This is a genomic window from Trichocoleus sp. ST-U2 (assembly GCF_039961875.1).
GTDB lineage: Bacteria > Cyanobacteriota > Cyanobacteriia > Cyanobacteriales > FACHB-T130 > FACHB-T130.
In genome coordinates, this window is record NZ_JAMPJY010000009.1 from 115,344 (window position 1) to 173,014 (window position 57,671).

Below are 57,671 nucleotides of genomic sequence, written 5' to 3' on the forward strand. Positions count from 1 at the left end.
ATTCCGTCATGCCTTTGCTTGGCCTTACAGCCAACGTCCGGCATCACTTTTGACAGGATTGTTGCACCCTGCATCCACGAATGTTTTAGCAGCCAGTAGTTAGGACATTAATCGAGAAATCGATAGCAATTCTCATTTGAATTAAATACGGCACAAGAACCTAATTTATTCTTCTTCTCGATGCTGACTTATCTCCAAATCGCTAAAGTCGAGTTGTCAGAAATGAGTGAATTCAATACTTGCGAGTTGCAGGAATCAATGAGTGTTTGAGCTGGCGATAAGCGATCGCGCAGTGTCAGCATCGACCGGCTTCGAGAAGAAATATCCTTGGGCGTATTCGCATTGAAGCGATCGCAGTTGAGCCAGTTGCTCTACGGTTTCCACACCCTCTGCGATCGCATTCATTCCCAGATTGTGAGCCAGCATCACGATTGTCCGGACAATCTCCAGACTCTCATTATCCCCTGCCATCTGGGTAACGAAAGATCTGTCAATTTTCAGCTTATCGATCGGAAAACGACGCAAGTAACTTAAGGATGAATAACCCGTCCCGAAGTCATCCATATACAACTGAACGCCCAGCTTTCTCAGTCGCCAAAGCATCGCTGATGCAGATTCAACATTTTCCATAATGGCGCTTTCAGTAATTTCTAGTTTTAAGCTGCTAGCATCCACGCCAGTTTCCGCGAAAATTTCAGCGATGCGTTCCACTAAATCAGGTTGAGAAAACTGTTTACCTGAAAGATTTACGCTGATACTCAAAGGGATAGAACTCGGAAATTGAGTCTGCCATTCGCGCAATTTGGTACAAGCTTCGCGCAGTACCCACCAGCCAATCCGAGTAATCAATCCGGTTTCTTCTGCAACCGGAATAAACTCTCCCGGAGAAACAAGACCGCGTTCTGGATGTTGCCAACGTAACAGGGCTTCAAAACTAACAACCTGGTTAGTTTGCAGAGATACAATCGGTTGATAGTGAAGAAGAAATTCTCCCCGTTCAGTCGCTCTTTGCAAATCAGTTTCTAACTGAAGCAGCGCCACTGCACGGGCGTGCATATTTTTATCAAAGACCTCATAACGAGCCTTCCCCAGTGCCTTCGCTCGATACATGGCGATATCGGCATCGCGCAGGAGATCCTCTGGATGCTCATAACCCCCATAGTCGGGGTAAGAAGACCCTGCCCCTACAGCAATGCCAATACTGGCGGTGGTAAATACTTCATGCCCGTTTAAATTTAACGGCAAAGTCAGTTCCTGATGGATGCGATCGGCAACATGGGTAGCATCGCCGATCCCATTGATATTTTCCAGCAGAATCGCAAACTCATCTCCACCCAGACGCGCTACCGTATCGCCGTGGCGAAGGCTTTTTTCTAGGCGTTTAGCGATCGCAATCAGCATTTGATCGCCGACAATATGCCCAAGGCTGTCGTTGACATTTTTAAATCGGTCAAGATCCAAAAACAGGACGGCAAATAAATAATTCTCGGAATGCTTTGCTCGCTCAAGCGCCCGATGCAAGCGCTCCATGAACAAAGCTCGGTTGGGCAAATCGGTAAGAACATCATAAAACGCATTGTGCAGCAGTTGCTCTTCCGCTTGTTTGCGCTCCGTAATATCCATTTGAATGCCAACAAAATGAGTCACAACGCCCTCGCTGTTGTAAATCGGCGAGACATTTAACTCATTCCAAAAATGGGTGCCATCTTTACGGAAGTTGCGTAAAACAACAGTCGCAGCTTTACCTAACCGCAGCGCTGTTCGCAGTTCCTGTAACCCCGATTGATTGGTTTCTTCTCCTTGCAGAAAACGGCAATTTCGTCCGGTGACTTCCGCCGCCGTATAACCTGTAATCCGCTCAAAAGCTGGATTCACATAGATAACAGGTAAATCGGGCAGTCTGGCGTCAACGATAACAATCCCATTACTACTAGCAGCGATCGCGCGATCGCGCAATCGGGAAGTTTCCTCGACCCGCTGGCGTTCTGTCACATCCCGAATCACCAACACCCAATTGCTCGTTCCTAAACCCGCCTTGGCGATCAACGGTTGAGCGACGACTTCAAAAACCTGGCGCTGTACTCCCTCCAGCACCACCTCATGGCAAAACTTTCCCTCGCTCGGTGGCTGTAGCAGCATCTCCAAAGACTGCTCTCCTAAAAAAGTCACAATATTGCTCGGAGTAGAACTCTGGTTTTGTAAGAGCGCCAGATACTTCCAAGCCGCCTGGTTTGCCAGAACAATCCGCTGGTTGGCATCCAGTAGCAGCACTCCCTCCGGCAAATTTTCTACCAAGCTCTCTAAATGTTGTTGTTCAGCAGCCAGCAGCGTCCGCAACCGCTGAATAGAGGCAGAAGCCTGGTTCGCCACCGTGTACAGCAATCGTACCTGCTCTTCAGTAAATGCTCCCTCCGCTTGAGCTGCCACGAATAGCAGTCCCACCACTTGGTTGCCTTCAGCATTAATAATCGGCACTTGGAAAGACGAACCCAAACTGCGAATGGGCGATCGCGTTCCATCAAATCCCTGTGGCTCTATCGTTGTAATTGGGCATTGCTCCGCCTCTAGTTGGGTATTTTTCCCCCTCATGCGGACAAAAGTTTTGAGCAGCCGCTGTTGGATTTCCTCCTGAACTTCCGGCGCGAGGGTGCAAGTCGGTTGGATGAAAACATGGCACAAGTCTTCAGTCATCAAGATGCTCGCTGAGACATCATGGGGCACGGCACGATGCAGGTGTGCCAACATCAGTCGCACCAATTCTTCGTAGTTTAAGGTGTAACCCAGTTGCCAAAAAAGCTCGTACAGCATCTCCAAAGTGCGGAAGCGCATCTGACTCGCCTCCAACTCTCGTGCCTGCTGTTCCAAAGCACTGACCAAACGCTGTCGCTCCATCACGGACTCGATATACTTCAACTCGGAGCCATCCACGGGTTGCAAGACCCGATAATCCTGAATTTCTATTGGATCTATCTTTAGGAGGAGGTCTTCCTCATCGATTTTTTTCAACATAATACGAGGCTTTTTATAATTCAGCAAAAATTTTAAGGAAAGCAGCAAAGCTACAAGCAGTTAGTCCTCAAGCAAATAAGAAACAGCATCAAGGGCGCTCTTCACTAGATGCGAAGAAAGCGATCGCCAGTCCGCAAACGTGCGGCAAATCATGGCTAGCAATAGATGCAGCCAAAAATCCCAGAAATTAGCAGACACCCTTGGCGTTGTCTTTACGAAATAACTCCCCGATCGCGGTATTTATCCTGGCAGGTACTCCCTTAGCGCTTTCCGGGAGAGCTTACCAAAGGCTTTTTATTGATTTTGGCGCTTCAACAATCTGACCACGGTCAATTTGTCTAATGATATTGTTCCCTGTTTTGTAGTATTCGTCGATACACTATGTCAAAGATGGGGGGTTCTACCCATACCAGAGGTTGATCGATTTGGTGGAGTAGGATACAGCTTTCCAGCCTTCTTTCTCGTTATCCGTAGGAAGGCTCTTTTTAGTAAAAGCAACCAGATATAAATTTAAATTTCTCCGTAAAAGCCTTCTTGGACGCTAATGCCCTTGCCTTGGCGAATCGTGTAAGGATAGGGGCGGGTGTCAGAGTGAGTCCCTCTAGATTTACGGACTTGAAGTACCCGAAAACCTTGCCCCGTCTGACCCATCTCACCCCAGTTCGGAACGTACACATCCAGAACGACATCGTAACTATTAAGCAAGCTGTAAAGAATGCTCTCATTGAGTGTTTTGGGGAGAATTGTGTCAAATAATGCCACATCCAGTTGCCGCAGCAGACGATTCTTGCGTTCGATGAAGGTGATGAACTCATCCGGAGCATATTGGACAGCAAGCGGGGTCAGAGAATCTGTAATCAACCGACAGGGTTTGGGCATTGCCCGCAGGTGACGCTCGATATCGTAGAGAAAGCGTTCCATATCAGTCAGGTCAATATATTCTTCGCTAGAGAAAGGATGAGTATCTAAAATACGCAGGTGTTGCGATCGCAAATAGGACTCGATCTCGACTCCGAACACTTCCATTTGTTGGCGTAGCAAGTAGCTAGGAGCCTCTGTGGCAATAAAAAGAGCGCTTTCCCCTCGTTGCAATCCCTCAATCGCAAACTGCTGAGCGAGCGTCGTCTTGCCGACTCCCTGTTCCCCTCGCACCAACCAAGCAGAACCGTAGAAAACTCCCTCCCGTGCGATCGCGTTTAACGGCGAGAAAGCCAGTAGGGGCGGTGTCTTCATTCCGCTAGTTTTCTGCTCAGTCGGTGCCAGATATAACACCTCAATGCCCGGATGACCGATTTCCATGCGGTGGCGACCTGGCACATGGTCAGCGGCTCGCATTTTGTAAACTTCAATGTAGCGTCTGCGCTGAAGACCATTTACGTCTGTGGAAAGGACAATCGTCCCATCCACCACGGTTTCTTCCACCCCAAAGCGAGAAAGGCGGTTCACTTCGCCTGCGGGAATATTCGAGATGAGAAAACCCACCGCACCAACCCGCTGCACCAGCGTGGACAATTGGAAAGTTTTTTCCCGCTGCACTGCCAAATCTTTCACTTTGTGCAGGAAGACAGAAAAGGAATCGATGACAAAGCGCGAAGGCTGGAAACTTGCGATTTCCTGTGCCATGTACTCTAAGTGTTCCTCGACCCGAATCTCCGTCTGGGGAATAAAAATGATCCGTAACAAGCCTTTGGCTTCCAAATCTTGAGGGTTCCAGCCGAAACCCTCTGCCATTCGGAACAAGCGATCGCGCGTTTCTTCAAAAGAAAACAGCAGTCCCTTCTCTCCCTGAAGAGCGCCATTAACTAGAAACTGCATGGCAAGCGTCGTCTTACCCGTTCCAGAAACACCGGAAAGGAGGATAGACCGCCCCTGAGGGATGCCGCCCCGAAGAATGCTATCTAGTCCAGTAATTCCTGTCGATGCCGTCTCGCTCTCCTCCTCCAAACTTGTCTCCCGACGTTTGAGCGTCAGCATTGAACCCAAAACCTGAACCCCCCCATCTGTGAGCGCAAACGGGTAAGGCACCATCTCCGTCGCTCGACCGCGCATTTTATATACCTGGAGAAAACGCTGCTGTTCCCCCTCCTGGAGTGCAATGTTCAGATAAACAATGCCATCAGCTACCGCAAACTCTGCCCCTTCGCCAATATCCGAGCGGTCATACTCCCCTAATAAAAAGGCGGTACACCGCGCACTCGCTAGACGAACGGAGAGGTCATAACAGAAACGACGAAAATCGCTCACGTCGTCAGACAAATCGCGGATGGCTTTGAAGGAATCAATCGCCAGAATTTCCGGTTGGTGTTTTTCTACCCTGGCGAGAATCTCGTCAGCTAATTCGGTCAGGGAATGCTCGCGGATAAAAGGCCCGATATCCTGAAAAAGTACCTGTTCGCCAAAAACTTCTACATCAAAGAAGCTGAAGCACTGCATATAGCGCACCACCTTCAACGTCGGCTCCGAAAGGGTTGTCAGGTAAAGAACTTTGGCAGTGCTGTGATTCCGGATGTGGTTAAAGAGCATTTGCTGCACCAGGATTGTCTTACCTGTCCCCGGTTGTCCAGCAACAATATTCAGTGAATAAACAGGGATGCCTCCGCCCATTACGGCGTCTAAGTTGGGAACACCTGTCGGCATTAGTTTAATATTGCTCATCCCTCAGCCCTTTTCCAGTTGTTGTTTTAACTGCTGCACGAGGGGTTCCACCTTCCGCAACAGGATTCCACCCGTTAAATCGATTAGTAGAGCCATTACGTTATCAGTAAAAGCCATCAGTCCGGCTCGGACGGCTGTACGCTCGAAGGCATCCAAATTGTTCTTCAGTTGCTTAAGGCAAATTCCATTGCTATCGATATTAATTTCTTGGCATAGCGGATGGTCGCGACTTGCTTCTAAGAGGGCACTCCGAAAAACAGCAACCGTCGCCGTCTCGCCAATTAAACCGACAATGCGTTCCCACAGCCGCTCTAAAAGTTCGCTAAAGATGTCTAAAGTCTCCTGTTTGCCTGCTTCTAGCATCTCTGCTTGGGCTTGACGCAGTGTTGTCTTTTGGCTATCTTCATCCGTGGATTCTGTCATCTCCAACCTTCTCACGGCTCCTGTTCGCCGACGCCAGACTCTCAAGTAGACTCCTGTTCAGTCTGCTTGAGAGTCTACAGAACCCTAGCCTGGTGGCGTTTTTGTAAAACTTACCGTGCTTGTTATTACTGGTTTCTACCATAGTCCTCACCGCTAGGGTTAATTTAACGGTGATTTCTTTATTTTATGCTCAAAATTCTATCGGAAATGGCAACTGGCGGTGGTTGTGGGGCTGGCTTTGCCTGAGTAAGGAGAGGTAGAAACCCCTCAATTTCCTACTTCTCAGGAGAATTGAGGAGCTTCTCAGTAAATCTGCTCAATTGAGATGCGCTTGATTGGTGGAATTAGATGGCTTGAATCCACTCTTTGACATCGTATTCAGTCCAGATGCCGTTTTGCCAGTAGGGGTCGGCTTCAATTAACTGGCGCACGGCGGCTTCATCTTCCGCTTCATAGATGCCGAAGACTTTCGTGATGTCCTTCGTCGGGCCAATCGTCATCAGAATACCCGCTTCTTTTTGGGCAGCAAGACCGTCTAGATGCGCTTGCCGATAAGGCGATCGCTTTTCTAAAACATCTTCGCAATAGCTTCCCCACATTACGTACTTAGGCATGGTTAATAGCAGTAAAGTTTTGAGTTTTGAGTTTTGAGGGTTAAATCAACATTCAACCCTCAAAACTTTATTTAACTTCTCAGATTAACGCCGAATTTTTCGACGAGCGCGTCGCGGACTTTTTGATGCACTGGCTCGACATCTTCATCGGTAAGCGTGCGATCGCTAGCTCGATAAACTAAGCGAAACGCTAAGCTGCGCTGTCCTTCCGGGACATTTTTCCCTTGATATTCATCAAACAACTCGACCGATTCTAGTAGGGATGTCCCCTTGTGTTTGTCTGCAATGGCAGCTTTCGCGATCGCTCGTTTCAAGTCTGAGACAGAAACTTGAATCGAAGCGAACAAAGCCAAATCCCGGCTGGATGCTGGGAAGGTGGAGTAAGGCTTGAAAAGAGGCGTCCGGTTTTCCTCTGCATCCAGGTAATCCAAAACTACATCCAAATCCAGCTCGAAGACGTAGACTTCATCCGGCAAGTCCCGTTCTTGCCGGAGTTGGGGATGGAGTTGCCCAAACGTTCCTAATCGGTTTCCCTGCACCCACAAAGAAGCCGTGCGTCCCGGATGCAGGCGTGGGTCGCGGCGGTCTGGCTGATATTCGACTGGCAGGCTGAGTTGCTCAAATACGCTTTGCAACGCTCCTTTCGCTTCAAACCAAGTCATGGGTTGTGGCTTGCCTCCTCGCGTCCAATTGCCTTGAGTCAAGGAGTCACCGCCTAAAATTCCAGCAACGGAATCAGCTTCGATAAGTCCGTCCTCTTCCCGCCAGAAGATCCGACCCATCTCAAACCCATTCAACGGGCCATTGCCTTGTTCTAAGTTGTACTGGAAGGCGTCAATCAAAGCGGAGATTAGCTCAGTTCGCAGAGACGAATATTCTGCAAACATGGGATTTGCGATCGCGACTTCTGTATCGTTCTTAGTTTTCGCGACTGAGTAAGAGTAGTGCATAACTTCTGTCAATCCGGCTGCGCGGAAAGCTTCCCGCATCTGACGCATCAGCATCTGATCGACCGAAAGATACCCCGGTTCAGTCTTGTCGGGTAGGGTATCGCAGAATTTGTTATAGCCGTAGAGGCGAGCTACTTCTTCAATGAGATCGATTTCTCGCTCCAAGTCTCGGTAGCGATAAGGCGGTACTTTCACCGTCCACTTCAGGGATTCCGAAGGCTGAAGCTTAGAATCTTCTCGATCCGTCCGCATTCCACCTTCATCCTGCTTCGTCACTGGCTGTAGCTGACACCCTAGTGCCGTTAGGATGCGCTCAACATCTTCAGCGTGAACTTCCCCTGTAGTTTCAGTGTCTCCCATCTCTACTGGGCCTAAAACGTGATTTACCCGGTCTAGACGCAGTTCAATCGAACGACTCCAAGTTGAGGGGTTGGGTCTGGTGTCGGCAATTTCTTGTGCTACGGGAGTGCCCCCTGCAAACTCCGAGAGCAGCGCGATCGCTCGTTGACAAGCAATTCCCAATTCTGCCTGATTGACGCCCCGCTCGTAGCGCCCAGAGGCTTCTGTCCTTAAGTTTTGACTGCGTGCCGACCGGCGGATTGCCACCGGGTCAAACAAAGCGGCTTCTAAAATTAAATTTTCAGTCCCCTCATAGACTTCTGTTTCTTCACCGCCCATGACTCCCGCCAGCGCTACTGGTTGGTCGTTGGCAGTAATCAGCAGATTTTGCGGTTGCAAGGTACGGGTTTGACCGTCCAGGGTTTTGAGGGATTCCCCTGTATTAGCAAAGCGTACCCCGATCTGGAGCGGTGAAGTTCCCCCACCACCACTTGCCACGGATTGCAAGCGATCGCGGTCAAAGGCGTGGAGCGGCTGACCCCATTCCAGCAAAATATAGTTGGTAATATCTACCACGTTATTGATGGGTCGGACTCCAGCGGCTTGTAATCGCCCCTGCAACCATGTCGGAGAAGGTGCAATTTTGACTTTTTCGATGACCGTCCCGATGTAAGCCGGACATGCTTGACCCGAAGCAATTCGCAACTTCAGACCGCCATCCCCTTTCGGAATTGACACTTCTGGGGCTTGTGGAAGTCGCAGGGCGGCACCCGTCAGCGCCGAGACTTCCCGTGCAACGCCAACCATACTCAAAGCATCAGCACGATTTGCCGTTGATGTCAAGTCCAAAATCACATCATCTAATCCCAGGAGCGATCGCACATCGCTACCCAGTTGAAGATTTTCCTGCCCGAAGATATGAATTCCTGCGGACTCTTTTGCCAAACCTAATTCCGCTAAAGAGCAAATCATCCCCTCGGAAGGAACCCCCCGGAGTTTAGCCGGTTTAATTTTCAGGTTAACAGCAGGCAAATAAGTCCCGATGGTGGCGATAGGCACATAAATATCTGCTCTGGCATTGGATGCCCCACAGACAATATTCAAGGGAGACGTTGCCCCCACATCGACCGTACACACCCTGAGTTTATCTGCATTCGGATGGGGTTGAATCTCTAGAACTTTCCCGACCACCACCCCATCCGCCCAAGTGCGGCGGTCTTCAATATCTTCTACTTCAAACCCAGCCATTGTTAGCGTGTGCGCCAACTCCACCGGAGTCATCGTCAAGTCAACCAATTCTTGTAGCCAGTTCAGAGAAATACGCATTTACGCTTAAGCTTTTACTTACCTCAGCCCGATCATTTTACCGTTTTGTACAGCTGAAGCATTCCGGCGACGATTGGGGAAAGCCTAAGATAGTAATGCCCGCAGACGCAGCCTTCTAGGAGGGCCTTCGGGGAGGGTGAGTGCGATCGCTTCTCCAGGTGAGCGTGTTGCTTAGCACCATCCCCCTCAGCTTCTTTGTTCCTTTGTTCTGCCAAAATTTTGCCCTCACTTCCAGATGGCATGAGTGTTTTAGGGGTAACACCAATCACATCTAGCGCTTCCGGATGTGCTATCAAAGATATGGAAACAATTTTTGTGCTTAATCCCGATCCGCTTCTTCTGTTCGCTAGTTGTTTGATTACAATTTAATACCGTCTCTAACTGCAATGTTTGAGAAAAATCTTGGCAGTTGCAGGAGTACATCGTTTTTCAATTCTTTAAGCAAAGATTAATCGTCTTTAGCAACTCTTTAAAGAATTGTCCGTAAATGTACCATGCTTATTGTTTATTAATGCCTCGATAATTTAAGTTAGGGTAGCAATATCCGGTTTCAGCATCCCGGTGAGTCTGAATGAGCTACTGCCTCAATCCCGCCTGTCCAAATCCGCAAAACCACGACCACGCCGAAGTTTGTCGGTCCTGTGGCTCAGAACTCCTATTACGAAAGCGCTATCGAGTCAGTCAAGCGCTGGGGCAAGGAGGTTTTGGAGCGACCTTTTTAGCTGAGGATGAGTCTTTGCCTGGGGAGCCAAGTTGCGTAATCAAGCAACTAAGACCAGCAACGACTGTAGCCCACGTTTTACAAATGGCACGCGAGCTATTTGAACGAGAAGCCAGAACCTTGGGGAAAATCGGCAATCATCCCCAAGTGCCACGGCTGCTGGATTACTTTGAAGACAACCAGCAGTTTTACTTAGTGCAGGAGTATATCAGCGGCTTGACGCTACAGCAGGAGGTTAAAGGATCGGGACCTCTAAGCGAAGCTGGTGTCAAGCAATTCTTAAGCGAGATTTTGCCTGTCCTGCACTACATCCACAGCCAGCAGGTGATTCACCGGGACATTAAACCCGCCAACTTGATTCGCCGCGAACAAGACCGCAAACTGGTTCTGATTGACTTTGGAGCAGTGAAAAACCAAGTCAGTCCGACAACGGCAAACAGTAGCTCTGAGCAAACCGCTTTGACGGCTTACGCAATTGGGACACCCGGATTTGCCCCGCCCGAACAGATGGCAATGCGCCCGGTTTATGCTAGCGACCTGTATGCATTGGGGGTCACTTGCGTTTATCTGCTGACTGGAAAATCGCCAAAAGACTTAGATTACAATCCGTCAACGGGCGAAATGCTCTGGCGAAAGCAACTTCAGATCAGCGATCATTTTGCCGATGTTCTCAAGAAATTGCTAGAGGTTTCGGTTCGTCATCGCTATCAGTCTGCTGAGGAAGTGTTGAGAGCGCTCGACCTGGAACCGTATCTCGACAGCTTGGAGCAAGGCTTAACGACTAAACCCAATAGCTCCCAGCGACAACCACAAACAGGCAATCGCTACACCAACTCTGGGGACTTAAGCAGTCCAACGCTTTCCTCAGCCCCTTCGACTGGCACTTCCGCCTCAGAACGTCTGGCGATGGCAATTCGAGCACGTCGAGAAAAGTTAGGCATGACCGGACCGCAAACCGGGGGAAGTATGTATAAACCAAGTCCTGCTACCGGCTCTGGTTATCCGCCGACGATGCTCAAAAATAGCGGTTCTAACGGCAATGCTAAGTCAAAACTTCCTGCCAAGTTGGATGCTGTTGGCGTGTTAACTGCCTACACTAAAGGTAGACGAGACTTTGCCTCTCAAGATTTAAGCGCGCTGAACCTGCAACGGGTTAACCTATCAGGAGGCATTTTTCATCAGGCTAAGTTAGCTAAAACCAACCTTCAGGGCGCTGACTTGTCAAGTGCTGATTTTGGCAGGGCGAATTTAGTTGGGGCAATTCTGAAGGAGGCAAATTTGGGCAGGGCTTACTTCAGCACGGCAAATTTGGAAGGAGCTGACCTACGCGGTGCAGATTTGAGCTTTGCCTATCTCAATCATGCGAATCTCCGAGGTGCAAATTTGTGTGGCGCTAATCTCACGGGGGCAAAAGTTAGCGAGGAACAGCTATCGCAGGCAAAAACGAATTGGGCAACCGTTTTACCCACTGGCAAAAGAGGTTTTTGGTAATTGGAAGGAACTAAGCGCAATAAGTTTTGAGTACGAAGAGAGTTCTGTAATTCAAAACTCAAAACTTTAAAGTTTTTACCAATGACTCTTTGGGTTAACCAATTGGTAAAACTTGCACCGGATCTCCAGATGCAATGAAGGTTTGACCTGCGGGTAAAACAGCCAGACCATTAGTTTGAGCAAGATTAATTAAATTACCGGAACTGTGACTACCGCCAGCCAAATGAAATTCATAAGCACCGTTTGCTAAATTCATGTTGCCCCAGAGGTAGCTTTCTCGTTTGCCGTCTGAACGCAAATCGTGATGCGATCGCGCTTGTACAAACTTTGGCTCCCAGCCATCAGCTAGACCAGCAAGTTTTCTCACGGCTGGCTGCACAAATCGCCAAAAACTCACCAAGGAAGAAACTGGATTTCCCGGTAGACCGAAGTATAAAACAGGACGCTGGGCGTTGGGAAATCTGGCGACGGTTAAAGGTTTACCGGGTTTAACCGCAACAGCACGGATATGAATCTCAGCACCGAGTTGGGCAAGAATTTCATCCACATAATCGTAGTCGCCTACGGAAACGCCGCCGGAAGAAATGACCACGTCAGCGGTAGCGACAGCTTGCGCGATCGCTTTCTTGAGCGCCTCTGGTTCATCCCTGACAATCCCCAGCATCTGAGGTTCTGCGCCCGTCTGTGCCACTAATGCAGCGAGGGCGTATTGATTGGAGTCCACGATCTGACCGGGCTTCAGGGGTCGATCCGGTGTCACCAATTCGTCGCCAGTGGACAGAATCGCCACGCGAGGGCGTCGGTAAACGGGCAATTGAGTACACTGAGCCGCTGCCAAAATAGCGATTTCAGGAGCATTGAGAACAATTCCCCCTGGCAAAAGGGGAGTTCCCGCCTGGTAAAAAGCTGCCCGGTGACGCACAAAGGCTCCTAATTCTGCTGGCGCAGCGAAGATAAACACTTGCTTTTCCTCCCGCCGCGTTACTTCCTGCATCACTACAGTATCAGCGCCCTCTGGCATCACCGCACCTGTCAAAATGCGGGCGGTTTGCCCAGTTTGGAGCGATCGCTGCGGTTGATATCCGGCTGGAATCTCTTCTACAATTTCCAGCACCACTGGCTGTTCGGCGCTAGCTCCCTGCACATCGGCAAATTGCACCGCATACCCATCCATTGCTGAATTCGTCCAGTGGGGAAAATCCAACTCGCTCGTCACCGCAGCCGCTAGAATCCGACCATTGGCACGAGAGAGGTCTACAACCTCAGCATCCATCTGGTTATCTAGAGGTGGCACTAAATCGAAAATGATTGCCTCTGCTTCTTTAACCAACAACATCGCCATCAATCCAGCCTCTTCTCAAGAATTGTCTAAAAAATTGTCAGTTAGTAGAGACGCTGATTCATCGCATCTACAGGTTAGTTGCATTGCCTAGCGGCTCTTTTAACCAAGATATCGGTGAGTCGCTTTTGTCTATCCAATGAAACCCGCCGATGCCAGTTAGTTGGTGGGCACTGTTTGGAGAGCCGTACCCCTAGAGTCGTCGCTATCAACACATTCACGGACAACAGACAAAAAGCGGTTAGGTGAAAGCTTAATATGGAAATAGACCGTCGGAAAAGCTATTTTTCATGCGTAACGAACTGACCAACCGCCGATTACCTAAGGTGCCAATTGAGCGACGGTGTATTGCTTTTGCGATTGATTTTCTAATTATTTGGCTCTTTAGCTTGCCCTTTGGGGCAAATACTCCGGGTATCCCGATTGCACAAATCTTGGTTTTCATTATCGCATGGCTAGCTGGGCGAGTGCTTCTGGTTGCACGAAATCAGGGACAGAGTGTGGGACGCTGGGCTTTGGATATGAAAGTCGTCGATCCCAAATACCGCAAAACTCCTGGGCTTTTTGAGTTATGCAAGCGCGAAGGGATTCTGGGATTCGCTGCTGTTTTGGCGATGGTGGGACTGACCATTGGGGTGTCGAACGGGATCTCTTTGCTGCTGCTGATCAGCCCTCTAGCAGTGGATTGTGGAGTGGCTTTTGCAGATGCTGAGTGGCAACAAGCTTTTCACGATCGCGTTGGGCGAACTTGTATCGTGCAGACGCGCCGAGGTTATTCTTTAGATATCCGCGTCAAAAAATTACTTGCTCAAGTGACTCGTCGTATGAAATAATATTGGTTTGTGTTTAATTTTGTCCTCTTGAATTTTGTAGAAATAGCATTATGGCAAGTAAGAAGGGGGCGCGCCTGATTGTGACGTTGGAATGCACCGACTGTCGCACCAACATCGCCAAGCGATCGCCGGGTGTTTCCCGATACACAACCACCAAGAACCGCCGGAACACGACGGCGCGGATTGAACTGAAAAAGTTTTGCACCCACTGCAACCAACATACCGTCCACAAAGAAATTAAGTAATCATCAGTCCTGAGTCATTAGTTTTTGATTAATGACCAATGACTGCTGAGTGCTGAGTGCTGACAATTAACAACGAATCACCAACGATGACTTACTTCCGTCGCCGCCTTTCCCCAATTAAACCTGACGAACCCATCGACTACAAAGATGTCGATTTGTTGCGGAAATTTATTACAGAGCGGGGTAAAATACTGCCTCGCCGAATTACAGGTTTAACAGCAAAGCAACAACGAGATTTAACCGTAGCAATTAAGCGGGCACGGCTTTTGGCTCTGTTACCCTTTATTAACCCTGAAGGTTAACTCAATTTTGGATTGGGGATGGGTGGATTTTGGACTTAGATCGAAAATCTACAATTTACAATCGCCACGCCGCTAAACTGGTAGATAGATGGGCTGTCCAATGAATGCTACTGCGTAAGCCAAAAACTTGTGGAGAAAGGAACGTTAATTGAGTTTCGGCTGCATGGAGAGCGGCGTCTTGCTGTTGCAGAACGTCAAGAAGGCAAAACGCACTGGATTGTGGTAGACGAGAAAGGTCAATCCCACACCATCCATCCCCGACAAATGACCTATAAGATTGCAGGTGAAAGCTATAAACCTGCACAAATTTCCAGCTTCCTCCAAGAGGTACAGTGCTATCTGGACCCAACTGGCTTGGAGGTAGCATGGGAATTATTGGTAGAGGATGGAACGAGCGTTACAGATGTGGAAATGGCGTCAGTGCTGTTTTCTGACAAAAGTGCCCCCCTATGTTACGCAGCGTACTATTTGCTATCTGAAGATAGACTTTATTTCAAGCAAAAAGGCGATCGCTACGAGCCGCGTCCTGCTACTCAGGTAGCAGAACTAAAACATCAGATAGAAGTCGAAAAAGAACGGCTCTTGCGGCGGCAAGAATTTGTAGAGCGCGTGCAAAAGGCGCTCTCTGGCGAACAGGTAGAGTGGGAACGCCGCGAACGTCAACGCCTGGAAGCCATTGAAAAATATGCGGCTCTGTTGACAGATGTCGTTCGTGCTGGACTCAATCAAGAATCTCTGAATCGCGCCTATCCCCCTCCAGCACCTGTTTTGGAAACAATGAGCGAGCTTGGACGCCCTGGAACTCCCCAAGCTGCGTTTCAACTGCTGGTGGATTTGGGATTGTGGAGTCCTCACGAAAATCTATATCTGCGGCGCAGTCAGATCCCCGTTCACTTTCCAGACAAGGTGATAGAAGTGGCTAAGCAGTATGCTGAGTTCGCGCCGAACGATTCGGATGAGCACCGATTAGATCTGACTCATTTGAAGGTGTACACGATTGATGATGAAAGTACAAAGGAAATAGACGATGGATTGAGTATGGAAACCCTCGCCGATGGGCGTCAGCGGCTTTGGATACACATTGCCGACCCCTCGCGCTTGGTTTCCCCAGGAGATGAATTAGACTTAGAAGCTAGACGGCGTACCACAACGTTGTATTTACCGACGGGGATGATTCCGATGTTCCCGCCGAGTTTGGCAACTGGGCCGATGAGCTTAGTGCAAGGAAAAATTTGTTGGGCGCTGAGCTTTGGCGTGCTTTTGGATGAAAAAGGTGCCGTAGAGGACTATTGCATCAGTGCCAGCTTAATTAAGCCGACCTATCGCCTGACTTACGACGATGTGGATGAGATGCTGCAACTGGGTATCCAGGCAGAACCAGAGATAACAGCGATCGCTTCTTGGGCGAAACGTCGCCAATCATGGCGGCAGTCCCAAGGCTCGATTAACATCCATATGCCAGAGGCGATGATTAAAGTAAATGGTGACGAAATCATCATTGAAATTTTGGAAGACTCACCCGCACGCCAATTGGTGGCAGAGATGATGATTCTCACGGGTGAAGTGGCTGCCCATTACGGCAAAACTCACAATATTCCTCTGCCCTTTCGCAGTCAACCCCAACCCGAACTTCCCTCAGAAGAGGAACTATTGCAGCTGCCCGCAGGACCTGTGAGATTTTGTGCAATGCGGGGATGTATGCCCCGTAGCGAAATGAGCATCACGCCGGGACGACACGCCGGTTTGGGGCTAGAAACCTACGCTCAGGTAACATCTCCAATCCGCCGCTACAGCGACTTGCTGGCGCATTTCCAAATCAAGGCGCACCTACGCGGCGAACCCACGCCATTCTCAGCGCAAGAGTTACAAGAAGTTATGCTGGGTATCGGCACCGCCTCCCAAGAAGCAAGGTTAGTGGAACGCCAGACAAATCGTTATTGGGGGTTAGAGTACCTGCGGCGTCATGGCGATCAGGTTTGGCAAGCGCTGATGCTGCGATGGTTGCGAGAAGATGACCGATTAGGATTAATTTTGTTAGAAGATTTGGGATTAGAGTTGGCGATGCGGTTCACCCACTCAGTGGCACTTGGCGATCGCTTAGAAGTCCGAGTCAGCCATGCCGACCCCCGGCAAGATGTCATTCAGTTCCGCCAGCTTATCGATCAGGAAGCTCAGCCAGCTGGCACGTAAAAAAATAGTGCAAAGGATTGATTCGACAGGACTGAGTGAGAAAATAGTGCTGAGGACTACCTCAAGAGGAAGAAACAGAAAATAGATTTCACGTTTCCCCTGATGTTTATTTTTTACCTCAACGATCGGTCTTCAGCTTTCAGTCCTCAGTCCTTTCCAGCGGGGCGAGAAAAGACAAGCTATGAATAACATTCGCAAAACTATCGCCATTGTCGGAATCACCACAGTAATTGGTGGAATTCCCACTGCTGTCTACGCTCAGTTGCTGCCCAGCCAGTTACTGAGTGCTGCTGATAATAATAAGGCAACGATGAGCGCGGTTGATTTATACAACCGGGGCGTTGATAAACTAGACGCCGGTGATTATGAGGGGGCGATCGCAGACTTTGACGAAGCGATCCGTCTTGCTCCCCAGGATGCAGAGTCTTATTACAACCGGGGGTATGCCCGTCACATCCTCGGAGCTTACCAGCAAGCAATCGCAGATTACACTGAGGCGATTCGGATTAATCCTGAGTACGGAAATGCTTACGGCAACCGGGGATATTCCTACTATCTTCTCGAAAACTATCAACAAGCGATCGCTGATTCTACGGAGGCGATCCGACTCAATCCCAAAGATGCAAGTGTCTATATTAACCGAGGCAATGCTCGCGACGATCTAGGAGAAACTCAAGCCGCAATTGCCGATTTTAACCAAGCTTTACAAATCGACCCCAAGAATGCCAGAGCTTATTACAATCGGGGTTTAGCTTACAACCGGCTAGGACAACATGCCAAAGCGCTTGACGATTATACTCAGACGGTAAATTTAGATTCTAAATTTGCTGAAGCCTATTACAACCGCGCAATCACCTACTTACGATTGAATAATCGTCAAGCCGCAGTTGCAGATTTTAAGAAATCCGCAGACCTTTTCAAGTCCCAAGGAAGAACAGAAAGTTACCAAGACGCCCTAGAAGCGACAAAAAACCTTCAACGGTAAACCTACGTTCAATTCAAAGTAGAAGGCAAAAGACAAAAAAACGAAATTCTGTTTCTTTTTACGTTTAACTTTTTACTTTTGCCTTATTTCACCCGTTTCTGAAAAGTATCAGGTGGGTGCTTAGCCTACATTGGATGCCGAAATAGCAACAAATATTAAGCTGGTAAGCAAAGCGATCGCGCCAATTCCCATGAAGAGATAGTTACGCTTTTGATCCTGGGTTGGCGGTTCTGCTTTGTAAACTTTTGGTTCTACTGCAAAATTGTTCAAACGTCCGCCGTCTTCGGTTGTATATCGCATGAATGATATCCTTATCTAGGATTTATTTTGTAAATAATTGTAACAAAGAATCGGGTCAATGTACTCTATCTTTTGCATGAATTATTTACACTACTTCCGCCAGAGGAGAGAATCTTGGTACCGACTAAGTGCAGGGGTGCCAAGGAGAGGTTGAACTTACATTCTTCTCAGCCCCTTTAGCCTTTAACTGGTAATCGTGCCAGTCAGGGGAGAACTGGGGTTGGCGTAGACTTTTACAGGGATTCGTCCGGCTTGATAGGCGAGACGCCCAGCCTCAACACCCAGAGCCATTGCGCGACCCATCGCGGCTGGATTTTTTGCCCCAGCGATCGCACTATTGATCAACACGGCATCAGCCCCCATCTCCATTGCCTGCGCTGCCTCACTGGGCGTAGCCAGTCCGGCATCCACCACCACTGGCACCCCAGCATTCTCAATAATGATTTCAATATTCGCTGCATTCTTGATGCCCTGTCCGGAACCAATCGGAGAACCCAAAGGCATAACCGTCGCACAGCCAACCTCTTCCAATCGTTTAGCCAGTAGGGGGTCAGCATTGATATAAGGCAGAACTGCAAAGCCTTCCTTCACCAGTTGCTCTGCCGCTTCCAAAGTACCAATTGGGTCGGGCAGGAGATACTTTAAGTCAGGAATCACCTCTAACTTGACAAAGTTATTGTCTTCTTGACCCAAAAGTTTTGCCATCTCCCGCCCCAGACGTGCCACTCGAATCGCCTCTTCAGCCGTTTTACAGCCAGCCGTGTTGGGTAGCATCCAGATTTTTGTCCAATCCAACGCTTCAGCCAGCCCTTCATGTCCGGGCGCTTTTGTTTGTACCCGGCGCACCGCCACCGTAACAATTTCGCAACCGCTAGTCACAATACTTTGCTGCATTTCTTCGATGCTGCGATACTTGCCGGTACCAGTCATCAGGCGAGAGCGAAAAGTCCGACCCGCAATAATTAAAGGATCGGATGGCAGGGTTTCCAAGGAATGATTCATCTGTATGGACGAGCCTGGAATTCTCCCGGATTCAGAAGGATGGCTTATTTGAAGCATTTTGGGGGTTGCATTGATGGGTTTAGATCCAGCGTAGAACCTGGAGTAGTGAAAATGGTCTAACAGGGGATCGGACTTTTGCTCCCAAATCAAGTCTGCCACTAAGGAAGCCGTCACGGGTGCCAGCAAAATTCCGTTGCGGTAATGACCCGTCGCCAGCGTTAAATTCTCGCAGGCGCTAGAACCGAGAATCGGTAACTCATCGGGTGTCGCCGGTCGAAATCCCCACCAAAATTCTTGGACGGGAAAGTTCTGCAAGGCGGGATAAAGCCGAATCGCGCTTTCCAGTAAGGTTCTGATTCCGGCTGGAGTGTTATGGGGTGTGAATCCCACATCCTCGCTAGTGGCTCCCACGATCAGTTGTCCATTCCGACGCGGCACGATGTAGATTTCCTCACCAAACAGCACCCGCTTGAGAGGCAATCCCTCTTGGCTGCCACCAGGCACTTGCACGGACAACATTTGACCCTTTTTCGGGCTGACCGGAATTGGCAATAATTCATTTGACCAAGCCCCGGTGGCTAAGACATAGTGTTGAGCGCGAAAATCCCCAGATGCTGTTCTGACGCAGTTGATTCTCCGGTTCTGTTGCTGGAGGGCTTCAGCTGCCACGCCTTCACGGATATCTACACCTAATTCCCTCACTGCCACCCGCAAGGCTTGAACTAAAGCCCGATTGTCTACTTGACCATCTTCGGGATACCACCAACCACCAACAACGTCTGAACCCAGTCCGGGTTGAATTTGATAGATTGCATCTTTATCTAACCAATGTGCTAAGGAGTGAGGACTGAGGGCTGAGGACTGAGGATTGAGATAAACGGGTGCCAAGATGCCACTAGGCCAATAGCCGATAGATACCCCTGCGATCGCTTCCAGTTTGCTTGCCCAGTCCGGATACAAATCCCGACTCCGCAGACATAAATCCAGCATTGCGCCGGTCGGAATCCCTTCTGCTTGGGGTGCTAGCATTCCAGCAGCAGCATGAGCCGCTGCGGAGTTGAAGTCGCGGCACAAGACGGTGACGGTTGCCCCCCGTAAGCGAAGTTCGAGGGCGATCGCTAAGCCAATCGCACCGCCGCCGATGATGAGAATGTCACTTTCTGTATTCATATAGATATAGTTGCTTTAACTAAAATCCGACTCTAAGGCTTTCCATAAATCAACGCATACGCCTTAGAAAAAGATGGCGTCCTAATTTAAGCCTAGTCAAGAAGCGTTGCCAATGAGCGGTAGCGATCGCTTTAGTCTTGGTCATGGCGACGGATTGCTTCGGAACACCAGGCGCTCCGCAAAACCATCCCTCCTCCCCTTTCGGTGATTGATGTTAGCCTCTTCCCGCCCCTCTGCGATCTTCTCCCTGACTGTGAACTCAACTCGGATTCCTAGAAAACAGTCTCTCAAAAATTAATAATTATTCATCAAAATCCCCACTTTACTTGCAGATGCCTCTGTGACCCTTTTGATTAGCCATCTGCTTCAGGCAGTGTAGCCGATTAGGCGAAGTCAATCCGAGTTATAGGTACAGTTTAAGACTTTCTCGACGAGCGCCGTTGTTCGCAGAGTCCTAAATAGCCTCAAATTATCGGTTTCACGTTGTAGCGTGAGCGTCTTCTCTTCGCCCCGAGCTTTTTGTCTTTTGTTCCACATTCTTAATTAAGAGAGTACAAAACCTCTTAAAAATTTAAATTGCAGTTTTATCAGCATTTTTAGCAAAATAAAAACATTAAAGAATTATCTATTTTCTCAATAATCGCGATTAGTACCTAATCCATTCCTCCATCCCCTTTATTTTCTGCGGCAGTTGGACAATAATGCAGTTCATACCCAGATAAAAAGCAATCTACGGCTGGCTTTCTTCGGCAGCGACTTTATTCATGCCCTGCCTAACACCAAAGACAACCATCCTGGTTTGAAATGAAACTATAGGAGACGAAGCGCGTGAAACTGTCAGTATACGGAAAAGGCGGAATCGGCAAATCCACAACCAGCTGCAATATCTCTGTGGCTCTAGCCAAGCGCGGCAAGAAAGTCCTGCAAATTGGCTGTGACCCCAAGCACGACAGCACCTTCACCCTGACCGGCTTCCTGATTCCCACAATTATCGACACGCTTCAAGAAAAGGACTACCACTACGAAGATGTCTGGGCTGAAGATGTCATCTACAAAGGCTATGGCGGCGTTGATTGCGTAGAAGCAGGAGGTCCCCCAGCTGGTGCCGGTTGCGGCGGTTACGTGGTAGGCGAAACCGTGAAGTTACTCAAGGAACTGAACGCCTTCGATGAGTACGATATCATTCTGTTTGACGTACTTGGTGACGTGGTATGCGGTGGCTTTGCAGCTCCCCTCAACTATTCGGACTACTGCTTGATTGTCACTGACAACGGCTTTGACGCCTTGTTTGCAGCCAACCGGATTGCCGCTTCTGTCCGTGAAAAAGCTCGGACTCACCCCCTGCGTCTCGCCGGATTGATTGGCAACCGCACTGCTAAGCGCGACCTGATCGAGAAATACATTTCTGCGGTACCGATGCCAGTGCTGGAAGTGTTGCCGCTGATTGAAGACATTCGCGTTTCCCGTGTTAAGGGCAAAACTCTGTTTGAAATGGCAGAGACTGACCCCTCGCTCAACTACGTCTGCGATTACTACCTCAACATTGCCGACCAAATTCTGGCGCGTCCAGAGGGTGTTGTGCCGAACGATGCTCCAGACCGCGAGTTGTTCTCCTTGCTGTCTGATTTCTACCTCAATCCCACCAAGCCAGAGGTGAAGACTGAAGAACAAGAGCTAGATATGATGATGGTTTAGGGAGCTAAGGATGGAGAATGGATCAATGCTTTTAGTGTCAATCTTGACGTGCGTATTGTTATGCACCATTCTCCAAACCAAATTATTTTCACCAGCATCAGCATCAAGTCCAACTGTGAACACCGAGCAGCTATGTCCTGAGCAGCTACATCCTGAGCAACTACGTCCTGAGCAGCTACGGGAATCGGTCAGAGCCAAATGGCTAGACTACTATCGAAGAAATCGTCACTGGCTCAATCGTCTGCAAGTCTGGGTGACATCTGAAGGACAAAGACGCCCTACCTCCAGCTTCATTTTGGCGACGCTATCGACTCTAGACCCGCAATTTAATGAGATGCTTCCCCTGATTGTGGACCTCAATGCAGACCCCGACCGAATTGTGGCGAGCTTTGGGCTAGACTTCGATCCCGACGATGAGCTAGAGGCAATACCGGCTGCTCCCGACGATGAGCTAGAGGCACTATCGGCTGAAAAAACAGATACAGAGGAAGTCAGAATGCTACCTCCGGCTGCTGTCAATGTTGCTCACTCAGCCAGTCGTATCGCTGCTAAGGTGGATGAATCTTGCGAGGGAGTTTATAAAAAGCATCGCTTTCCTTGGCAGCGCTAAAAGTTAACCCAGTATTGGCAGGATGAGCTAACAGAAAGTATGACTTTTTTTGAAAACTTTACATCTGCTTTGAAGCAGAAGTGGTTGGAATATTTTCAAGCGAATCGTTCCTGGATCGCTCTGCAAATGAAGCTTAAGGATGCAGAGATTGTCGCTCTAATCCCAGAGCCTGAGTAATTTGTCAATAGTTATGAGTCATTAAGTCAGAATTTCTTGGTCTCTGGAATGACTAATAACTAATCACCTTTTGACTAACAATCAATTAAAAATTTGAGAGGAAACCTTTACTATGACCCTTGCGAATACAGAACCGGAAGCGCTTAATTTTGAGTGTGAAACTGGAAATTATCATACATTTTGTCCCATCAGCTGCGTAGCTTGGTTGTACCAAAAGATAGAAGATAGTTTCTTCCTAGTTATTGGTACAAAAACCTGTGGCTACTTCTTACAAAACGCGATGGGGGTGATGATTTTTGCGGAACCCCGCTACGCGATGGCTGAGTTGGAAGAAGGAGATATCTCCGCTCAGTTGAATGACTATGAAGAGTTGAAGCGGCTGTGTTTGCAAATTAAGCGCGATCGCAACCCCAGCGTCATTGTTTGGATTGGCACCTGCACCACCGAAATCATCAAAATGGATTTGGAAGGCTTGGCACCCAAGCTAGAATCCGAAATTGGCATCCCCATTGTGACGGCTCGCGCGAATGGTTTAGACTACGCCTTTACTCAAGGGGAAGACACCGTACTGGCGGCGATGGCTGCCCGTTGTCCCGATAAAGCACCCGTGGTAGAAACTGAGAAGAAAGAAAGGAATGCGATCGCTTCTCTGCTCAACTTCGGCAAAAAGAAAGAAGAAGTAACAGCAGACGAAGAAGAATATGTCAAGCATCCGCCACTGGTTCTCTTCGGATCTCTCCCCGATCCAGTTGTTACCAATCTGACACTGGAACTGAAAAAGCAAGGCATTAAAGTTTCTGGTTGGTTGCCATCCAAGCGTTACACCGAATTGCCAGTTCTAGAAGAAGGCTACTACGTCTCTGGCATGAACCCCTTCCTCAGCCGCACCGCCACTACGCTGATGCGTCGCCGCAAGTGCAAACTCATCGGCGCACCCTTCCCGATTGGTCCCGATGGCACCCGCGCCTGGATTGAGAAAATTTGCTCGGTGTTTGGGATTGAACCCAAAGGGCTAGAGGAGCGGGAAGCGCAAATCTGGGAAAATCTGGAAGACTACGTCCAGTTGATTCGCGGCAAATCTGTCTTCTTCATGGGCGATAACTTGTTGGAAATCTCCCTAGCTCGTTTCCTGGTGCGCTGTGGCATGACTTGCCCGGAAATCGGCATCCCCTACATGGATAAGCGCTATCAAGCCGCTGAATTGGCGCTGCTAGAGAAAACTTGCCACGAAATGGGTGTACCAACGCCTAGGATTGTGGAGAAGCCGGACAACTATAACCAAATTCAGCGTATTTACGAACTGAAGCCAGACTTGGTGATTACGGGTATGGCGCACGCTAACCCACTGGAAGCACGCGGTATCAATACTAAGTGGTCTGTTGAGTTCACTTTTGCTCAGATTCACGGCTTTACAAATGCTCGTGACATTCTGGAGTTGGTGACTCGTCCGCTGCGCCGGAATAACAACCTTAAAGATTTGGGTTGGGATAAGTTAGTGAGAGAAGAAGCGAAGATTTAAGAACCTCGCCCCTTGCCCCTTTCCGCTTTTCGGTGAGGGGCGTAATAGATAATAAATAGTAGGAGCGATCTAGATGCGATCGCTCCTATTACTTTTATCAGTAAAGTTAGGTCATCTTGATAGAAGGGTCGAATTGCGATCGCTTTTTTACCCAACTACAGAGGACGCGAAGGAAGAGAGGAAGCACTCGCAAACACAGGATAACTATATGAGTTCTTTAACTAATAACTACACCAAACTTCAGTAATATTCTGGGCAGGCAATCATCCAAATTCTTGATATGTTCATCCGATAATTCGATTAAGTTGAGCTGGTACTTCTGATATAGCTCCTGCTTAACTCGCTTACGTGCCGCATACTCTTGATCGTTGTCGTATCCCCAATACTCGATATACACTCTCCCTGATGGAAGATAAAAGTCACAGTACGCTTCTTCCTCAATGGGTAGTCGTCGTTCGTAAGCATGAACGATTCCCGAAACATACAACCAATTATCAATCAGAGCTTCAGCCTTTGATCGAACCCAATGCCCATCAGTGGTGCGATGCTGTGCGCTAGCCCGAAACTTCTCGCGAAACCCTTGTTCGCTGGTTGCTTCCTTGGTACTTGCTTCTAAACTATCACCATTGATACTTTGGATAGTCGTGAGGAACGCTTGATTCGTCAGAATCGACTCAGACCAGAGAACGTATGGCGTGCCGTCTTGCGAATAAGTTTTTTGCACCGCACCGAAGTTAATTCCTAACTTGGTAGCAACCCAGCCGTTCTGGTCTTTGCTCAACAATCCTAATTCAGCCAAAATGGGATTAACTTTGTGCTTGGGTATTGCCAGTTTCTCGCTGATGCTGGTAGCGGACAACAGCGATGGGGAAGACGATGGCTGAGGCTTCGGTTTAGGTTTTGGTGTGGGTGACGCTTGAGTGTTGTTAGCCTTCCAATGCTCGTAACACAATTTATGACCTGGTTTAGAAACTTGTTTAGTACATCCTGGTTCAGTACAAATTTCCATTGATGAAAGTTCATTAAGCTTAGATACGGCATTGGCTAGCTTCATGAGCGATCGCTCTAAGTTCATATCAATATACACAGCTAAACTGCTGGGTATTTTAACAGTCCTCAAAGACGCTCCGATTCAGGAGTAATACTGAATTTCAACCTAATTGTATGGCACCATCAATAAATGCTTTCCAAGTTTTTGTTAGTTCTTCAGTTTTCAGTTGGTAGTTTGACTGTGCGAATTAGATAGGAAAAGGCATTTTTGTCAGAAAACGTACTGGCTTGAAATGCTACAAAGGCTTCCGGAAGGGTTGTGCAGTTACAAAAACCACTTTAGTTTTAGCTTGTCTGAGTTAGAGCGATCGCACTCCCCTTTTTTTGCACTTGCGTAGCATTCCACCCCAGTTTAGTCAGAGGCAGCTAGAATTAAATGAAACTTTGCGCGATCGCTCAGGATCGTTCCCTGCACTAAAACGCGGTAGGAGAAAAAACTGTATGAAAACAAAATTATCTTTGGTTACGATCGCTTCTAGCACTGCGATCGCTAGTAGCATTTTGTTGGGTTCAGTCAGTTCCGCTCAACCCTGTTCGCTTAGGTCTACTTATTATCGAGAACGGTACGAGCAAGCGAGTTGGTTACGTTCTCCATTGGCAGCAGTCATTACATTACCTGGAATCGCCCTCGCAGCAGCACTCTATCTTGGCGGTCGTTCCCACCAGCGCTAGGCAAATTTGAACTGTACCGCAGGCATCTGGCGTTGGGTTTTTCGGAGCAAAATTGCTTGAGAAACAAAAGACGCGATCGCTATCCTAGCTCCAACCCAAACCCCGATCGGAACAGCGTTAGAAGCAAGCGATCGCCCCAAGCCCTAACTAAAGACGGCTTTCTATATGCCGTTGTCAGATAGCACGTTATACTGTGTCGTGTTATTCCTGCTCCACCTGACGCAGCGAGGCTGTCATGGGCGCTACTTTACGACAGATTGCCACGTATCTAGACAATCAAGGTTGGAAATATCATATTGACGAAGAAGCGTACCGGATTCTGACGGGTGTACAAGCTGAAAACGTAGACGAATTCTTGATTGTTGTCCAGCTGGATGAGGATGGGGAATTTTTCAAGGTATTTGCGCCCCAAGTTATATCTGGAGTTAAAGATCATCCTTACAAAGAAGCGATCCTCCAGACAATGCTGTGCATTTCCTGGGAAACCAAAATGCTGCAATGGGAATATGACCCAAACGATGGCGAAATTCGTGCCATCATTGAGTTTCCCTTAGAAGATTCAAGTCTTACCGAAAAACAATTCAACCGTTGTTTGTCAGGTTTAATTCAAATTATTGATAATGTAGCGATGCCTCGACTGAAAGAGGTGATGGCAACCGGCAAAGACCCAGGCGATCGAGAATTGGGAGAAAGGCTACTGCTTACCCTTCAAGAAGAAGCTCCTGGATTACTGCAAATGTTGGAGAGAGCGATGGAAGCGCGTAAGAAGCGGGGACTATTCCCATCTGAGTGAATCTGAATCCGGGCACGAAGATCGCTATACTCCAAAGTAATAACCTTACGATTGAAAAGCGAATTTCCTGGGGCTGGACGACTATGACATCCTATGCAACCTCTTCTGCTAGAGCTGAGATGAGCGAACTCCGGCGGTTAAAAACCTTACTGCCGCCAGAATTGCAAAGCTGGGTAACAGTCGAAGGAACGACTGAAGTGAATCCACCCCTGATCCGCTGTGAAGAAATTGGCAAGGATCAAATTGAGGTTCAAATTGATCTAGTGAAATGGGATCAGCTAGCACTCGATCAGCGGAATTTACTGTTTTGGCACGAAGTTGCCCGAATTCAAAACGACACCATCCCTAGAGATGGCTGGGAAATGGCGGCGCTAGCAATTGGTTTAGGCGGTGCTGTCGGCGAACTGTGGGTACAAGATGGCTTGCTGTTGATATTAGCCTTGGCATTGTGTGGCGTTTCAGGCTGGAGATTGTATCAAAAAAATAGTGGGGAGAAGCAGGTAAAAGAGATGATTGAAGCGGATGAGAAAGCGATCGCGCTTGCCACCCGCTTTGGTTACTCCCTCCCCAACGCCTACAAAAGTTTGGGTAGCGCTTTGAAAGCTTTGCTAGAGCTAACCCCAAACAAAAGGCAACGGAGCAAATACGAAACGCGGCTTTCTGCCCTCAAGCGTAGTGCTGCCAAAGCCAAAGCTAAAGTCAAAGGCGCACGCGAGGACTCAATATAAAGACTCTTCGGATGCGATCGCATCCAAATCTTCGTTACCAGGCGTAAGCTGAGTAACGAGATTGAGGAATTCTTCTGTTTTACATGAGTGCCTGTCTTTCCCCAAATTCGGGTGTACCAAAGCTACACCCGAATTTGGGCAATGTTTACATTGCCTTTTTATTGCCGCCGCTTAAGCAACAAACCGCCAAAACCCAGTAGCATTAATCCAGCCGTTGCCGCTGGTTCTGGCACTTTTTCCGGAGGTACAAACCCCTCTAACTCTGTAGCACTAGCTTTGAACGAGTAGAGGTAGCCTGGAAGTAATTTTTGTCCGGCGGGACAGCCGCTATCAATAGATACGAGAGTAAAGGCTGTACCATCTGTGCAAACATCCTGCTGACCAGCATTCCCCTGAGTCACACTAAAGTCGTTATCCGTGCCAAGGATAATTGCGTAGGAACCATCCGTTAGCTTAGGCCCGATTGTCAAACCTTCCAACTTCTCAGGGATTACTTGACCACTCGCCTTCAGCTGCGCTGCAACATCTAAAAACAGAGACTTGCTAACAGGTATTACGCCAGATGGTAAAGTATTTGTACCTATCAAGCTGATGTTGCTGACATCTGTGGCACCTGTGAGATCAATTTTGTAAACCCGCTTACTGGCGACTGGGGCTTTACTTAGAGGATCGGCTTCGCCCACGCCGCGATTATCGCGTTCCAGTACTAGGAACTCATTGTTATTAAGGGCGGTAATGGCGCTAATGCCAATATTACGACCTTGAGAATTCTGCCCAAAATCGTCATCAGTTCCGGGAATGCGATCGTTAATAGCGGCAAGACTTTCTAGCTGGTAAATATATTGGGCAACGCTATCACCTGTTGCCGTATCAAACTCCACAATTCTCAAGTTCTGGCTGCGTCGTCCATCGGGACTTCCCTCAGTTACGAGCGGGTCTTGCAGCATCGCATACAGTTTTTTACCGTCTGGGCTAAGGGTTACTCCCTCAAAGCCTCGGTTATCCTGGCGACCGCTAGTAAGGATTGGGCGACCATCGACATAGTTGGGAACACTTCCAGCTAGAGGAAGTATGTTGCTTGGAGTGGCAAAGGCCCGGATGAACGAACCAGTCGAAGTGAACTCGTAAACAGAGGGTCCATACTCGTCTGAAACGTAGAAGTTGCCGTTGGGTGCAACTGCAAAGCCTTCTGGATCGAAGCTAAGACCCAGAATTCCGGTATCGCCGTTGAGTAACTGGGGGTTCAACCCGTTGAAGTTCTCACCGTCCTTAGTAAATAAAATGGTCTTCAGCAGCTTAAAGTTGCTAATCGTCCCCGTGTTTGGGTCAACATCCAGCGAAAATTTCTGAACTCGGGTTTCGTAGGAAAGTACACCGCCTCCTGGACCGCGATCGCCCAAACCGTAGTACACATTCTCGTAGCGATCGTAATATAGATCCGAGAAAAAACCTAAGCGATTGATGTTAGCACCACCATTGCCGCCATTAGTCGGGAATAGATCCGTACTTTCCCCCGGAATCGCCAGAGTATTAACCAGGGAAGCAGCATAAGTAGAGGTGGTATTTGCCGTGATAGAGAGCGTAGATAGTGCCAGCGAGCAACTAACCGTCCAAAGCCAATGCTTTGCTTTCATAATGTCTTAGCCTCAGAACTTTTACTATCACGAGCATCAGACGGTTACTTTAAAAGCTGGTTAAAGATAACTTTAAAGCGGTCTTCCACACAGTAATTTCACATAAGTATTCCGGTTCTTCATCAATTCTTTATTCAACTACACAAATTTACTAATCAGGATTCGTAGTTCCTGAGAATTCCTGATGAACCATGAACAATTCTAAAGTTGACCCAGCATTTTGTGAGTCTGTGGCACAACTCGCACTTGTTTGAGACTTCGCTTCATTAATGCCTGCCACTCCAGAACCTGCGCGGGGGTTGGGGCAAACACTGGCAGATGATGGGGCATTTGTAGGGGTGTTACTGGCTGTAAAAACACCGGGATAGCAGGGCTAACTGCTGCCACCAATTCAGATGCCTGTTCCAGCTCAGATGGCTCAGTTTGGCTAGAAATAATTAATTTGACAAAACTATCAACCCGTGAGTCATGGCAAAGCTGGAGAAATTCCCTGTGCGCTTCCCACCTTTGTTCTCCACTGACGCTAGGCAGCTTCATATCCATGCCTACAGAGTCCAGGAAGGGCAAAATCGGGGCTAGTTGTTCTGGACGATGACCGCCAGTTTCTAGGTAGAGTGGCAACCCTGTGGAGTGGCGCAAAACAGGCAGAAATTTAGCTAGGAAGGGAGCATGAAGCAGCGGTTCGCCACCCGTGAGGCTGATGCTGTCGTGCAAACCGGGTTGATTTTGCCGTTCAATCCATTCTAGTAACACCGAGCTAGACACTGGATTGGAGTGGGTTTCAAAGTCTCTTTGACCAGGTGTTTGCTCCACAGTACATTTATCTGGAGCTAACCAGGTGTGGGCACTGTCGCAAAAATGGCAGCGCAGGTCGCAGATGGCAAAGCGGATAAATATTTGGCGGGTGCCTACATTCAGTCCTTCCCCTTGAATGGCGGAGAAGACTTCAATTAGCCGCGCAGTGGGATAGTCGGCAGTTTTAGGGGTCATTGTTGCTCTGACTTGAGATGCGACTGGTTCGCTCCGGACTGGGTTTACTTTAAGGGTTCTACTAATCCCATTATCTGCCTTGAATTCCTAGATTAACCACGCGGGAAGGATGCTTGGCTCTGCGCGTGCTGCCAACAACTGCCAACGGCGATCGCTCTTAGCAGGGGGTTCCCCAGTCAGCCTTCTCACCGCTTGATAATTCTGTCAATATTGATGATTCCGGTCGGTCCCTGAGGATAACTCACGATAACTACAATTTTTAACCACCGCCAAGCTGTTTGCTCTTTGGTACCCTTAGAAGCAGTTTAAAAAATCCTTGGTACAATTCGCTATTTCAGTGCTATTATGGACACTCGATGAATTTGATTTAGGTAGAATTATATCAAAACAATAAAATAATTCTTTACAAAAACTTTTAATGAAGTTGAATTGACTAATCTCAAATATTTTTCAAAATATAAGATGGCACCTTAGCACTAGGTTTACATGGTTGGACCGATCCCCGATGCAGATTTTCGGATTACGTTCTTCAACGACACTCCTGTAGTCCAGCTACCCCCTCGCCTTACTGTTCTTGAGGCCGTGGCTTTTAAGAAAAGCTGTCAGCAATTCTTACAAGAGAGTGCCGTTACCCAGCAATTAGTTTTTGATTTGAGTCAGACCACATTTATTGATAGCAGTGGTATTGGTGCGCTGGTCAGTAATGTAAAGCTAGCACGGGAAAAACAAGTCGAATTAGTACTTCGGGGTGTCCATCCTCAAGTGATGGCAGTGTTAGCGATGACGGGGCTGGATCAAGTTTTAACGATCGAGCCGCCAAGCCAAAGCGCAACCACAACCCCTGGGAAAAAATCAGAGATTCAGCTACCAACGACTCATCCTTCCGTCCGCTCGTGGATTAAACGTGGTATTGATGTGGTGGGATCGCTGGTGGGTTTAGGGATTACGGCAATTTTGTTTATTCCCATCGTCATTGTGATTAAGCTCGACGATCCAGGCCCGATTTTTTTCAGTCAAATCCGTTGCGGTTGGATGGGAAGACGGTTTCAGGTGTGGAAATTCCGTTCGATGTGCGTAAACGCGGAAGCACTGAAAGACAAAATCGAGAATCAAGCCAGCGGTGCCTTTTTCAAGAATGAAAACGATCCGCGAGTAACACGGGTGGGTCGAATTTTACGGAAGACAAGCCTGGATGAACTGCCGCAGTTTTGGAATGTTCTGAAAGGGGAGATGAGTTTAGTCGGTACGAGACCCCCGACACCTGATGAAGTAGAACGATACGAAGTTCCGGAATGGCAGCGTTTAGATGTGAAACCAGGAATGACGGGTGAGTGGCAGGTGAATGGGCGATCGCAAGTACGCAATTTTGAAGATGTGATTCGCTTAGATTTGCGCTATCAGGAGAACTGGAGCCTGATTTACGACCTCAAGTTAATTGTTAAAACAATCCTAATTTTATTTCGCAAAAACAGTGGTGCTTATTAGGAAACCTCAATTACTTCTGTTAATGACAAAGGAACAACCAATAGCACAATCTCGCCTTCAGGTGGAGACGGATCTAAATGCTTTAACAGAAGTTTTGCAATGGTTTGAGCAACTTACTCTACCGCTACTGCCCTATGAATTATGGTGGCAGTCTCAGGTAGCCTTGACTGAAGGGTTTACGAACGTCATTCGCCACGCTCATTCTTCATTGCCCCCAACCACCCCAATACAGATTGAGGTGAAAGTCTATATTAGCTATCTGGAAATGCGGATTTGGGACTACGGAAAACCGTTTAACTTGCAAGCCAAGCTGCAATCGAAGCTGCAAGTGGTGGGTCAAAAGGATTTTGACCCCCTGGAGAATGAAGGAGGTCGGGGGTTGATATTTATGCAACAATTCACAGATGAACTCGATTACACGCGGATGCCTGACGAACGAAATTGCTTGCTGATGCGAAGAAAAATTCGCTAAAACTGGAGAGTATTCGCTTTCTCCTAGATGTGCTGCTGCTTCTGACAACTGGGAATAAATCTCATCTACAAGCGCGATCCCACTTATAGACCGAGAAATAGACCGAGAAAAAGCCACATTATTCCTCAAAGAAGATGCGCGATTGTACCAACATACCGCAACCCCCGATTAGACTAGGTAAAAGCTTGGTGCTAAATATTTGGTAAGACCTAGATCATGCGGATATTGATTTACTCCTACAACTACCATCCCGAACCAATCGGCATTGCCCCCTTGATGACCGAACTAGCGGAAGGTTTGGTAGCACAAGGTCATCAAGTGCGAGTTGTCACTGCCATGCCAAACTATCCGCAACGGCGCATCTACGAGAAATATAAGGGGAAATTGTACCTAACAGAACTCGAAAATGGCGTAGCCATTCAGCGCAATTATGTCTGGATTCGCCCCAAACCGGGTTTAATAGATCGAATTCTATTGGATGCAAGCTTTGTCCTGATCAGCTTAGTCCATGCCCTCAAAGGCAGGCGACCAGACGTAATTTTGTTAACCGTACCGCCCCTGCCAGTTTCCGTTCCAGCCGCGCTCCTGGGATGGTTGCACCGCTGTCCGGTAGTCTTGAACCTCCAGGATATTTTGCCGGAAGCCGCAGTTCATACGGGGTTGCTCACCAACAAACGGATGATTGCCATCTTTGAAAAGCTGGAAAATTTTGCTTACCGAACAGCGACGAAGATTAGCGTCATTGCTGATGGATTTGTTGATAATTTAGTTGGTAAAGGAGTCCCAAAAAGTAAAATTAGGTTGATTCCTAACTGGGTTGATGTTAACTTTATCCAACCTTTGCCTAAAGAAAATAATTATTTTCGAGCCGTTCACCAACTCGACGGCAAATTTGTGGTTCTGTATTCCGGTAACATTGGTCGCACCCAACCCTTAAAGACCCTGATCGATGCGGCGACTTGCCTGCGACATATTCCCGACATTGCTGTGGTGATTGTGGGAGAAGATAAAGCCTTACAAGACCTGGAGCTTTATTGTCAAAAAGTGGATGCGCCAAACGTTTTGCTACTGCCATTTCAACCCCGCGAAAAATTACCGGAACTACTGGCAGCGGCGGATGTAGGGTTGGTGATGCAAAAGGAAAACGTGATTTCCTTCAATATGCCTTCTAAAATTCAGGTGCTGCTAGCCAGCGGTCGGGCAATTTTGGCTTCTGTTCCTGCTAGTGGTACGGCAGCTAAAGCAGTGCAGCATAGCGGCGGCGGTGTCGTCGTTCCCCCAGAAGATCCTGAGGCTCTGGCAGCAGCAATTTTAGACTTATATAAAAACCCTGACAAAGCGGAAAGACTGGGTCAGCAAGGCAGACAATATGCTATCGAAAATTACTCCTTTAAGCACGCCTTGGAGCAGTATGAGAAGCTGTTTGATGAGGTTAGGCTTCATTGATCTAGAATGAAAGCAAAATGGTTGTCGGGTTGAAGTAGCGATCGCGCGATGCCTAGCGTTTATATCCTGGGAACTAGCGATCGCCCAAAGCCTTAGGTTTTGTCCTTTGCGTCTGTCCCGATAGCCCTATGGAGTTCCTCGCCCAATGCGCGAACAGGTCTTAGCCTGGTTAGCAGATCGTGTCCCTGCCGCTCGAATCAAACATATATTAGGCGTCGAGCAGATGTCTATTGAGCTAGCGCTGCATTATCAACTCGACGAGAAAAAAGCAGCGACCGCGGGGTTGATGCACGATCTCGCAAAATACTTTAAGCCTTCGCTGCTGTTACAAATGGCACGAGAAGAAGGATTGAAATTAGACCCGGTGGATGAAGAAAATCCGCATTTATTGCACGCAGATGTTAGTGCAATTGTTGCTAGAGACAAATTTGGAATATTTGATGAAGAAATTTTGCAGGCAATCCAGGATCACACCTTAGGCAGACCAGGAATGAGTGAATTGAGTTGTATCGTGTTTTTGGCTGATACTCTGGAACCAGGCAGAGGTAACACTCCTGAGTTAGAAGCTTTAAGACAAGTTGCTTGGCAAAATCTCTACAAAGCTGTTTGGCTAACTTGCGATTATTCCCTGAAATATCTCCTCGAAACTCGGTGCTTAATTCACCCTCGAACGATCCGTAGCCGTAATTGGGCACTTCAAATCGCTAGCAAAAAGCAGCAACCTGAAGCTGAAAGGATGAAGGATAAATGAAATGAAAAGTTAAAAAAAGCCATAAAAAGCTGAGGCTCGAAACTTCAAAAATTAAAATAGAAACTTCAGCATCTCTCTAGTACAGTGCTGTAAGTTGAACCAACTTTGAAGGAATTTATAGGTGTTTTTGAACAAGGAAATCAGGATTTAATGTCAGAACAGTTCAAGATACAGTCCTCCTCTACTGGGAACGAAGCATTCATCTCCAACGGAGACGACGCGAATGCTTCTGCTCGACTGGCTGTCAATGCAGATAAACAAAAAGCAAGCAAAGAGCTGGCTTTGACGGCTGCCAGAGCTGCTGATGACCGCAAAGCGGCTGACATCGTATTGCTACAGGTAGGAGAGGTATCCTATCTGGCGGATTACTTTGCGATCGCAACCGGCTTCTCCAGAGTCCAGGTGAGAGCGATCGCCCAATCCATTGAACAGAAAGTAGAAACGGAGTGGCAACGCCTGCCTCTGCGCGTAGAAGGAAAGGCAGAAGGTAGCTGGATACTGTTGGATTACGGGGATGTCATCATTCACATCTTGTTGCCTCCAGAGCGGGAATTCTATAATCTGGAAGCATTCTGGGGTCATGCTGAAAAAATCGATTTCTCAGCATCGTGAGCCGATGGGAGAGTAAAAACATGATGGAAACTCCAGTTTCAGTTTGCCCAGTTCCCGCCGAACAACAACCGCTCAATGAGTACCAGGAGTTGAAGGATTCTTGGTCTTTTCGCTGGGTGACGCTGGAACTGGGAGGATACATCAAAAAGCTGGCTTGGATTTGGGGTCTCGGCTGGTTCGTCGCAGGTCCAATGGCAGCGGCAAGCTTTGCGCCAGGAAAGTATCCGAGCAAGTTTATCCTCATGGGTGCAGCAGGAGCGAGCTTGGGAGTGGTGTTGGCACTGGTGCGACTGTACTTGGGTTGGTCTTACGTGCGATCGCGCCTAGAGAATCAACAAGTGTTTTATGAAGAATCCGGTTGGTACGACGGTCAGTGCTGGACAAAGCCAGAAGAAATTTTGACACGCGATCGCTTGATCGTCACTTACCAAGTTCAACCAATCCTTCAGCGGTTACAGCGAACCTTTGTCTTGCTTGCCTTATTTTTCTTTGCAGGTAGTCTAACCTGGTATTTTCTGTAATGAGCCATTAGGCATTAGGTCATTGAGCGAGAGGTAGTGGATAGTAAGGAAAGGCTGCACAGTCTACCGACGACCTCAGAACCAGCGATCGCAGGCTACTGAACAACTAACAAAAAGTGATAAAGTCTTACCCATGACAAGGGGAAAAAGAAATCAATCCGCAGAACTGGAAGTTCGGTTGCTGCGAGAAGGCATTATTGAATCAACGCATCGCGCCCAAGCAGTCGTCTGTGACAACCGAGGGCGCGTCCTATCCGTGGCAGGCAGTTCGGAAACCGCTGCTTTTGTTCGTTCCGCCCTCAAGCCATTCCAGGCGTTGGCAATTACGACTACCGGCACCCTAGAACGCTACAAGCTAACGGATCGAGACTTAGCCATTATCTGTAGCTCCCACCAAGGTACGACTGCCCAAGTCCGACAGGCTTTTAACGTTCTTTGGCGCTCGGATGTTGACCCATCAGCACTTCAGTGTCCAATTCCAGAAGGTAAACGGAGTCCGCTGGAGTATAACTGTTCCGGGAAACACGCTGGAATGCTTGCCGTTTGCCAAGCAAGGCATTGGCCTCTGAATACCTATTTGCAGCGCAACCACCCCGTTCAGCAGCTAATTTTAGGCAAAGTTGCTGAATTGCTGCGAATGCCCGCTGTAGAGTTCATCAGTGCCCACGATGATTGTGGCGCTCCGACTTACTTCATGCAGCTGGGGCAAATGGGTACGTTGTACGGTCAGCTTGCCTCTGGGAATAATTTGGATATGGAGCGCATCGTCCGTGCCATGACCCATCACCCAAATATGGTGGCAGGAGAAGGTTTATTTGATACAGAACTCATGCGTCTGACCGAAGGTGAAATCATCAGCAAAGGGGGTGCTGAAGGGATTCAGTGCATCGGTCGCGTTGGCGAAGGGATGGGACTAGCAATTAAGGTGGCAGATGGAGCAGGACGGGCAAAGTGTGCCGTTGCCATTCATTTACTTAAGCAAATGGGTTGGATTAGTCCCACGGTGGCGGAAACCCTATCGGAAACCTTTATGAGCTTGAGCAAATTCAAGCGCCTAGATGTAGTTGGGGAACTTTCGATGTTGTAGTTGCCATAATCCTAAATTTGCGTTATAGTAAATAAGTTGGCAAAGACGACGCGGGATAGAGCAGCCTGGTAGCTCGTCGGGCTCATAACCCGAAGGTCAGTGGTTCAAATCCACTTCCCGCCACCAAATAAAAAAGTAAACAATCCCTGCAATCCCAAAAGGTTGCAGGGATTTGTTGTAGGCTGGTTAGCAGCGATTGGGTTACATTTAAATATTTATGGCTGTAAATTTGCGGCGTCCGATTTTAGTCGGGGGAATTGGTCTGTCATTCTCGCTTTGGCTGTTGCAGAGTTTTCATGACTCAGCCGGGACAGTCGGTGAGTTTAGTGTAATTGGCGCGATCGCACTCGGCGCTGGTTTCTGGTTATTCCAGAAACAGACAACCAAAGAGCTTCATCTGCCAGATGTCAGCCAGATGGACAGGGAAACGGTAGAAAAAGCGATCGCTCAAACCGAAGGTACGATTAGCCAGCTAGAGGCAGAGGCAGAAAACCATCCGGCAAATGCCCCGCTAAGAGAACAACTCGCCAAAATTACGACTGAAATCGATCGCCGGGAGATGCATCTGGCTGTCACTGGCGGAAAGTCAGTCGGTAAATCTACCTTAATTCAAGTTTTAGAGTCTAACTGGGTTTCTCAACAGCCGCAAAAACTCGGCTTGCAGGAGACACCCGCTTTATTTACTGCAATTGACCCCACCTCCCCGCCCCCTTCCCGAATCGGGGAGAGGTCAGATTTGGTGCTATTTCTCACGAATGGAGATTTGACCGAGCCGGAATATCAAACCTTACAGCAACTAGCGGCATCTAAACAGCGTGCAGTGCTAGTGCTTAACAAGCAAGATCGGTATTTACCTGAAGAACGCGCCACGGTATTACAGCAATTGCGGCAACGAATGCAAGGAACGCTGAAGGGAGAAGACGTTGTGGCGATCGCGGCTTCCCCCAGCGCCATCAAAGTACGTCAGCATCAACCGGATGGTTCGGTGCGGGAGTGGATGCAAACCCCAGCGCCTGAGATGAGTGCGATCGCAAGTCGGTTAAGCCAAATTTTAGCCCAAGAAAGTCAACAGCTGGTTTGGACAACGGCTTGGAGGGCAGCTTATGCGCTGAAAGCCGAAGCGAAATCCGCCTTAAATGAAGTGAGACGCGATCGCGCCCTTCCCGTTATCGAGCAATATCAGTGGATTGCTGCCGCCACCGCCTTTGCGAACCCTGTACCTGCCTTGGATTTGCTGGCAACTGCTGCCATTAACGGTCAGCTAGTCATGGATCTCGGTAATCTATATCAGCAAAAATTCTCTCTTCAACAAGCGCAAGCGATCGCTGGGACAATGGGTAGCTTGATGCTCAAGCTAGGTTTAGTTGAACTAACGACTCAAACCGTAGGTGGGGTTCTGAAGAGCAATGCCATCACATTTGTCGCCGGAGGAGCGGTTCAGGGCGTCAGTGCTGCCTATCTAACCCGCTTAGCGGGTTTAAGCTTAATTGAATATTTCCAAGCGCAGGAAGCCGCTACGACATCCGAAGGGCGTCCCTTAAATCTGGATCAGTTGCGCGAAACCCTGCAAAAAGTGTTTCAGCAAAATCAACGAGTTGCTTTCTTGCAAGGATTTGTCAAGCAAGCTGTGGCGCGTCTGGTGCCAGAATCACCCCAGCCTGCGATCGCGGGTAACGAGATTGCTAGTTGTTAGCCAAGTAGTAGGTTAGCCCAACAGTAGGGTGAGCAATGCCCACCCTACTATTAAAATGTTTTATTCATATCGAAATCTGTACTAGCTCGAAATCAAGACATCATTATATAGTAATAGTCACTAACGTTCTTGAATTTCCTAATTTAGTCGGAACACACATTCCTTTTGAATTTTGAAAGAAAGTTCAGGAAGCCGAATGTGTAGAATCGCAATCGGCAAATCGAAAAACATCTGGAAAAACTTCTTTAAGCTTATGAATAATTTTTTACCCATTGCTTACTTTCAGAATAAATTTGTCCCTTTTAACGAAGCCAAAGTTTCTATTGCTACCCAAGCTTTGCACTATGGAACTGGCGCAATTGGGGGATTAAGAGGGATTCCCGATCCTCAAAATGATAAGCAAATTTTACTATTTAGATTAGACCGTCATTGCCAAAGGTTAAGTGATAGTGCTAAGTATTTACACTACGATATACCAGCCTCTAAAATTCGAGAAACTATCGTTGATTTTATAAAAAAAAATCAACCAAATAAGTCTTTTTATATCCGCCCTCTCGTATATACTTCGGGGTTAGGAATTGCTCCTAGGCTTCATAATGTTGAGAAAGATTTTTTAGTTTATGGAATTGAACTAGCAGATTATTTATCTCCGGAAGGAGTCAGCTGTCGAATTAGTTCCTGGTATCGACAAGAAGATCGCAGCTTGCCTCTGAGAGGTAAAATCAGCGCCGCATATATTACTTCTGCCTTAGCGAAAACTGAGGCGGTAGAGTCAGGCTTTGATGAGGCAATTATGATGAATTCGCAGGGAAAAATTTGCGAAGCCTCTGGGATGAATATATTTTTAGTGAGAAATGGGCAACTGATTACCCCTGGATTTGAACAGGATATTTTAGAAGGAATTACCAGAGATAGCATCCTAACAATTGCCAGAAATCTAGGAATTAAAACGATAGAAAGACCCGTTGATAAATCAGAGCTTTTTATCGCTGACGAAGTTTTTCTGAGTGGGACTGCTGCCAAGGTTGCGCCAGTCAAAAAAATTGAAAATTATCAATTACCAGAGAGCAAACCGATTACTACAAAACTGCGAGAAAAACTCATCGCGATTACGGAAAATCGAGATCCCGATTATCAAGATTGGGTAGACGCGATCGCGCTTGAATAAGAAAATCCGTCAGACGGAGAGACAAAGGCGATCGCATCTCTACAAACTAAACTCCCTTCGCAGGATAAAAGAACAGAAACCTCGGCAAGACTCGAAGGCGATCGCAACATTGATATCTGATTGCCACTCCCGCGTCACATCCACGGCTTACGCTTTTATTTGTATCGATGAAACTCCTCAATCCATAAAAGCAATGCTGCCCTCTCACCAGAGAGGGCATTTTTGTTTGCAGAGGAGATCGGCTCATAACCCAACCCTAAATTAGCGCTACGCCTTTACGCCAATCTGTCGCAGGATAGCAGTACACAGGTCGCTATTGACATCCAGAAAACCATCAATGGCAGTAAAGTGGTTTTTACCAGGTTGGGGTAGATATTCCCCTTTTAAACCTTTCGCTTTCCAGGCTGCTAGAAACTCATCGGACTGGCGTTGAAATTCTTGGGATTCATCCCCGCCGTAAGTGACAATCAGCGATCCGGCTTTGTCGGGAATATGCAGGATGGGGCTGTTGCGGAGAACTTCTCCCCAAGTTAATTGTAAAGCGGGTTGCAGCCAGGTGTAGGGAAAGGGCATCAGGTCAAATAAACCACTAATCGCGCAGCCTCCTTTAATGATATCGGCGGGTAAACCGTAGGTTCCTTCCCAGTCAGTTGCCATCAGCATTGCTGTTAATTGACCGCCAGCCGAGTGACCGGAGACATAAATTTGATCGCGATCGCCTCCAAAACTAGAAGCATTTTGATAAATCCAGGCAACCGCTGCTCGACTCTGGCGCACGATTTCATCCATTGTTACGGCAGGACACAAAGCATAGTTGGTGACAACTACTGTAACTCCCGCTTCCACAGGTGCTTTGGCGACTAAACTAAAATCCTGGCTGCTGAGCAGTCGCCAGTAGCCACCGTGAATAAACACCAAGATGGGGGCATCCGGTTGAGCTGCTGGAAAGATATCCAGATGTTCGGCTAGAGTGGGGCCAAAAGGAACCTGGAGTTTGCAGGACAACGCAGAGCGCACGCTAGCGCTTGTTTTCACGTAGAAATCTGCGTACACCATGAAGTCTGGCACCGACTTTTCTACGTTATATTCAGCATCCAGCTCGGCTTGCGTTGAGAAATTACGATAGAGCATAGAGCGTTTCTCGGTTGGGTGGAATAGATTGCGGTTCTAACGTTCAGTAGCGGCTTTTTGAATGTCATTGTAGAAGCATGGCATTCAAAAAGCCCTTACTGATGTATCGCACCCAACCCTTGAATGGCTATAGTAGTGAGCCTTTGAGCCTTCTGTTTCTCGCAGTCGAAACGTGCATCTATTGTAGTTTGACGCTGCGTTGACGAGTGCGAATCAGGAACAAGGCGATCGCTACCAACCCGATAATCGCAGACGGTTCGGGTACACTAGCGTTAAAACGATTGTTCTGTTGCCTCAGCTGCTCTTTTCCATCTTCAACCGAACGGTTAAAACGGTCTTTCTGAGCTTCCGCAATTTTAAGAGCCTGTCGTTGCTCGTCATTGACCAGTACAATCATGGACGAGTAAGGCGTGACAATTTTGTAAGTTTTAGCGATCGCATGAATGGCATCCAGTTGAGCAATCTGCTTTCCCTTTATCTGTTTGCTCAGCCCCAAAACCATTTGCCGCGCCGCCAGAGCTTCAAAACCTTTACTGTCGGGCTTTTGAGTTGTATCAGCACTCTGACTGTTCTCCGGGGCTTTTTCCAGAACCCAAGCATAGCCATCCACTACGCTGACGACAGATGACCCTAACGCTGCCTTCGTTGCCTGTCGCTGCAAAACTTCGGAAATTTTAGTACACACACCGCCACCACTGTCTTGAATGGCTTTAAGAGTTGCATCGTCGTAAGCAGGTGGCAGCGATCCTAGATGCACCATCCACAACGGTGCAGGCATTACTGGCACATCTTTACGATTGTCTGATAACTCGTAACCGCTTTCATCCGTCACCAATAAGATGCCGTCGTAAGACGTATTCCCTCGCAGTTGCGTAAACTGCCGCAGCATTTCCTTGGGTTGTATGCTGCCGTAGAATGTCATCTTCCTGGCATTGAAGCGACTGATATCATCGATGCGCTGCGGTTTTGCACCAGGGGACGCACTGATGTACAAATCAGCATCATTATTCGCGAAGATGTTGTCAGCAAAGCCGTGTTGTTCCAACCAGCTCAATGTTTCCGTCAGTTCTTTGGTGTGTACTGCCATACTCCGGGAAGCATCGACAATGACTGCAAACCGCTTCCCTTGGGGCATCAAGTAATTTTTTGCAGCTAACGGCTTGGCTAAGATTTGGTAGCCATCTGGCAAGTTAACCTGATGCAGACTTGGCTGATATTGCCCAGTTGCTGGTAAAAAAGGTTCCAACCATTCATCACCAACCCGTGCTAAAACTTCTCCATTGCGGATACGCTGGGTGTCCTGATTCCAAAAAATGTTACGCTTCTCGCCTAGCTGAGGTAACGCCCACCCCTTCTGTTGTCGCATGACTTTATAAGTCAGCCACAGATGCATTTCGGTTGGTCGATCTTCTGACTCCGCTTGTTCCTGCGGTGATAAACGGGGAGGAATGGGAAAGGCTCGCAAGCGATATTGAAGTGGCCCAACTTGCTCAAGTAAAGCTGGATCGACGGGACGCCAGCGCCTTACCTGTGAAGTATAAACTTTCTGAGCGGCACCGCGTGGCGAAACCTTAAAGGGGAAGCGCTTGGCTAAGTTCTCGCTGTCGCCCAGCCAAACTCCTGTAATTGCAGCGCTTTCTGGCAAAGAAAAGGAATAGAAAATTTCCTCAACATCAGTGGTTTTGTTGGCATATACTTCGTAGAGTTCCACATCTGCCCAATCGCCCTGTGGTTTAACGGTGACTTTTTGCGATCGCAACCACACCTTTTCCTGGTTAATATTCAGCAACCCTGCCTTTGCATCGTCCAAATTTCCACTAGATTGCAAAGCGTGTTGAATTGCTTGTCGTTCTGCTTTTTGAATTGGCTTGTCAAAAAACTGGGCGTACAGCTTTCCAGCTTTTTCCATATCTCTTAGGGAACCGTTGTATAAGAACGGCGACATCAAGTGATTGTAGCTGTCTTGGAAGAACTGGGAAAGCAGCTCTGGTAAGCCAAAAACGCTCTCATACATAACGCGGATATGATTGTTTTCTTCTGAAGTGCCAAGATACCGATAAGAAGAAAAGTAAGCGTTCAGGAGTCCATCCCGAATCAAGTCGGACTTGGCTACAAGTGCTGCCTTTTCGCTGTCTAATGGTGCTGGGTTCTCTAACAGTTTAAATGCCTGAATCTGAGGCTGGGCATTGAATGAGAGGCACAGAATCATCCAAGCAGTCACCACCGTCCCCGAACCAATAACAGTGCGGTTTCGCCCATGCTGAGCCGCAAAAGCACGTAAGATTCGCTGCCCAGATTGAATGTAGTAGCTTGCCAATATCCAAGGCATGAACAGGGATAGGATAACGCTTACGCAAAAGAGCATAAAAGAGACGGGCATCCACCAGTTTCCGGAAGCCCATATATACCCAAAGTCCCTTATCCACTGAAATTGGAAGAAGTTGTACACGAGAAAGGCGGCTGCGGGTGCGGCATAAAATAGCAGCAGCAACCCTAGGTACACACCAACCCCCGGCATCAGACTGTGAGCCATCATTTGCAACCATGCGATCGCTCGATGACGTTCTGCATAGCCGTATAGCACTTCGAGGTAAAAAGCAACCATACAAACGCCCACTGTGCCCAAAATCAAAGCGCTAGCGGGGGTGAGTTCCGCAAGCCGGAGGCGGAGTCCCTGTCTGAGGAAAAACAATAGTAGGCACAGGAGAAACAGGGGTGCTTCCACGCCATAAAACAAACGCATCAGCTGTAAAGGTTGCTTACGGAAACGCCGCAGTCCCAGCACCGTACAGATAATCGATATCACAATCAAAACTGCAAGGGTGATGAAAAATTCTCTTTCGATCGGACTATTCGACGCAGCCTTAACGATTTCACTTGTATAAGCAGGCCAATACCCAGCGCAGACAACCACCAAAAATGTAATATTACAGAACCAAAATATGCCGTGATATGTGGCATGAAGCAGATTCTTCATAATGCATGTATACCTAGAAACAAATTTTCGATTATTTAGAAAACGATTGAATAAACCATTGATAATTTTGGTTGTCAATCAACCCGAAATTAAATTCTCATTAGCCCTGATTTCTTCAACAGCGATTCTGAATATTTCGTAAACCTCTCTTCGTTTTATTTTTTTAGCGCCCTAAAGCGCTAACGCCCATGCTTTGCTAATGTGGTTCGTTAATTCTTCAATTCCTTATGTACGCTAATCCCAATTTGCAAAGATTCATTGAGTAAACAACTATATTCATCTACGCGATCGCTCAGGCTAAAGGACAGCAAGGAAGTGAGATTTTCTTCAAGGTTTGCAAATAATTCATAATGATTGCTCAGAAATTGACGATGTTTCCTCATGAGCATTTCCGCTTGTAAAGCGCTGCTCAAGGTTTCTTTAGTAATGCTCAAAGCTTGGATGACTTCTTTTCTAGTGCTGAGGTTATTACAGCGAGAGGGTGAACGACTTGCTGATTCTAGTTCATCGATGAGAGCGATCGCTTGAATTACGCGATTGTACTTATCGACTTTATCTAGTAACCTCGATAAAGATTTGACTTGTTTAACTTGTTGCCAAAAATAAGCATTCCAAATCAAGACACCCAACAGAGAAATACTAGAAATGATGATTAATAATCTGGTAACACCATCTGTATTTCCCGGTAAACTTCCAGCGTTGCGAAGTAAAATTAGACTTACTGGCATAACAAAAATTAAGACCAGCATGAGTATAAATAGTTCCGTCAGGAGAACTGATAGCATCTGCTTGGGATTTTTGAGGATAAACCCTCTATAAGCATCAATGGCTAGAGCAGTGCTAGGATCTAAATCAACCAAAGTCTCCAGATCTTCTTTTGTCATCTGTAAATTTTCTAAGTCAGCTTGCATATCAGTTGGTTCCTGTTACGTGCTTAACGAAGACCTAGTGCGTCAGAAACTATTTTCAAAAGATGAAAGTAAAAGTTACTTTCTAGAGGGCGAAATAGCTCGAAGGGGCTACCAGGATTGCCAAAAAAGGGTCTGAGCGTCCATCCTAGTTGGCTTCCGACAAAGCCATATAACACTAACCAGCCTCGAATCATCGCCGTGCGGTTACTTGGCTTGTCAGAATCTTTCTCGTTGATATATATCAGGCTTCGATAAAAAACATTAATCCCAATCAAACCTGTAATGGTAAAGACCAGTACATTCAAGAGTTTAAAAAATTGATAATCGTTAATGGAAAGACGAAAAAACAGGGTGATTGGTGCAAAACTGAAAAGCATTACCCCAATGATTGACATTGAAGCTAATAGTAAAACCAGGTATTGTCCAAAGCTGCGCCTAGAGCCTGAAATTACATCAAAGAAATATAAATTAGGTAAACAAACAGCTAGAGTGATTAAATATAAGGCTGGTAGCTTAATGGCTGAAGCAACCATTTGCAATCCGCCACTAAACGAGCCGATGATTGCTCCATAAAGTGCAAAAAAGACTGAACTACTAATTAACAAGGAAACAATTTTGGTTTCAATTCTTATCCCTTTACTAATCTCTTCCAGAAATTCCTGGCGATCGCGCAAAAAGTACATTAGGATTGCGAAGTGATTCATGACATCTTCTCCTATCAATTCAGGTATCGCTCTACGGATCTCTCAGGCACCTGCCTCAAAGTTGTGGGGATATACCCAAAATTTGTTACAAAACTTTACAAAAACCGTGAAGAGCGAAGATGGTTTGGATAGGCTGACCCGACAGCAAGAGGAGAGAATCTTACTTAATTCCCTGCTATGAACGAACGGGATGAGCGGCTAGGCAAACTAATTGAAGCAGTCCGTCAGCATCCATCTGGGAGCCTTAGCTGGCGAAAAGCGATGAATCAGCTGTTGATAGAAATTCAGCAATTGCCAGGATTGGCGAGATCCGCTCACCCGGATTACTTGGAAGCTTTGGATGATACATTGCTGAAATTGGCTGATGAAATACACGAATTTGAACCCAGACAGCCTTCTTTAGAGAAGAGTTTGGTGGCTTGGATTAACCTGAAATTACGCCTGAAATATGAAGTGCGCGACTTGCATTCCTCCCAGCAGACTCGCGCCAAAAATCCCAAGAATCCTCAAGCGGAATTTCAAGAACAACTGAGGAAACCACCCCTCTCGCTTGATGTGCCCTTGGGGGATGAGGGGAGCGAAACTTTTGGCGATCGCTTGGCGGCTTCAGTTCCCTGTACGCTTTTAGAAATAGAAGCACAAACCCGGCGAGAACAGGAACAGCGGAAAAATCAAAGAATTGGGGTTCAGCTAAAGCAATATATTGACCGAGATCCGGAAGGCAAACTTCGGCGTTGCCATCCCCAAGCTTATCCAGAGTGTAACTGCCAAATCCTCAGCCAGCGCTTGCTCTTAAAGTATCCACCCGACAAACTCGCTCTTGTAGCACGGGATCTCAACATTAATTACAACACCCTGAACTGGCATTGGAAAAACAAGGGAGTCCCGCTTCTCCAAGCGATCGCTAGAAGTTTGGGCTATCAACCAAATGTAGAAGAAGACTTATGAATAGCACCGCACCTGTTTCTCTTAACGTTCCCCTCAGCGACACCGCCCATCAGCTGGCGCGACAATTTGCACAAGAGCAAGCGACTCCTGAAAAAGGGGTACGGGTATATCTCAATACCCTGGCTGTGTGGGCGGTTCACCGCTATCTAAAATGGCTGAGATACGAGCCGGATCTCACCTCAAGCGACAGCTGGCATCCTGGTATGCGAGCCATGTTTGATGTGGCGGATCTGGTGTTGCCTAACTTAGGTAGATTAGAGTGCCGTCCCGTCCTGCCTGGGGAGACATCTGTTATGCTACCGCCAGAAGTGATGCAAGATCGAGTTGGCTATGTGGCAGTTCAGTTTGGATCGCGTTCTACTCCCACAGAACCAGTCTACTTGCAGGAAGCACAGCTGATTGGATTTGCTCCCGCTGTTGCTACTATCGATCCGCCAGAGGAACTGCAACTGGCTGACTTGCAATCTTTGGATGCACTGATGGAGTATCTAGATCAACTCGAATCGGCGCTGTCAGATGCACCCGACAAGACGCGATCGCAGCTAAACAACTGGTTACAAAATCTCTTCGAGTCTGGTTGGCAGACAGTTGAGCAAGTCTTGACGCCACAAACGCCCCTTTTAGCATTACGCAGATCGACTGTAAGACGGGCAAAGCAAATTGAGTTACAAACAAAAACAGTTGTTTTAATTGTCACCATCCAGCCAGAAAACCAGGAAAGGTTGGGCATTCATCTGCAACTTCGTTCTGTCAATCCACAAATGGCGCTGCCACCTCAACTGAAATTGATGGTACTTACAGAATCTGGGGAAGTGTTCCGAGAAATTATTGCTAGCAGGACTGATACCTTTATGCAATATGAGTTCAGCGGACAAGTGGGGGAACAATTTAGTATCAAAGTAGCGTTAGGAGATATTAGCATCACAGAAGCCTTTGTCATCTAGCAGGCAGCAATGGAAAAGTTAGTCATCTTGGATATCGATGGTGACTTGCATCAGGGAGCAATAGCAACGCTGGAAATTCGGGGAGAAGGCAACCATGCTGTTACCACCCGTGCCAAAGGTAAATTGCCCCCAGCAACTCAGTTCCTGGAACAATACGAACACTGGCAGTCTCTCTATCGCAGTTTGTCGTTCCTGTTTCGCTTGGAAGAAAGAGGGGGACAAATTACTCAGGGTTCTCCAAAAGATTTACTTGACGCTTGCCGCGAGTCTGCTCAGACCTTAGCAGATAGTTTGACAATCTGGCTCAAAGCTGAGTCTTTTCGCCCGATTCGAGAAAAATTACTCGAAAAATTATTACCAACCGATACAGTGCGGTTGATTCTGCAAATAGAAGACAACCAACTGCGACGACTCCCCTGGCATTTATGGGATTTTTTTGAGCGTTACCCCAAGGCAGAAGTAGCGCTGGGGGCAACAGCTTACGAACGGGTGGAAAATTTAGGGCAATTTCGGGAAAAGCCTAGAATTTTAGCGATTTTGGGCAACGGTAACGGTATTGATATTGAAGCAGACCGACAGTTGCTTTCAAGTTTTCTTTGTGATGCAGAAATTGTCTTTTTAGTCGAACCGCAACGCCGCCAGTTATATCAACAACTTTGGGACTCAGATGGGTGGGATATTTTATTTTTTGCTGGACATAGTTCTAGCCTTGCTTGTGGCGAAACGGGCGAGATTGAAATTAATGGTAGCGATCGCTTATCCATCACCGAGTTAACCTATGCTCTGAGAAGAGCAATAGAACGCGGCTTACAACTGGCAGTTTTCAATTCCTGCGATGGACTAGGCTTAGCACGTTCCCTTGAAAGCCTCCATATTCCCCAAATCGTTGTTATGCGGGAACCAGTCCCTGACTTGGTTGCTCAGGAATTTCTCAAGTCTTTTCTCACTGCTTTTTCTAGGGGCGAGTCTTTTTATACATCTGTGCGAGAAGCGCGAGAACATCTGCAAGCTTTAGAGGATCGATGTCCCTGCGCCAGTTGGTTGCCAGTAATATGCCAAAATCCCACGGCGGTGCCCATCATTTGGCAAGGATTACATGATAGAGGAAAAGGGTCTCTTGACGGGTACGAGCACGGCAGTGTTGTGCCCGTACAAACTGGGCAAGTTCCCTGTCCCTATCGGGGTTTGTCTGCATTTCAAGAAGCCGATGCACCGTTTTTCTTCGGTAGAGAAGCTTTCACTGAGAAACTGTTGAAAGCGGTATATAATCAGCCACTCGTCGCTGCGATTGGTCCTTCCGGTAGCGGCAAATCTTCCGCAGTATTTGCAGGCTTAATTCCACGTCTGCGTCAGATAGAAAACTGGCTAATTGTTAGCTTTCGTCCGGGGAATCGTCCTTTTTTAAAACTGGCAGAACAGCTAATTCCCCTATTAGAACCGCAGTTGCGTGAAACAGATCGTTTGGTTGAAATCAACAAACTAGCAACAGCAATTCAGCAGGGTGACTTGCCATTAATCGCTGTGTTAGAGCGAATTCTAGATAAAACTCCCACAACTGACCATCTGCTTTTATTTGCCGATCAGTTTGAGGAATTGTACGCGCTTTGTCAGGAAGCTGAAATCCGTCAACGCTTTCAAGATGAATTGTTAACTGCTGTCAACCAGATACCCAGTTTTACCCTAATTCTCACTTTACGAGCGGATTTCTGCGAATACGCCCTTTCTTACCATCCCTTTGCCTCTGCATTGCAGCGCTTCCCTCCAGAATTTTTAGGGCAAATGAGCCGCTTAGAACTGCAAGCAGCGATCGCAAAACCAGCCCAAAATTTAGGTGTACAGATCGAGGAAGGATTGCGATCGCGCATTTTAGATGCCGTTAGTTGCGAACCCGGTCAACTGCCCTTGCTGGAGTTTGCCCTAACCTTGCTGTGGGAACAACAACGCAATGGTATCCTCACTCATGCTGCCTATGATGCCATTGGCGGTGTCGAACAAGCACTCGCCAGTTATGCCGAACAGGTGTATGCAGCACTCAAACCGGAAGAACAGCAACAGGCAAAGCGTATCTTTCTCCAATTAGTGCATCCCGGTGAAGGCACCGCCGATACTCGTCGCATCGCCACCCGCACCGACGTAGGACAAGACAATTGGAACTTAGTTACGCGCCTAGCAGATGCACGTTTGGTTGTTAGCACACAAGATGAGGCAACCAGGGTTGAAACCGTCGAAATCGTCCATGAAGCACTAATTCGAGAGTGGCAACGCTTGCGCCAGTGGCTAGAAGATAACCGCAGCTTCCGGACTTGGCAGGAGCGATTGCGGATAGCTTTGCGACAATGGGATAGCCAGCAAGATGAGGGGGTACTGTGGCGAGGTGCGCCGTTATTAGAAGCTCAACATTGGTACGCCGAACGTTCAGCGGATCTGAGTTCAACGGAGCAAACTTTTATACAGGCAAGTTTGGCTCTGCAAGCACGAGAGCAGAGAGTACGCGATCGCCAACGAAGACAAGTTATCCTGGGACTCACGAGCGGTTTGATAGGACTAGGATTGCTAGTGGGAATTGCCACAAAGCAATGGCAGCGAGCCGAAACGGGTGAAATCGATGCCCAACTCAATGCTTTAAGTGCCTCCTCAGATGAACTCCTAGCCTCAAATAAAGAACTAGAAGCATTGCTGGAAAGTTTAAAGGCAGGTAGACAGCTACAACAATCTATCGAAGCCAAACCCGATACCCGCATTCGAGTGGTAACGGTTCTACAGCAAGCAGTCTATGGCGTCAGAGAGTATAACCGTCTGGAGGGACATCAAAGAACGGTCATTAGCCTCAGTTTTAGCCCGGATGGTCAAACCATCGCGTCTGCCAGTGATGACGGTACAGTTAAACTTTGGCAACGGGATGGCAGGCTGTTGACGACGCTGGAAGGACATCGAGACAAGGTAAAAAGCGTCAGCTTCAGTCCAGACAGCCAAATGGTGGCTTCTGCAAGTTATGACAAAACGGTGAAACTCTGGCACCGGGACGGTACACTCATAACTACTCTCAAAGGGCACGCTGGCAAAGTCAATAGCGTTGCTTTTAGCCCAGATGGTCAGTTTCTCGCCTCTGCCAGTGCGGATAAAACGGTGAAACTTTGGCGGCGGAACGGCAGCCTAATTGTCACCTTAAAGGGTCATCGCTCTTGGGTAACAAGTATTCACTTCAGCCCAGATAGCCAAACCTTAGCGACAGCTAGCACCGACAAAACAATTAGACTGTGGCACCGCAATGGTAAATTGCTAGGGATTTTAAAAGGGCACACCGCTTCAGTCAATAGCGTCAGTTTCAGCCCCGACGGTCAGACTTTGGCTTCTGCTAGTGCAGATACTACAGTGAAACTCTGGCGTCAGAATCGGAGTCTGGGAGGTTTTGAAACTCGTCCCTACAGAACTTTCACCGAACACAAGGATCTCGTTTGGGCGGTTAATTTTAGCCCAGACGGTCAAACTTTGGCTTCTGCCGGTGCGGACAAAACGGTGCAACTTTGGCGTCTGGATGGCACGCTTGTTTCTACTCTCAAAGGACACAGCGCTTCGATTTACAGTGTGAGTTTCAGCCCCGATGGTCAGAGTTTGGCTTCTGCCAGCGCCGATACTACAGTTAAACTTTGGCACCCTAACGCTGAGAAACTTCCCACTTTGCAGAAGCATGATTCTGAGGTGCGGGGTGTAAGTTTTAGCCCAGATGGTCAGACTTTGGTTTCTGCCAGCGCCGACAAAACAGTGAAGCTTTGGCATCAAGACGGGAAGCTGCTAAAAACTCTCAAAGGACACAATGGGGAGATTTCCAGCATCAGTTTTAGCCCAGATGGACAGACGTTTGCTTCAGCGAGTGCTGACAAAACGATAAAATTGTGGCACAAAGACGGCACGCTTCTGAAGACCTTCCAGGGACATACTGCTAGTGTCTTGAGTGTTCGTTTCAGTCCAGATGGTCAGACTTTAGCCTCAGCGAGTGCTGACAGAACTGTGAAACTCTGGAATCGGGATGGAACTCTGCTGGATACCTTAATCGGACATCAGGAATCGGTAACAAGCGTGAGTTTCAGCCCGGATGGACAGACTTTAGCTTCTGTGAGTGCTGACGAAACGGTGAAGCTTTGGCATAACGGAAGTTTGCTCAGCACTCTACCGGGACATAGTGCTGGTATCTTAGATGTCAGCTTCAGTCCCAATGGTAGTACCTTAGCTTCTGCCAGTGCTGATGGAATCGTAAAACTTTGGAGCAACGGTCAGTTGCTCAAAACCTTAACTGGGCATACCAATCGAGTCAATAGCATCAGCTTCAGCCCGAATGGTCAAACTCTAGCTTCTGCCAGTTCTGACGGAACGGTGAAACTCTGGAGCCTGAGTGGGAAATTGCTCAAAACCTTACGTGGGCATACTGATAGCGTTTTGGGGATAAGTTTTAGCCCAGATGGTCAAACAATCGCTTCAGCTAGTAGCGATCGCACAATTATTTTATGGAATTTGGATCTGGATGCCCTACTGGTTCTAAACTGTGCCTGGATGCGGGACTATCTGCAAACACAAAGCCTGTCGATTTGCCAGTAAAGTTGCACAAAATCCAGGTTAATTGCGATCGCGATATCTGCCTCTTTGTTGCTTCCAAATTCCTCTGGCTTAAAACTAGCGGTTCCCCAACTGAATACACCGAAATGCCAGACCCTCTCAAACTGACACAAGATTAATGACCTCAGACAGCACTTATCTACTAATCAAGAATTTCGCAATTGGAGAATCTACGACTATAGCCAAGAATTGCTCCTCATTCCCAGAATCTTGCATTACTACAGGTGCCAGTCATGCCGTTCAAAGTTGAAGTAGTTCCACACAATCTACAGTGGCGAGATGCGTTCAGGCTGAGTCGCAGCAAGTTGCCGATGCAATGGGTGAAAATATGGTTGCAATACATCATATTGGTAGCACGGCAATTCCTAATATTTACGCAAAGCCCATTATTGATCTGTTGGTTGAAGTGAAAGATATTTCTCGTGTAGATGAGCAGAGTGCAGCAATGGAGTCACTGGGTTATGAAGTGATGGGTGAATATGGAATTCCCGGTCGGCGATTCTTCCTTAAGAATAGCCAAGCAGGTATCAGAACACATCACATTCACACATTCGAGATTGGTTCAGCACAGGTAAAGCGTCACTTAGCATTTCGAGATTACATGATTGCTCATCCTGACGATGCACAGCAATACAGTAACCTTAAGCGGAAATTAGCCGAGATGTATCCCGATGATATAGAGGGATATATGGAGGGGAAAGACGACTTTATCAAAACCATTGACCGAAAAGCAGCAGGGTGGCGTGTGTCTTCAGTAAATGAGTAACAGTGTCCCTATCCAGGCTTATATTTTGTTCGCGAGGAGAAACCTCTATGAAATCCCATATTGCGATCGCTGAATTTAGCTGTTAGGTATCCAGTAAACCATCAGAGAGTTACGAACATGACAGAGAAGAAATCTTTGATTTTGCGGCGTCAACAAATAGAAGACAATATGCAAACATTCTCACACCCCTGGAATCCGAAATCCGAAATTTCAGGGACACAAATGGGGCGTTTGCTCGGACTAAAGCGCACCGGAGTCAACTTTGCAAAAGTCCCTCCCGGAAAGGAATCCTTTGTCTATCATTCCCACTACCGCGAGGAAGAATGGATTTACATTCTATCGGGCTGCGGAATTGCGGAAATTGACGGGGAAGAATTTGAGGTTAGTGCAGGAGACTTCATGGCATTCCCAACTCCTTCAGTCGCTCATCATCTGAGGAATGCAGGCGATGAAGACTTAGTTTACCTAATGGGAGGAGAAAACATCGATATAGAAATTGCCGATTTTCCGCATCTTGGAAAACGCATGTTTCGCCGTGAAGATGCTATTGAAATCTTTGACTTAGAAGATGCTAAACCGTTTGGATCATTAGACACCGAATAACGATGAGTTGCGTACTCGAAACAAGTAGATTACAGCTTCGACCCTGCCAGATCGAGGATATTCAACTCATTCACACGCTTTGGACGAGCGATCGCGTCCGGTCTTTCTTATTCGACAACCGGGTAATCTCGTCTGACGAGGCAGAATCTTTCGTTGAGGACAGCATCGCGAACTTTGAACAGCATGGGTACGGACTCTGGCTAATCTTTATGCGCGACCTTGAATATCTTGTTGGCTTTGCTGGCTTCTTGCCTTCAGAGGAAGGGACTCCCAGTTTAATCTACGGAGTTCATCCCGATCGCTGGGGATATGGTTACGCAACAGAAGCAGCTAGCGCTGTATTGGGTTATGCTCTGGACACGCTTTCCCTTCCCAAGGTGAGGGCGGATGTGGACGAACCAAACATTGCGTCTGTGCGGGTGCTTGAGAAGCTAGGGATGAGGCAAACGGGACGGGAAGTCGTCAACGAGCATCCTCTTCTTTACTTTGAAAAATTACGATCGCTTTAAGCAGTGCAGAAATTCATCGCGATCGCAAACTACGATCTGCAATGTCTGCTTGTCACCCAATCGGGTGAGGTGTTCTTTCCGCAAGTTTTTGTAGTATGCCTGTAGTGAAGCGCAACTTAAATTTCCGGAATTACGGCAACGTAGGCATCTCAGCTAATTTTATGATTACTTTAACAATGCGTCCTTATGCAGGGGAAGCGGATTTAGAAGCGATCGCTCACCTGATCAATTCCTGCGAAGCGGTCGATAAACTTGACGAAGGCATATCTGTCTCTGAACTGCGACAGGAATTTAAAGCACCTTCATTAGACAAAGCACGCGATCTTTGCCTCTGGGAAAACTCTGACGGTAAGCTGATTGGCTTCGGACGAATGTGGATTCCCCCTGATGGCGAAATCATCGAAGGCTACATTGGTTTCCACGTCCACCCAAGCGATCGAGGCGGTTATCTGGAAAAACAGATCGTCGCCTGGGGTGAGGAACGGATGCGCGAAGTTAGCAAAGAACGCTGCATGAGTGTTAAGCTGCGCTCTGGCGCTCGCGAAGACCAAGCCGAACGCATTGCTTTCTTAGAAAGTTGCGGTTTCACTGCCGATCGGTACTTTTTCACCATGAGGCGATCGCTGGATGAACCAATACCACAACCGCAGTTTCCAGCAGGTTTCACCATTCGCCAAGTAGAAGTTGAACAAGACGCAGAAGCGTGGGTGGAGATGTTTAACCAATCGTTTATCGACCATTGGAATCATCACCCTTTAACTGTGGAGATGCTTAAGTATTATCTAAGCGACCGGGATTACAAGCCGGAATTAAACTTGATTGCGATCGCTCCTGATGGGACTTTTGCTGCTTTTTGCCACAGCAGGATCTATACAGAGGAAAATGCACGCAGCGATCGCAAGGAAGGCTGGATTGCTGTACTAGGAACGCGGCGCGGCTTCCGTAAGATTGGGCTGGGACGAGCTATGTTACTAAGCGGGATGCATCGTTTGAAGGCTGCTGGCGTAGAGACAGCCAAGCTTGGCGTCGATGCTCAAAATCCTTCAGGTGCGCTGCGACTCTACGAATCTGTTGGGTATGCCACACTTCACACCCGCATTTTCTACGTCAAGGATGTGTAGTTGGACTCTTGCTAAAAAATCTTGCTGCCGAACTCTTGACAAGTTTTGTAGTATTTATGTAGTATAAATTTAGTGAAGCAAGAGAACCACAAGTTCACACATCATCTTGCTTCCAACTTTAAGGAGGTGTTCAAAATGGTTCACATTCGTTTTGAAGGTCGTTCTTACGACATTGAAGAAAAGCAACTAGGTGTAACGGATGGCATGAACGACAAATCCGTTAAGGAACGCCTTGCACAGCATTTTGATGTTAGAAGCGATCGCTTCCAATCCTACGTTGTCGATCGCCGTCCCAGTGGGGATTTAATTGTACGTCCAGAAGCAGTTTACGGCTAAATAATTTTGAATGTAGAATTATAAAATTAAATTCAACACCTAAAATTCAAAATTATTCAAGCCCCGCGCCCCGACAGAAAAAGCATACACACTATTGATAACGATCCTAAGGTAGTGAAGTTCGGGCGACCGAACTAGCGAAGCATTCTAAATCTCTCGTCAGATACGGTTTGCGCGTCCACTGCTAAGCATTGCTTAGTAAGAACGGTCGTAAATTGTAATAAAGCTTTTTCAACTTGCACGGGGTCACCTTCAAAGCTTTTTCCCGCGCCCTAATTTGTGAAGCTTACACACATTCCCGCTTCGGTCGGGGAGGTAGTGGGTTCGACTCCCACCGACTGCTTCTTAATGCAGTCGTAGCTCAACGGATAGAGCGCCAAGTGATAACAGCTTTGCTGACTTGCGCGGGATAAAAATCAATTTTCTTGTTGATTTAATCTGAAAACAATGGCACGCGCCCCGATGTAAGAAGCATACAAACTGGTAACGTTCGGGAAACCGAATTGTAGGTTCGATTCCTACCCTCTCCGCTGCATGGAGAGGTGTCAAAAAAGCTTTTTAAACTTGCGCGTAGCTAGTACTCTTTATCCCAACTGGAAATAAAAAATAAAGCTTCCACTTCGTACCCAAACTTAAAAAGCTTACATACTAGCTCTGTGATAGAGCAATCGACTATTAATCGATAGGTCGGGTTAAACTCCCGTTAACTATAGCTTTCTTAACTTGTACGAAGTGACAATTTTTTCCAAAACAGATTGCAAACTAAATAGTGCATTTTATGGATACTCAGCTTTAAATTTTGTGTTCCGCGCCCTAACCTGAAAAGCATACACACATCCGCCTGATAAGCGGGAGATGTAGGTTCAATTCCTACCGCTGCCATTATTTGGCAGTGTAGAGTAACGGTAACTCTCCAGTGAATAGCTTTTTTAACTTGCGCGGAACACCCAATACTTTCGAGACTGCAATAATCGCTTCGCGCCCTAATAGATAAAGCTTACATACTAGCTCAGTTGGTTAGAGCACTTGACTCATAATCAAGCCGTGACGGGTTCAATTCCCGTGTATATTCAAACAGCTTTTTCGACTTGCGCGGAGCAATCTAAATACGAATAAATTTATCGTTATTTTTGATATTTACTGGAGGGTTTTCCAATGTTATGCAGTTCTTCCCTAATTACAACAAACCTAGCCATAACTGAATGGCAATTCATCAAAATTAATAGATATTTAGGGACGATACTAAGTAATGAGCGAACACCGTTTGGGAGAAATTGTCATTGAACGTCCTCGTGGAGGCATGAGGATAAGTGTAAAAAAGCTTAAAGGCTATAAAAAAGCTCTGCAAAAGATTACTAATGAGGCAAGTAAAGATGGGTTACTGAGTCCTTATTTAATCAAGACAAGAAAACGCACAAAGTACTTTTCAGACCATCTAGGTCCATTACGTCGCTGGTTGCGTTCTAAAGTGGGCGAATCTTGGGATAATGTTTACAGCGAATTATGCCAGCAGCTTGAAACGAGAACGTTATCAGGACAACATATTCTCTCCCATGTATGGGGTTTTGTGGAAAAGGATGTTGAACTAATTGATGGAGTTCCTTATTCTACTAAATCGTGCAAGTATTTACCCAGAAACCCGCTGAATTATTGGAGAGAGCAACTTTATATACATCCCGATACTAAAGTTCTCTGCCTAGCTAAGAAAGCACCCAATAAACCTCCCGAAAAGCCAGACAATCTAGTAGTTGTTAATGACTGCCTAGAATATCATAAAATTAACAATTTGTGGTATGCAATAAAGCTTCAAAATACACCACCAGCAAAGCCAGTAACAGATATTGTCTTAAAAGAAATTGCTGACGGTTGGAGTGTACGGGAGAAGCAAGGTAGAAGAATCTACAGAAAAAGTTACGCTGTCGATAAACGTCAGTGTAACAAGAAGGAAATAAAGTTCATTATGCAGCAGCTTGCAAATAGTTAAACTTCTCATTCCGCGCCCTGATAGAAAAAGCTTACATACTAGCCGAATTGGTACAGGCGCTTGATTTAAGCTCAAGATTATGCAGGTTCAACCCCTGCGTATGAAACAACAGCTTTCTCGACTTGCGTGGAATGATAATATTTCATTTTTTATTATGAGGAGGAGTATAAAGATGTCTGTAAAAACAATTGAGATTTTAGAGCAATTAAAATCTTTAACACTAACCGAAGCGGCAGAATTAGTTAAGCAAGTTGAAGATACTTTTCGAGTTGATGCTTCGCCTCGCCAGCGGACAAGTATTATTGAAATAATCGAGGAAAAAGGTGAAGAGCTTTCTGTACAAACTGAGTTTGATGTAGTTCTGGAGGAAGTTCCTGCTGATAAGAAGATTGCAATCCTCAAAGTTGTACGGACTTTGACTAATTTGGATCTGAAGTCAGCAAAAGATTTTGTTGAGTCAGCGCCGAAAGTGGTGAAAGAAGCGATCGCACTCTCCGACGCAGAAGAAATCAAGCAACAGCTAGAAGCAGCAGGCGCTAAAGTTTCTCTCAAGTAGTTTGCACTCTCGCAGTTGTGAAATATCAGTCACTCAGTGAGATAGAAAGTCTAATTGCGGCATTCGAGAATTGCACCTTGCCACGAGACGAGTGGAATCATCGCGCACATTTAACAGTTGCACTATGGTATCTCACTCGTTACTCGAAGGCAGAAGCGACGAATTGCATACGCGATCGCATCCAGCGTTACAACTTGACTAATGGGATTAAAACTACTAAAAACAGTGGCTATCACGAAACGATGACACTGTTTTGGATTCGGATTGTTAGTCACTATCTATCGGTTGCAGATCGAACTCGCTCTATCGTATATCTTGCCAACGAACTTATCGATAGTTACGCAGATAAAAATCTTCCTCTGACATACTACAACCGCGATCGCTTAATGTCTTGGCAAGCTCGAATAACTTGGCTTGAACCGGATTTGAAACCTTTAGATTAGCAGGGATGACAGTCTCTTGCTTGGCAAATTATAATGGCAGTTGTCGCCGCGCCCCAACAGAAAAAGCTTACATACCCTTTTAAGGTAAAAAAACAGCTTTCTCGACTTGCGCGGCACCAAATTACTTGCG

General features: G+C 47.3%; 50 protein-coding genes, 3 tRNA genes and 1 pseudogene (1 of these 54 only partly in view). 38 read left to right on the top strand and 16 right to left on the bottom strand.

Annotation, left to right across the window (positions count from 1 at the left end):
* On the top strand, positions 1-103 hold the end of the coding sequence (locus NC996_RS08610) for an adenosine deaminase (RefSeq protein ID WP_190436905.1). The gene continues 941 nt to the left of window position 1, outside the view; 103 of the gene's 1,044 nt are visible here — the last part of the coding sequence; its start codon lies beyond the left edge, outside the window; the stop codon is at positions 101-103.
* Between the two features lie 152 nt (positions 104-255).
* On the opposite strand, the gene NC996_RS08615 is transcribed toward NC996_RS08610, so the two are convergent.
* The 6 genes from NC996_RS08615 to NC996_RS08640 all read right to left on the bottom strand — a co-directional run bounded on the left by NC996_RS08615 (position 256) and on the right by NC996_RS08640 (position 9,612).
* Positions 256-3,009, bottom strand: coding sequence for a bifunctional diguanylate cyclase/phosphodiesterase (locus tag NC996_RS08615; RefSeq protein WP_190687984.1), 2,754 nt, complete (start codon positions 3,007-3,009; stop codon positions 256-258).
* A gap of 510 nt (positions 3,010-3,519) precedes the next feature.
* Positions 3,520-5,664: an ATPase domain-containing protein gene (locus NC996_RS08620; RefSeq protein ID WP_190687987.1), complete on the bottom strand. Its 2,145-nt coding sequence runs from the start codon at positions 5,662-5,664 to the stop codon at positions 3,520-3,522.
* Positions 5,665-5,667: 3 nt separating this feature from the next.
* A complete protein-coding gene (locus NC996_RS08625; protein WP_190436898.1) occupies positions 5,668-6,087 on the bottom strand; it encodes a hypothetical protein in 420 nt (139 codons plus the stop codon).
* A 344-nt stretch (positions 6,088-6,431) separates the two neighbouring features.
* Positions 6,432-6,701 carry a YciI family protein gene (locus tag NC996_RS08630; RefSeq protein ID WP_190412575.1) on the bottom strand — a complete coding sequence of 90 codons (270 nt, stop codon included), beginning with the start codon at positions 6,699-6,701 and terminating at the stop codon, positions 6,432-6,434.
* Between the two features lie 71 nt (positions 6,702-6,772).
* Positions 6,773-9,316 carry a phenylalanine--tRNA ligase subunit beta gene (pheT, locus tag NC996_RS08635; protein WP_190687990.1) on the bottom strand — a complete coding sequence of 848 codons (2,544 nt, stop codon included), beginning with the start codon at positions 9,314-9,316 and terminating at the stop codon, positions 6,773-6,775.
* Between the two features lie 32 nt (positions 9,317-9,348).
* A complete protein-coding gene (locus NC996_RS08640) occupies positions 9,349-9,612 on the bottom strand; it encodes a hypothetical protein (protein WP_190436892.1) in 264 nt (87 codons plus the stop codon).
* Between the two features lie 275 nt (positions 9,613-9,887).
* On the opposite strand from NC996_RS08640, the gene NC996_RS08645 reads away from it, so the two are divergent.
* Positions 9,888-11,528: a serine/threonine-protein kinase gene (locus NC996_RS08645; protein WP_190412572.1), complete on the top strand. Its 1,641-nt coding sequence runs from the start codon at positions 9,888-9,890 to the stop codon at positions 11,526-11,528.
* Between the two features lie 94 nt (positions 11,529-11,622).
* Here NC996_RS08645 and glp read toward each other — a convergent pair whose 3' ends face one another.
* Positions 11,623-12,864, bottom strand: coding sequence for a gephyrin-like molybdotransferase Glp (glp, locus tag NC996_RS08650; protein WP_190688115.1), 1,242 nt, complete (start codon positions 12,862-12,864; stop codon positions 11,623-11,625).
* Between the two features lie 293 nt (positions 12,865-13,157).
* Between glp and NC996_RS08655 the strand changes: the two genes are divergently transcribed.
* The 5 genes from NC996_RS08655 (at position 13,158) to NC996_RS08675 (ending at position 17,422) form a co-directional block, all read left to right on the top strand.
* Entirely contained in the window at positions 13,158-13,700 is a 543-nt protein-coding gene (locus NC996_RS08655) for an RDD family protein (RefSeq protein WP_190687992.1), read from the top strand.
* 50 nt (positions 13,701-13,750) lie between these two features.
* A complete protein-coding gene (gene rpmG / locus NC996_RS08660; RefSeq protein ID WP_190412570.1) occupies positions 13,751-13,945 on the top strand; it encodes a 50S ribosomal protein L33 in 195 nt (64 codons plus the stop codon).
* Positions 13,946-14,031: 86 nt separating this feature from the next.
* Positions 14,032-14,247, top strand: a complete 216-nt coding sequence (rpsR, locus tag NC996_RS08665) for a 30S ribosomal protein S18 (RefSeq protein ID WP_190412875.1) — start codon at positions 14,032-14,034, stop codon at positions 14,245-14,247.
* A 129-nt stretch (positions 14,248-14,376) separates the two neighbouring features.
* A complete protein-coding gene (locus NC996_RS08670) occupies positions 14,377-16,437 on the top strand; it encodes an RNB domain-containing ribonuclease (RefSeq protein WP_190687995.1) in 2,061 nt (686 codons plus the stop codon).
* A 181-nt stretch (positions 16,438-16,618) separates the two neighbouring features.
* A complete protein-coding gene (locus tag NC996_RS08675; protein WP_190687997.1) occupies positions 16,619-17,422 on the top strand; it encodes a tetratricopeptide repeat protein in 804 nt (267 codons plus the stop codon).
* A 120-nt stretch (positions 17,423-17,542) separates the two neighbouring features.
* On the opposite strand, the gene NC996_RS08680 is transcribed toward NC996_RS08675, so the two are convergent.
* Together NC996_RS08680 and thiO are read right to left on the bottom strand one after the other, a co-directional pair.
* Complete coding sequence (locus NC996_RS08680) at positions 17,543-17,722, bottom strand: ssl1498 family light-harvesting-like protein (RefSeq protein ID WP_190688000.1); 180 nt, start codon at positions 17,720-17,722, stop codon at positions 17,543-17,545.
* Between the two features lie 183 nt (positions 17,723-17,905).
* Complete coding sequence (gene thiO, locus NC996_RS08685) at positions 17,906-19,894, bottom strand: glycine oxidase ThiO (RefSeq protein WP_190688003.1); 1,989 nt, start codon at positions 19,892-19,894, stop codon at positions 17,906-17,908.
* Positions 19,895-20,722: 828 nt separating this feature from the next.
* Here thiO and bchL point away from each other — a divergent pair.
* From bchL to NC996_RS08705, 4 genes are all read left to right on the top strand, one after another.
* A complete protein-coding gene (bchL, locus tag NC996_RS08690) occupies positions 20,723-21,589 on the top strand; it encodes a ferredoxin:protochlorophyllide reductase (ATP-dependent) iron-sulfur ATP-binding protein (protein ID WP_190412565.1) in 867 nt (288 codons plus the stop codon).
* A 10-nt stretch (positions 21,590-21,599) separates the two neighbouring features.
* Positions 21,600-22,199 (top strand): DUF5331 domain-containing protein, encoded by a 600-nt coding sequence (locus tag NC996_RS08695; RefSeq protein ID WP_348259984.1) that lies wholly within the window; start codon positions 21,600-21,602, stop codon positions 22,197-22,199.
* A 39-nt stretch (positions 22,200-22,238) separates the two neighbouring features.
* The gene (locus NC996_RS08700) at positions 22,239-22,376 is read left to right on the top strand and encodes a DUF5331 domain-containing protein (RefSeq protein ID WP_190528385.1); all 138 of its coding nucleotides are present in this window, start codon (positions 22,239-22,241) and stop codon (positions 22,374-22,376) included.
* A 112-nt stretch (positions 22,377-22,488) separates the two neighbouring features.
* A complete protein-coding gene (locus tag NC996_RS08705) occupies positions 22,489-23,895 on the top strand; it encodes a ferredoxin:protochlorophyllide reductase (ATP-dependent) subunit N (protein WP_190666964.1) in 1,407 nt (468 codons plus the stop codon).
* A 217-nt stretch (positions 23,896-24,112) separates the two neighbouring features.
* Here NC996_RS08705 and NC996_RS08710 read toward each other — a convergent pair whose 3' ends face one another.
* Positions 24,113-24,982 carry a hypothetical protein gene (locus NC996_RS08710; protein WP_339380417.1) on the bottom strand — a complete coding sequence of 290 codons (870 nt, stop codon included), beginning with the start codon at positions 24,980-24,982 and terminating at the stop codon, positions 24,113-24,115.
* A gap of 404 nt (positions 24,983-25,386) precedes the next feature.
* On the opposite strand from NC996_RS08710, the gene NC996_RS08715 reads away from it, so the two are divergent.
* The 4 genes from NC996_RS08715 (at position 25,387) to NC996_RS08730 (ending at position 27,138) form a co-directional block, all read left to right on the top strand.
* Positions 25,387-25,617 (top strand): hypothetical protein, encoded by a 231-nt coding sequence (locus NC996_RS08715; protein ID WP_190528383.1) that lies wholly within the window; start codon positions 25,387-25,389, stop codon positions 25,615-25,617.
* A gap of 56 nt (positions 25,618-25,673) precedes the next feature.
* Positions 25,674-25,799 (top strand): hypothetical protein, encoded by a 126-nt coding sequence (locus NC996_RS08720; protein ID WP_277877557.1) that lies wholly within the window; start codon positions 25,674-25,676, stop codon positions 25,797-25,799.
* 53 nt (positions 25,800-25,852) lie between these two features.
* The gene (locus NC996_RS08725) at positions 25,853-26,410 is read left to right on the top strand and encodes a hypothetical protein (RefSeq protein WP_190688006.1); all 558 of its coding nucleotides are present in this window, start codon (positions 25,853-25,855) and stop codon (positions 26,408-26,410) included.
* An 83-nt stretch (positions 26,411-26,493) separates the two neighbouring features.
* Positions 26,494-27,138, top strand: coding sequence for a DUF3318 domain-containing protein (locus NC996_RS08730; protein WP_190429385.1), 645 nt, complete (start codon positions 26,494-26,496; stop codon positions 27,136-27,138).
* Between the two features lie 158 nt (positions 27,139-27,296).
* On the opposite strand, the gene NC996_RS08735 is transcribed toward NC996_RS08730, so the two are convergent.
* Positions 27,297-28,775, bottom strand: coding sequence for an esterase-like activity of phytase family protein (locus NC996_RS08735; protein ID WP_190688121.1), 1,479 nt, complete (start codon positions 28,773-28,775; stop codon positions 27,297-27,299).
* 198 nt (positions 28,776-28,973) lie between these two features.
* Positions 28,974-29,762, bottom strand: coding sequence for a 7-carboxy-7-deazaguanine synthase QueE (locus tag NC996_RS08740; protein ID WP_190436871.1), 789 nt, complete (start codon positions 29,760-29,762; stop codon positions 28,974-28,976).
* A 486-nt stretch (positions 29,763-30,248) separates the two neighbouring features.
* Between NC996_RS08740 and NC996_RS08745 the strand changes: the two genes are divergently transcribed.
* From NC996_RS08745 to NC996_RS08790, 10 genes are all read left to right on the top strand, one after another.
* A complete protein-coding gene (locus NC996_RS08745; RefSeq protein WP_190436868.1) occupies positions 30,249-31,247 on the top strand; it encodes an anti-sigma factor antagonist in 999 nt (332 codons plus the stop codon).
* A 22-nt stretch (positions 31,248-31,269) separates the two neighbouring features.
* Positions 31,270-31,719, top strand: coding sequence for an anti-sigma regulatory factor (locus NC996_RS08750; RefSeq protein ID WP_190412556.1), 450 nt, complete (start codon positions 31,270-31,272; stop codon positions 31,717-31,719).
* A gap of 216 nt (positions 31,720-31,935) precedes the next feature.
* Entirely contained in the window at positions 31,936-33,165 is a 1,230-nt protein-coding gene (locus NC996_RS08755) for a glycosyltransferase family 4 protein (RefSeq protein WP_190528377.1), read from the top strand.
* Positions 33,166-33,310: 145 nt separating this feature from the next.
* Positions 33,311-33,916: a bis(5'-nucleosyl)-tetraphosphatase (symmetrical) YqeK gene (gene yqeK / locus NC996_RS08760; protein WP_190688009.1), complete on the top strand. Its 606-nt coding sequence runs from the start codon at positions 33,311-33,313 to the stop codon at positions 33,914-33,916.
* 150 nt (positions 33,917-34,066) lie between these two features.
* On the top strand, positions 34,067-34,528 hold the full coding sequence (gene rsfS, locus NC996_RS08765) for a ribosome silencing factor (protein WP_190412872.1): 462 nt from the start codon (positions 34,067-34,069) through the stop codon (positions 34,526-34,528).
* Positions 34,529-34,548: 20 nt separating this feature from the next.
* A complete protein-coding gene (locus NC996_RS08770) occupies positions 34,549-35,049 on the top strand; it encodes a CGLD27 family protein (protein ID WP_190412553.1) in 501 nt (166 codons plus the stop codon).
* A gap of 133 nt (positions 35,050-35,182) precedes the next feature.
* Entirely contained in the window at positions 35,183-36,136 is a 954-nt protein-coding gene (locus NC996_RS08775; RefSeq protein ID WP_190412552.1) for an asparaginase, read from the top strand.
* Positions 36,137-36,185: 49 nt separating this feature from the next.
* Positions 36,186-36,262 (top strand) — tRNA-Met (locus NC996_RS08780).
* A 91-nt stretch (positions 36,263-36,353) separates the two neighbouring features.
* Positions 36,354-37,829: a DUF697 domain-containing protein gene (locus NC996_RS08785; RefSeq protein ID WP_190688011.1), complete on the top strand. Its 1,476-nt coding sequence runs from the start codon at positions 36,354-36,356 to the stop codon at positions 37,827-37,829.
* Positions 37,830-38,082: 253 nt separating this feature from the next.
* Entirely contained in the window at positions 38,083-38,997 is a 915-nt protein-coding gene (locus NC996_RS08790; RefSeq protein ID WP_190688014.1) for a branched-chain amino acid transaminase, read from the top strand.
* A gap of 267 nt (positions 38,998-39,264) precedes the next feature.
* Here NC996_RS08790 and NC996_RS08795 read toward each other — a convergent pair whose 3' ends face one another.
* The 4 genes from NC996_RS08795 to NC996_RS08810 all read right to left on the bottom strand — a co-directional run bounded on the left by NC996_RS08795 (position 39,265) and on the right by NC996_RS08810 (position 44,720).
* Positions 39,265-40,128 (bottom strand): alpha/beta hydrolase, encoded by an 864-nt coding sequence (locus NC996_RS08795; protein WP_190688017.1) that lies wholly within the window; start codon positions 40,126-40,128, stop codon positions 39,265-39,267.
* A gap of 178 nt (positions 40,129-40,306) precedes the next feature.
* Entirely contained in the window at positions 40,307-43,105 is a 2,799-nt protein-coding gene (locus NC996_RS08800; RefSeq protein ID WP_190688019.1) for a TIGR02921 family PEP-CTERM protein, read from the bottom strand.
* A 209-nt stretch (positions 43,106-43,314) separates the two neighbouring features.
* Entirely contained in the window at positions 43,315-43,989 is a 675-nt protein-coding gene (locus NC996_RS08805) for a hypothetical protein (RefSeq protein WP_190688022.1), read from the bottom strand.
* A 50-nt stretch (positions 43,990-44,039) separates the two neighbouring features.
* Positions 44,040-44,720, bottom strand: a complete 681-nt coding sequence (locus NC996_RS08810) for an actin-binding WH2 domain-containing protein (protein WP_190437145.1) — start codon at positions 44,718-44,720, stop codon at positions 44,040-44,042.
* Positions 44,721-44,897: 177 nt separating this feature from the next.
* Between NC996_RS08810 and NC996_RS08815 the strand changes: the two genes are divergently transcribed.
* The 13 genes and pseudogenes from NC996_RS08815 to NC996_RS08875 all read left to right on the top strand — a co-directional run bounded on the left by NC996_RS08815 (position 44,898) and on the right by NC996_RS08875 (position 57,541).
* On the top strand, positions 44,898-45,668 hold the full coding sequence (locus tag NC996_RS08815) for a hypothetical protein (RefSeq protein ID WP_190412545.1): 771 nt from the start codon (positions 44,898-44,900) through the stop codon (positions 45,666-45,668).
* Positions 45,665-46,612 carry a DUF1822 family protein gene (locus NC996_RS08820; protein ID WP_190688025.1) on the top strand — a complete coding sequence of 316 codons (948 nt, stop codon included), beginning with the start codon at positions 45,665-45,667 and terminating at the stop codon, positions 46,610-46,612. The genes NC996_RS08815 and NC996_RS08820 overlap by 4 nt, the downstream gene beginning before the upstream one ends.
* Before the next feature lie 9 nt (positions 46,613-46,621).
* The gene (locus tag NC996_RS08825) at positions 46,622-51,205 is read left to right on the top strand and encodes a CHAT domain-containing protein (RefSeq protein ID WP_190688028.1); all 4,584 of its coding nucleotides are present in this window, start codon (positions 46,622-46,624) and stop codon (positions 51,203-51,205) included.
* A 251-nt stretch (positions 51,206-51,456) separates the two neighbouring features.
* Positions 51,457-51,989, top strand: a pseudogene (locus tag NC996_RS08830) (GrpB family protein).
* Between the two features lie 117 nt (positions 51,990-52,106).
* Positions 52,107-52,592, top strand: a complete 486-nt coding sequence (locus tag NC996_RS08835; protein WP_190688030.1) for a cupin domain-containing protein — start codon at positions 52,107-52,109, stop codon at positions 52,590-52,592.
* A 2-nt stretch (positions 52,593-52,594) separates the two neighbouring features.
* Entirely contained in the window at positions 52,595-53,101 is a 507-nt protein-coding gene (locus NC996_RS08840) for a GNAT family N-acetyltransferase (RefSeq protein WP_190688033.1), read from the top strand.
* A 161-nt stretch (positions 53,102-53,262) separates the two neighbouring features.
* Entirely contained in the window at positions 53,263-54,222 is a 960-nt protein-coding gene (locus NC996_RS08845) for a GNAT family N-acetyltransferase (protein ID WP_190688036.1), read from the top strand.
* A 135-nt stretch (positions 54,223-54,357) separates the two neighbouring features.
* Entirely contained in the window at positions 54,358-54,558 is a 201-nt protein-coding gene (locus tag NC996_RS08850; RefSeq protein ID WP_190428392.1) for a hypothetical protein, read from the top strand.
* Positions 54,559-55,561: 1,003 nt separating this feature from the next.
* Positions 55,562-55,628 (top strand) — tRNA-Met (locus tag NC996_RS08855).
* A gap of 179 nt (positions 55,629-55,807) precedes the next feature.
* The gene (locus tag NC996_RS08860; RefSeq protein ID WP_190412538.1) at positions 55,808-56,542 is read left to right on the top strand and encodes a hypothetical protein; all 735 of its coding nucleotides are present in this window, start codon (positions 55,808-55,810) and stop codon (positions 56,540-56,542) included.
* 31 nt (positions 56,543-56,573) lie between these two features.
* Positions 56,574-56,648: transfer RNA gene (locus NC996_RS08865), tRNA-Leu, on the top strand.
* 66 nt (positions 56,649-56,714) lie between these two features.
* A complete protein-coding gene (gene rplL / locus NC996_RS08870) occupies positions 56,715-57,098 on the top strand; it encodes a 50S ribosomal protein L7/L12 (protein ID WP_190688039.1) in 384 nt (127 codons plus the stop codon).
* Positions 57,099-57,115: 17 nt separating this feature from the next.
* On the top strand, positions 57,116-57,541 hold the full coding sequence (locus NC996_RS08875) for a hypothetical protein (protein ID WP_190688040.1): 426 nt from the start codon (positions 57,116-57,118) through the stop codon (positions 57,539-57,541).
* Positions 57,542-57,671: the final 130 nt, after the last annotated feature.

Bases quoted from the DNA above. Each gene is read 5' to 3' on its own strand.
- NC996_RS08750 (WP_190412556.1), top strand. From the start codon at position 31,270: ATGACAAAGGAACAACCAATAGCACAATCTCGCCTTCAGGTGGAGACG.
- NC996_RS08825 (WP_190688028.1), top strand. From the start codon at position 46,622: ATGGAAAAGTTAGTCATCTTGGATATCGATGGTGACTTGCATCAGGGA.
- rpmG (WP_190412570.1), top strand. From the start codon at position 13,751: ATGGCAAGTAAGAAGGGGGCGCGCCTGATTGTGACGTTGGAATGCACC.
- NC996_RS08840 (WP_190688033.1), top strand. From the start codon at position 52,595: ATGAGTTGCGTACTCGAAACAAGTAGATTACAGCTTCGACCCTGCCAG.
- NC996_RS08740 (WP_190436871.1), bottom strand. From the start codon at position 29,762: ATGACCCCTAAAACTGCCGACTATCCCACTGCGCGGCTAATTGAAGTC.
- NC996_RS08775 (WP_190412552.1), top strand. From the start codon at position 35,183: ATGACAAGGGGAAAAAGAAATCAATCCGCAGAACTGGAAGTTCGGTTG.
- thiO (WP_190688003.1), bottom strand. From the start codon at position 19,894: ATGAATACAGAAAGTGACATTCTCATCATCGGCGGCGGTGCGATTGGC.
- NC996_RS08680 (WP_190688000.1), bottom strand. From the start codon at position 17,722: ATGCGATATACAACCGAAGACGGCGGACGTTTGAACAATTTTGCAGTA.
- NC996_RS08800 (WP_190688019.1), bottom strand. From the start codon at position 43,105: ATGAAGAATCTGCTTCATGCCACATATCACGGCATATTTTGGTTCTGT.
- NC996_RS08715 (WP_190528383.1), top strand. From the start codon at position 25,387: ATGAAAACAAAATTATCTTTGGTTACGATCGCTTCTAGCACTGCGATC.
- NC996_RS08625 (WP_190436898.1), bottom strand. From the start codon at position 6,087: ATGACAGAATCCACGGATGAAGATAGCCAAAAGACAACACTGCGTCAA.
- NC996_RS08815 (WP_190412545.1), top strand. From the start codon at position 44,898: ATGAACGAACGGGATGAGCGGCTAGGCAAACTAATTGAAGCAGTCCGT.
- glp (WP_190688115.1), bottom strand. From the start codon at position 12,864: ATGTTGTTGGTTAAAGAAGCAGAGGCAATCATTTTCGATTTAGTGCCA.
- NC996_RS08835 (WP_190688030.1), top strand. From the start codon at position 52,107: ATGACAGAGAAGAAATCTTTGATTTTGCGGCGTCAACAAATAGAAGAC.
- NC996_RS08615 (WP_190687984.1), bottom strand. From the start codon at position 3,009: ATGTTGAAAAAAATCGATGAGGAAGACCTCCTCCTAAAGATAGATCCA.
- NC996_RS08645 (WP_190412572.1), top strand. From the start codon at position 9,888: ATGAGCTACTGCCTCAATCCCGCCTGTCCAAATCCGCAAAACCACGAC.
- NC996_RS08805 (WP_190688022.1), bottom strand. From the start codon at position 43,989: ATGACAAAAGAAGATCTGGAGACTTTGGTTGATTTAGATCCTAGCACT.
- NC996_RS08700 (WP_190528385.1), top strand. From the start codon at position 22,239: ATGACTTTTTTTGAAAACTTTACATCTGCTTTGAAGCAGAAGTGGTTG.
- NC996_RS08795 (WP_190688017.1), bottom strand. From the start codon at position 40,128: ATGCTCTATCGTAATTTCTCAACGCAAGCCGAGCTGGATGCTGAATAT.
- rplL (WP_190688039.1), top strand. From the start codon at position 56,715: ATGTCTGTAAAAACAATTGAGATTTTAGAGCAATTAAAATCTTTAACA.
- NC996_RS08770 (WP_190412553.1), top strand. From the start codon at position 34,549: ATGATGGAAACTCCAGTTTCAGTTTGCCCAGTTCCCGCCGAACAACAA.
- NC996_RS08820 (WP_190688025.1), top strand. From the start codon at position 45,665: ATGAATAGCACCGCACCTGTTTCTCTTAACGTTCCCCTCAGCGACACC.
- pheT (WP_190687990.1), bottom strand. From the start codon at position 9,316: ATGCGTATTTCTCTGAACTGGCTACAAGAATTGGTTGACTTGACGATG.
- NC996_RS08630 (WP_190412575.1), bottom strand. From the start codon at position 6,701: ATGCCTAAGTACGTAATGTGGGGAAGCTATTGCGAAGATGTTTTAGAA.
- NC996_RS08655 (WP_190687992.1), top strand. From the start codon at position 13,158: ATGCGTAACGAACTGACCAACCGCCGATTACCTAAGGTGCCAATTGAG.
- yqeK (WP_190688009.1), top strand. From the start codon at position 33,311: ATGCGCGAACAGGTCTTAGCCTGGTTAGCAGATCGTGTCCCTGCCGCT.
- NC996_RS08695 (WP_348259984.1), top strand. From the start codon at position 21,600: ATGGAGAATGGATCAATGCTTTTAGTGTCAATCTTGACGTGCGTATTG.
- NC996_RS08845 (WP_190688036.1), top strand. From the start codon at position 53,263: ATGATTACTTTAACAATGCGTCCTTATGCAGGGGAAGCGGATTTAGAA.
- NC996_RS08705 (WP_190666964.1), top strand. From the start codon at position 22,489: ATGACCCTTGCGAATACAGAACCGGAAGCGCTTAATTTTGAGTGTGAA.
- NC996_RS08755 (WP_190528377.1), top strand. From the start codon at position 31,936: ATGCGGATATTGATTTACTCCTACAACTACCATCCCGAACCAATCGGC.
- NC996_RS08730 (WP_190429385.1), top strand. From the start codon at position 26,494: ATGACATCCTATGCAACCTCTTCTGCTAGAGCTGAGATGAGCGAACTC.
- rpsR (WP_190412875.1), top strand. From the start codon at position 14,032: ATGACTTACTTCCGTCGCCGCCTTTCCCCAATTAAACCTGACGAACCC.
- rsfS (WP_190412872.1), top strand. From the start codon at position 34,067: ATGTCAGAACAGTTCAAGATACAGTCCTCCTCTACTGGGAACGAAGCA.
- NC996_RS08620 (WP_190687987.1), bottom strand. From the start codon at position 5,664: ATGAGCAATATTAAACTAATGCCGACAGGTGTTCCCAACTTAGACGCC.
- NC996_RS08790 (WP_190688014.1), top strand. From the start codon at position 38,083: ATGAATAATTTTTTACCCATTGCTTACTTTCAGAATAAATTTGTCCCT.
- NC996_RS08675 (WP_190687997.1), top strand. From the start codon at position 16,619: ATGAATAACATTCGCAAAACTATCGCCATTGTCGGAATCACCACAGTA.
- NC996_RS08810 (WP_190437145.1), bottom strand. From the start codon at position 44,720: ATGAATCACTTCGCAATCCTAATGTACTTTTTGCGCGATCGCCAGGAA.
- NC996_RS08850 (WP_190428392.1), top strand. From the start codon at position 54,358: ATGGTTCACATTCGTTTTGAAGGTCGTTCTTACGACATTGAAGAAAAG.
- NC996_RS08785 (WP_190688011.1), top strand. From the start codon at position 36,354: ATGGCTGTAAATTTGCGGCGTCCGATTTTAGTCGGGGGAATTGGTCTG.
- NC996_RS08860 (WP_190412538.1), top strand. From the start codon at position 55,808: ATGAGCGAACACCGTTTGGGAGAAATTGTCATTGAACGTCCTCGTGGA.
- NC996_RS08725 (WP_190688006.1), top strand. From the start codon at position 25,853: ATGGGCGCTACTTTACGACAGATTGCCACGTATCTAGACAATCAAGGT.
- NC996_RS08745 (WP_190436868.1), top strand. From the start codon at position 30,249: ATGGTTGGACCGATCCCCGATGCAGATTTTCGGATTACGTTCTTCAAC.